Below are 57,671 nucleotides of genomic sequence, written 5' to 3'. Positions count from 1 at the left end.
CGGTCACAGCCTCAATCACACCGCCGGACTCGTCACGAGCAGCTTCAGCCTTCTCCCACGACGCGGGGTTACCGATACGGATAGCGGTCGCAATGGTCTCGGGTGCCTCAATCGGGTGGCCAGCAACGATCGGTGCAGCGCCAGCAGCCTGGAAGCCCCACATAATCGGACGCTTGGTCGCAACCGGCTCCAGAACCTTACCGTCACGGTTGGTGTAAGGCTCCGAGTACTCCTTGTAGCCCTTCCAGTACGCAGTGATGTTACCCGCGTTACCAACCGGCAGCAGGTGGTAATCGGGAGCGTCACCCAGGGTGTCAACAACCTCGAACGAACCGGTCTTCTGACCCTCAATACGGTAAGGGTTGACCGAGTTCACCAGGAACACAGGGTAGTTCTCGCTGAGCTTGCGAGCAATCTCCAGGCAGTTGTCGAAGTTGCCGTCAATCTGAATGATGTCAGCACCGTGAGCAATCGCCTGAGACAGCTTACCCATGGAAATCTTGCCGTCCGGAACCAGCACTGCACAGCGCATACCAGCCTGCAGAGCGTACGCAGCAGCCGAAGCGGAAGTGTTACCGGTCGAAGCACACACAACAGCCTTTGCACCGTCACGCTTAGCGGCGGTCATCGCGCTGGTCATACCGCGGTCCTTGAACGAACCGGTCGGGTTCATACCCTCAAACTTCAGGTAAACGGTGTTACCGGTCTCAGCAGACAGTGCCGGCGCGTGAATCAGCGGGGTACCACCCTCGCCCAGGGTCACAGCCTTCACATCGTCTGCGAAGGGCAGACGGTCACGGTACTCATTGATAACGCCCTGCCACACGTGTGCCATTGGCTTCTCCTTCAATCTTGGCGCCCCGCCCGCCGGACCTCCCATAGGTTCGGCGCGGTAGCGGGTACGCGGGTTAGTTAGTGAGCGATGCGCCCGCAAGCGAACATCGCAGGTTTAGTAAGCGGCGTGTGCCGCACGTAGATAACGCTTTCGAGCCCAGTTATTCTCGGCGCCTAGTGCTTCTCGGACTCCACGCGGATAACCGAGTTCACCTCACGCACAGTGTCCAGAGCGTCAATCACGGCAATTGCACGGCGCAGATCGGAATCCTTCGCCGAGTGGGTCACCATACGAATCTGAGCCGCGCCCTCCTTCGGAGTGGACTGACGCAGCGAATCCACCGAAATACCGTGCTCGGCCAGGATACGGGTAATGTTCGCCAGAACGCCCAGGCGGTCCTCCACCAGAACACCCACCGAGTAGCGGGAAATCACGTTGTCCAGGCTGGTTGCGTGCAACTGAGCGTGGGAAGTCTCCGGAACACCGGGGCCACCCAGCACCAGACGACGAGCCAAGGACACGAAGTCACCCAGAACAGCCGACGCGGTGGGAGCGCCACCCGCACCGGGACCGTAAAACATCAGCTCGCCAGCGTTCTCCGCCTCAACAAACACAGCGTTGAACGCACCGTGCACGCCCGCCAGCGGGTGCTGACGAGGAATCAGGGTCGGGTTCACGCGAATGTTCGCGCCGTCCTCACCCTCGCGCTCACAGATAGCCAGCAGCTTGATGACGTAACCATCAGCATCCGCAGCAGCAACATCATCAGCGGTGATGGCGGTAATGCCCTCGGTGTGCACATCATCAATAGTGAAGTCAGAGTGGAACGCCAGCGAAGCAACAATCGCAGCCTTCGACGCGGCGTCGTGGCCCTCAACGTCAGCGGTCGGGTCAGCCTCCGCGTAGCCCAGCTTCTGAGCCTCAGCCAGTGCATCTGCGAAAGAAGCACCGGTGGTGTCCATCTGATCAAGAATGTAGTTGGTGGTGCCGTTCATGATGCCCAGAACGCGGGTCACGCGGTCACCAGCCAGGGAATCACGCAGCGGGCGCAGAATCGGGATAGCACCCGCAACAGCAGCCTCGTAAGAGAGCTGAGCGCCGGACTTATCAGCGGCAGCCTGCAGCTCCACACCGTGCTTAGCCAGCAGCGCCTTGTTACCGGAGACCACGGACTTACCCGCCTTCAGAGCACGCAGAATGCGGGTGCGCGCCGGCTCAATACCGCCGGTCAGCTCGATGACCACATCCGCCGCATCAATCAGGGATTCAGCGTCAGTGGTGTACAGCGAGGGGTCCGCATTCCAGTGGCGGGATGCATTAGTATCGCGCACAGCAATACCGATCAACTCCACGGGGGCGCCAATGCGCTTCTCAAGGACAGCGTTATCCTCGACCAGGATGCGAGCAGCCTGGGAACCGACATTACCGGCACCAAGCAGTGCTACTTTGATCTTTTCAGCCACGATAGTCTCTTTCTACGGTCTGTTCCGGGTTCGCCCCGGTATATCTTCGGGCTAGGCGTGGATGCGGTGCAGAGCACGCACTCAACAACCACTTTATCAAGAGCCGAGGACGGCTCAGCAGCCTCAAGCTGCGACTTTTACTCTCTGAGATGAGGTATCCCTCACAGTAATGAGGTGAACCTTATTGTCTGCAGAGTTTTGAACACGCAAAACCGTGAAGCCCCGCCTCGCAACCGCCACCTCACGGTGCGCATGGCAGAGACGGGAAGCTTCACGGTTTCATAGCATCTGGGACGGAACTCTATATATCCGAACCCATATCCAGCGCCAGCATGTCCTCCTCGCGCTGGCGGCGAATCATCACACGGGAGGGACGACCCTCAGCAGTCGCGATCACCGGCGGGCGGGTCAGGAAGTTGTAGTTCGACCCCAGCACGTAGCAGTACGCGCCCGTCGCCGGAACCGCCAGAATATCGCCCGCCTGCAGGTCCGCCGGCAGGTAGCAGTAGCGCACCACCACATCGCCGGATTCGCAGTGCTTACCCACCACACGGCAGAGTACCTGCTCCCCCACCGGGGCACGATTCGCCAGGGTCACCGAATAGTCCGATTCGTACAGCACCGGGCGGGCGTTATCGCTCATACCGCCATCCACAGAGACGTAGCGGCGCACGCGAATATCGCCGTTCTCGTCCTCAATGCTCACGTTCTTGATAGTGCCGACCGTGTACAGGGTCGCGCCCGAGGGGCCCGAAATGGAGCGACCAGGCTCAAACGACATGTGCGGAATCGCCATACCCAGACGCTCGCAGGTTGCCGCGACGGAAGCCGCAATCGACTCGGTCACCTCGGTAATGGAACGGGGGTGATCCGCCTCGGTGTAGCCGATGCCGTAACCGCCGCCCAGGTCCAGCTCCGGCAGGGTCACGCCCAGGTCGCGGTTGAGGCGGTTCATGAACTCCAGGGCGGTGGTTGCCGCCTGTTCGAAGCCCTCCGCCTCAAAAATCTGCGAACCAATATGGCAGTGAATACCGCGGAAATCCAGGGAGTCGGTCCCGTTCAGAATCGCAGCAGCCAGCGCCGCGTAAGAGTCGGTAGCCTCAACGCCCCAGTGCTCCAGCTCTTCCTCTTCCAGACCGGCGAGCGCGGCAGTACCGGGCTGCAGGGACATGCCGAACTTCTGATCCTCGTGCGCGGTCGCAATGGACTCGTGGGTCGAGGCGTGCACGCCGGGGGTGATGCGAATCAGCACCGGAACCGGGGCGTAGGGCTCCTTGCCTTCCGCCACACGCTCGGTTGCAAGCTCTGCGTACACCTGCTCAATCAGCTTGAGCTCATCCACCGAATCAGCCACCACGCGGCCCAGGCCGTTGCGGATCGCGCGGGCAATTTCAGCCTCCGACTTGTTGTTGCCGTGCAGCGCGATATTCGCGCCCGGAACCTGCGCGCGCAGAGCCAACGCCAACTCACCACCGGAGGCGGTATCCAGGCACAGACCCTCCTCGGTTGCCCAGCGTGCCACCGCGGTGGACAGGAAAGATTTGCCGGCATAGTAGACACTCACCTTAGCACCGTGCGCGGCGAAAGCCTGTTCAAAAGCAGTGCGGTAGGAGCGGGCTCGGGTGCGGAAAGTGGTCTCAGAGAAGACGTACTGCGGGGTGCCATGCTCAGCCGCCAGGTCGCTGACGGTCACGCCGTCAATGCAGAGTTCGCCCTGCTCATTGCGGGTAAAGGAATCAGTCCAAATGGTGCGGGACAGTGCCTCGGGATGCTCGGGGTAGGTGAGCCATTCAGGGGCGTAGAGGGTGCGGGCTTCGCTCATCGTGTCTCTTTCAGTAACTATCGTTGAGTATCTTTGAGGGCAATGCGTTCAACCCCCGCCCCGGTAGCACCGGGTCGGGGGTTGAATCGAAAAGGTATTACATGCGCTCGGGTGCGCTCACACCCAGCAGGTTCAGGCCGTTAGCCAGCACCTGCTGTGCCGCGTTGTTCAGCAGCAGGCGGGTACGGTGCAGGTCGGTGACCTCTTCATCCGCCTTGGGTGCAACGCGGGAGACACCGTACCAGCTGTGGTACGCCGAAGCGAGCTGCTCCAGGTAGCGGTTGACACGGTGCGGCTCGTAGAACTTCGCGGCGTCGCGCACGGCAGCGGGGAACTGGCCGAGCACAGCCAGCAGCTCACCGTCAGCAGCCGAGTCGAGCAGGGAGGTGTCCACGCCGTCCTCAATCTTCACGCCAGCCTCCGCAGCGTTACGTGCCACAGCGGCGGTACGTGCGTGAGCGTACTGCACGTAGTAGACCGGGTTCTCGTTGCTCTTGGAAGTCAGCAGGCCCAGGTCAATGTCGATGGGGGTGTCCACCGAGTAGCGGGTCAGCTCGTAGCGTGCCGCGTCAACGCCCACAGCCTCGACCAGGTCCTCGAGGGTAACCACGGTGCCGGCGCGCTTGGACATACGGACGGGCTTGCCGTCCTTGACCAGGTTCACCAGCTGACCGATCATGACCTCAATCTGGTCGGCGCGGTAGCCAAGAATCTGGGCGATAGCCTTCAGACGGCCCACGTAGCCGTTGTGGTCAGCGCCGAGCATGTAAATCGCCACGTCGGCGGGGTTCTCTGCGCGAGTCATCTTATCCTGGTAGTAGGCGATATCGCCCGCCACGTAGGCGTGGTTGCCGTCAGACTTAATGACCACGCGGTCCTTGTCGTCGCCGTAGTCGGTGGTGCGCATCCACCATGCGCCGTCAGCCTCGAAGAGCTGACCGTTCTCACGCATGGTCTCGAGCAGGGCATCCACCTTGCCGCCTTCGAACACGGAGTTCTCGTGGAAGAACACGTCGAAGTGGGTACCGAATGCCGCCAGGGACTCCTTAATCTGATCGAACATCAGGTGAGTACCGATTTCGCGGAAAATCTCTTCGGGGTTCTCAGCCTCAAGCGCGTCGGGGCGCTGAGCCAGAATCTGGTCCTTAATGTCCACAATGTACGCGCCAGCGTAGCCGTCCTCGGGGGTGTCCTCACCGCGGGCAGCGGCAATCAGGGAGCGCACAAAACGGTCAATCTGGGTGCCGTGGTCGTTGAAGTAGTATTCGCGCACGACGTTAGCGCCCTCAGCCTCAAGGACGCGGGCGAGCGCATCACCGACGGCAGCCCAGCGGGTGCCGCCCAGGTGGATGGGGCCGGTCGGGTTCGCGGAGACGAACTCAAGGTTAATGGTCTTACCGGCGAACTTGTCGCTGCGGCCGTATGCTTCGCCAGCCTCAACGATGGTAGCGGCGAGCTCGCCAGCAGCTGCGGCGTCCAGAGTGATGTTCAGGAAGCCGGGGCCAGCAATATCTACGGATGCAACACCGGGGATGGCGCTAATCTTCTCTGCCAGAAGAGCTGCTGCCTCACGCGGGTTCTTGCCCACCTTCTTGGCGAGCTGCAGAGCGACGTTGGTTGCCCAGTCGCCGTGTTCACGGGACTTGGGGCGCTCCACTCGGACGGCGGGCAGTTCAGCGCCCTCCACGAGGGTCAGCTGGCCGGAGGAAATGGTTTCTTCAAGGGCAAGCGCAATGGCTTCGGAGAGTTCTTCAGGAGTCATAACAAACTATTCTAGCAAGCCTTGGCAGGTGCCTGACCCTTTATCTAGTGCATATCTGATACCATAGGTGGGTTGCCTCTGTAGCTCAGCGGATTAGAGCACCAGTTTCCGGTACTGGGGGTCGAAGGTTCGAATCCTTTCAGGGGCACGATGTTCTTATTCGAGAGGGAACACGGGAGCCGATATCCGAGGCGTATTGTTCGGGTATCGGCTCCTTTTTATTTAACGGCTAAGCCTGGTTGTTGAACATCTTATGCCGGGCAACACCCTCTTCAACCTCAGAGGGTGGACACTACCCGCCTGCCTGTTGTGGCAACGCTAACAGCCTTGAGAGAATGGGAAAACGCGCACACCCGTCACATCAGCACGGCTTCAAGCCACAACAGCGGAGGTAACCCGATGACCACCATGCGCCAGATTCAGCTCACCGAATGGGGCGACGAAAGCGTTCTGCACGAAGCAAACGTGCCTATCCCCTCGCCGGTGCGCGGTCACGTGCTCATCAAGACGGTTGCCGCCGGCGTGAACCCGATTGATCTGACCACCCGCAAGGGTCTGGGCCCTGCCGCACAGCTTGCCGACCCGTCGTACAAGCCCTTCGTGCCCGGCTGGGATGTTGCCGGCACCGTGGTTGCCACCGCCGGCGACTACACGGGTTTTAAGGTGGGCGACGGCGTATTTGGTCTTGTTTCTTTCCCCTCCCCCGCCGGTGCGTACGCCGAGTATGTTCTCGCCCCGGCACACCAGCTGGTGAAGGTGCCCGCCGATGTTCCCTGCGCTCAGTTGGGCGGCACTCCCCTGGCGGCTCTGACCGCATACCAGGCACTCTTTGAGGTGGCGCAGCTGAAGGAGGGCGAGCGCGTACTCATCCACGCCGGTGCCGGAGGCGTCGGCCACCTCGCCGTTCAGCTGGCGGCGCATGCTGGCGCTCAGGTCTTTGCGACCGCCTCCGCAGCAAACCACGAGTTTGTGCGCTCGCTGGGTGCCCAGCCCATTGATTACCGCACCGAAGATTTTCGCGCCGTGCTGGGTCAGACCATGGACGTGGTGCTCAATTCCACCGGTAAGCAGACCTTCCTCGATTCGCTGGAGGTGCTGGTCCCCGGCGGCCGTATTGTCACCCTGACCAGCCCCGACCCGCTGGACGTGGCGCGTGAGCGTGGCTTTGAGGCGCAGTGGCTGACGGTTCACCCGGACCGTGTGCAGATGCAGGAGATTGCCCGCCTCATGTCCCTGGGTTTGCTGAAAGTGCACGTGGATCAGGTGCTTGATTTTTCGCAGGCTGCGCAGGCTCACGCTCTGGTGGCGACCGGACGCACGCGCGGCAAGATCGTGCTGGTTCCCTAGCGCGGCGCTGATCTATGCAGACTTTTGAGAGCGCGCCGGCTACTGAGGGCGCGCTGACCCATGAGGGCACACCCACCGTTGAGAGTACCGAGTACCGCTCCGGTTTTTACCGCGAGGCGGGCTTTTACGATGCCCACTCGCTGCCCGGCTACGGCGCGCAGTCGCCGGTAACTCACGAGGCGTTCGCCTACGACTTCTTCCCCGCGACCGCGGATATCTCCTCCCCCGCGCCGCTACTGGTGTGGGTTCACGGCGGCGCCTGGCGCTTCGGCACCAACCAGGCACTACGAGACACCGTCCTGCGCACCCCCGCCGGGGAGCAGCCCAACACCCAGGCGCTCATGCGCGCCGCTTTCCAGCAGGCAGGCTGGGCGGTCGCCTCCATCAACTACCGGTATTCACATCAGGCGCTCTTCCCCGGTGCCCTGCACGATGTGAAGGAGGCGGTGCGCTTCTTCCGCGCCAAAGCAGCCGAGTTCGGCATTGATCCGCAGCGCATTGCGGTAGCGGGTGGAAGCGCCGGCGGGCACCTGAGCATGATGGTTGCGCATACGGGAGATTCCGCCGTTGAGAATTCCGCCGCCGGTAATCATGCGAGCACGCCCGAGCACGACGAATACTTCGAGGGCAGGGCGGCGAGCGCCTACCCGTCCCATAGTTCGCAGGTGGCGGCGGCGGCTTCGTTTTACGGGGTCAGCGATTTGAGGACCATCTTCACCGATCGTCCTCTGGCTGGTTACGCCCTCGACCATCCCGAGGATGACGGGGCGGAATGGCGACTACTGGGAAGCACCCACCCGGTCCCCGCAGACATGTCTAATATCGACGCCTCCGCGGGTGAGCGGGCGGTTTCGGGTGTTTCCATTGAGCGCGCCCAAAAGAACTGGGAGCGTGCGCATCCTATTGATGCGGTACGCCCCCAGAAACGAGTGAATAAGATCGAAAGTGCCCCTGCACAGGGAGCCAGCGGCGATGCCACTCCCCTGATGCTCGTGCACGGTATTAGTGATTCGTGTGTGCCGTACCAGCAATCGGTGCGGGTGTATCAGGCGCTGCGCACGCGGCAGGTGCCTACCGATTTGGTGCTGGTTCCGGATGCCGAACACGGGGATTCGCGTTGTTTTAGCCCCGATATTGTTCAGCAGATGCTGCGATTTCTCAACCGCGCTGTATAGCCCAACTGCGCTATCTAAAACCGTACTGTCCGGTCTGAGTGATTGATCAGAAAGTAATCGACCAGATGCGGGTTTAGCGAACGCGGCGGTTCACGTATTCGTGCTCGAGGCGGTAGCGTTCGAGGTCGTCAAAAGCAACGCGACGGTGCGTGTTAATGCGCTCGAACGGAATATCTCCGCGCTCCAGCAGACGAACAACGGTCGGGCGGGATACGCCCAGGTAGTCTGCCGCTTCCTGCGTGGTCATGAGGCGGTCCTGGCGAACCACGCAGACGTCCTTGCGGTCGGCGAATGCGCGCGCTACGGAGGTGAGGGGCCCGTACATTTCGGGGGAAATCTGTACGCGCTCGCCGTCGCCGGTGACCAGATAGAGGGTCTCTTCGGCGCTGAGGCGGTCGAAGTGGGTGCGCAGACTCGCGTGAACGAGAGCTTGGAAGAGTTCTTCGCAGCGGTGGTGAATTTCTTCGTGCTGTCCGTCTTCGCAGCAATCCAACACTGCAGCACGCGTTGCCGGGTACGTCTTTGGTGATGGCATAGTCACTCCTTCGTTACTGTGTTATTCACCACTGTAGCAGTTGAACGAAACTATCGAAAGAAAGCTAAGAAGCGCAGTTAATTCGCATCTGCGGTACCTAAAATATAAATGAATAATTATTAGCTTTTTAGATAGTATTTGATGCTATTTATTGTAACTTAATTGCTCACCCGGGGTCGGTATTCCGCCGCCGCCCGCTCTGGTTACCCGCGAACAAACCCAAATATGACAAACAAAGCACAGCCCAAGCCCACCGCGGGCAAGGCGAGTACACTGGATAGGATATGTCTGAGCAGAAATCCACGAAGAAACACGCAGATACTTCCAAGTCCCAGCGCCCCTCCTCGGCTAAGCCCCGCACCGCCCCCACCATGGCGAGCATGGCAGCCGCAATCCACGCGGCAAAGGTACGATCCTCCGAAAAAACCGGCGAAAAAGCCGCAGATAAAACTACTGAGAACAACGCGGTAAAAAACGGCGCCCCGAAGAAGGGTGCGCAGAAGAACAGCGCCCCGAAGAATAACGCAGACCGCAAGAACTCCTCCGGCGGCGCATCCGAACGCAACTCCAACGCCTCCCGCTCCAACCGACGCGGAGGCGCCAACAACCGCGCCCGCAAGCAGGGCAACCAGCAGGGCGGCAACAACGGTAACCGCCAGGGCGAGCAGGAGAACCGCCCGGCACCGCGCCGTTACGAGCCGCTCATTCCCGAGGTCATCACCTACCCCGAAGAGCTGCCCGTCAGCGAACGCCGCGAAGACATCATGAACGCGATCCGCGACAACCAGGTCGTCATCATCGCGGGTGAAACCGGCTCAGGTAAAACCACCCAGATCCCCAAAATGTGCCTCGACCTGGGCCTGGGCGCGAAGGGCCTGATTGGCCACACCCAGCCGCGCCGCCTCGCCGCACGCTCCGTCGCCGAACGCATCGCCGAAGAGCTCGGCCAGAAAATCGGTGAAACCGTCGGCTACCAGGTGCGATTCACCTCCGAGGTCGGAGAACACAGCGCCATCAAGCTCATGACCGACGGCATTCTGCTCGCCGAAATTCAGAACGACAAGCTGCTGCGCCGCTACTCCACCCTCATCATTGACGAGGCGCACGAACGCAGCCTGAACATTGACTTCATCCTCGGCTACCTCAAGCGCATCCTGCCACAGCGCCCGGATCTGAAGGTCATCATCACCTCCGCGACCATCGACCCGGAACGTTTCGCGCGCCACTTCTCCCCCAGCTACGTGCCGGGCAAGGGTATCGTCGACGAAAACCTCAGCGCCGAAGAACGCGAAATCGCCGAAGCAATCCTGCCCGACGACGCGCCGCCCATTATCGAGGTGTCCGGCCGAACCTACCCCGTGGAAATCCGCTACCGCCCGCTCGACGAGGAAGACTACCTCAGCGACGACGAAATCGAAGACGACCACGACCCCACCGACGGCATCCTCGACGCCATCAAGGAGCTCTCCAAGGAAGCGCCCGGCGATATCCTCATCTTCTTCTCCGGCGAGCGCGAAATCCGCGACGCCAAGGACGCTATCGAGGCGATGGTTCTCAAGTCGCCGCGCCTGAACTACGAGGTGCTGCCCCTGTACGCGCGTCTCTCGCTCGCCGAGCAGCACCGTGTGTTCTCCCCCGGTTCCCGCCCCCGCATCGTGCTCGCCACGAACGTCGCCGAAACCTCGCTGACCGTACCCGGCATCAAGTACGTCATCGACACCGGCACCGCGCGCATCTCGCGTTACTCGGCACGCACCAAGGTGCAGCGTCTGCCCATCGAACGCATCTCGCAGGCAAGCGCCAACCAGCGTTCCGGTCGATGCGGCCGCGTCAGCGACGGTATCGCAATCCGCCTCTACTCCGAGGAAGACTTCAACTCGCGCCCCGAGTTCACCGACCCCGAAATTCTGCGCACCAACCTCGCCGCCGTCATCCTGCAGATGATCGCCATCGGCGTGGTGCGCGAACCCGGCGACATCTCGCGCTTCCCGTTCGTGCAGCCGCCCGCATCCCGCGCCATTAACGACGGCGTGAACCTGCTGCGCGAACTCGGCGCGCTCACCGAACGCCCCCGCCAGCCCCGCAAGGGCCGCGGCAACAGCGCAACCCTCACCGCCATCGGCCGAGCCATGGCGGCATTCCCCGTGGACCCGCGCCTGGCCCGCATGATTATCGAGGGTGGCCGCCGCAACTGCGCCAAGGAAATGATGGTGCTCGCCGCCGCCCTGACCATCCAGGACCCGCGCGAACGCCCCGCCGACGTGCGTGCCGAAGCCGACACGATGCACGCCCGCTTCGTCGACGACACCTCCGATTTCTCCTCTTTCCTGCTGCTCTGGGACTACATCAACGAGCAGCAAGCGGCGCTGTCCTCCTCGCAGCTGCGCAAGATGTGCCACCGCGAGTTCATCAACTACCTGCGCATCCGCGAATGGCAGGATCTCTTCGCCCAGTTGCGCGAAATGGGACGCACCGCCAACATTCACGCCAGCGGCGGACGCGATATTAACGCCTCCGCCCACGAAGTCGACATCCACAAGAGCCTGCTCTCCGGCCTGCTCTCGCACGTGGGCGTCAAGGAAGAACGCGAAAAGGACTCCAAGGGACGCAACCGCGGCCCCCGCGAATACCTCGGCGCACGCGGCACCAAGTTCGCGATCTTCCCCGGCTCCGGCCTGTTCAAAAAGAGCCCCGACTGGGTACTCTCCGCCGAACTCGTCGAAACCTCCCGCCTGTGGGCGCGCACCAACGCCTCCATCGACCCGCAGTGGATCGAAGAAATCGGCAAGCACCTCATCAGCGTGCAATACTCCGAACCGCACTGGTCCCTCAGCTCCGGCGCGGCAGTCGCCTACGCCAAGGGCACCCTCTTCGGCCTGACCATCTACGCCGACCGCCCCGTGCAGTACGCCCGTGTGGACGCCGCCGCGGCCCGCGAAATCTTCATCCAGTCCGCCCTCGTCGAAGGTCAATGGCACACCCAGCACAAGTTCTACCTGCGCAACCAGCGCGCCCTCGCCGAGGTCGAAGAGCTTGAGGCACGCCTGCGCCGCCGCGACCTGCGCGTGGACGACTCCGTGCTCTTCGCCTTCTACGATGCCCGCATCCCCGCCCACGTGACGGATGTGCGCGCCTTCGACAAGTGGTGGAAGCAGGCACGTCTCGAAGACGACAACTACCTGGATTTCAACCCCGAGAAGCTCATCAACGAGGAGGCCGCCGACTACGACGACTCCCAGTTCCCGCGCCAGTGGGTGCAGCGCACCGACAGCGGCGAACTCACCCTGGACCTGCGTTACGAATACGCCCCCACCGCCGGTGTGGGAGGCGCCCGCACCGACGCCGCCAAGCGCGATGGCGTGGCGGTTCAGGTACCCATCCTGTTCCTGAACCAGCTGAGCCCCGAACCGTTCCGCTGGCAGATTCCCGGCCTGCGCCACGAGCTCGTCACCGCGCTCATTAAGTCCCTCCCCAAGGCGATTCGCCGCAACTTCGTGCCCGCACCCGACGTGGCGCGCGCCGCCTGCGCTGCCCTCGAGGAAGACTACTCCCCCGCAACCGACGAGCTACTCCCCTCCCTCGCGCTCGTACTGCGCCGCCTGCGCGGTGTGGTCGTCGAGCCCGAAGCCTTCAACTGGGACGCCGTGCCCGAGCACCTGAAAATGGGCTTCCAGGTGCGCAACGCCCGCAACAAGATCCTGGGCGAGGGCAAGGACCTGCGAGCCCTGCAGCAGCAGCTGCACAAGGAGATTCGCAGCGCCCTCGCCGACTCGCTCGGCGCATCCGACGAGGCCATGGCGAAGATGGTTGCGCTCGCGCAGGGCGATTCTGGCAACTCGGGCGGCTCGGGTAGCTCCGCGGCTTCTGCTAAGAAGGGCGCGAAGAACCCGGGTGCCTCTGCCAACGCGGATGCATCCGGCGGAGTACGCGAAATCAGCGGCCTCACCGAATTCCCCGCCGACATGTTCCCCAACGGAGAGATCCCCCGCAAGGTACAGCGTGTCATCGCGACCCAGGCGGTCAACGGCTACCCCGCCCTCGTCGACGAAGAAACCAGCGTAGGCCTGCGCATCTTCCCCACCGAGGCCGAGCAGCTGCACGCGCAGCGCCGCGGCATCATCCGCCTGCTCCAGCTGCAGGTACCCTCGCCCGTGCGCTACGTGAGCGAACACCTCTCCCACAAGGAGAAAATCGTCTTCACGCAGAACCCGCACGGCTCTATCGACGAACTCATCCGCGACTGCACCGTCGCGGCACTCGACCACCTCGTGCCGCACACGCCCATCTTCACGCACGCCGAATACAGCGAACTCTACGAGCACGTGCGCGCCGAACTCATCGAGACGGTCTTCGACGTCACCAAGCTCGTTGCCGAAATCCTCTCCGAAGCCACCGCGCTGAAGAAGGCCATCAAGAAGGCCACCTCGCTGACGACCATGCACGCCGTCTCCGACGTGAAGGCACAGATGGAAAACCTGGTCTACCCCGGATTCGTCGCACAAACCGGATACGACCAGCTGGTTCACCTGCCGCGCTATCTCAAGGCCGCCCAGGTGCGCCTGACCAAGCTCGGCCCGAACCTGCACCGCGACAACCAGCTCATGCTCACCGTACAGGATCTGGAGGATTCCTACGATAACGCGGTCAAGTCACTACCGGCAGGCACCATCGTGCCGGATGCGCTCCGCCGCGTGAACTGGATGATTGAGGAGTTGCGCGTCAGCTTCTTCGCACAGGAGCTCGGCACCGCCTACACGGTGTCTGAGAAGCGCATTGCGAAGGCTCAGCGTGAGGCGCTGGACGCCATCAAGCGTTAGATTGTGAGCTTGCGGATGGCGGTGTTCGTCCTCGCTCCTACTCAGGTGTAGGTGCGCCGCATGTTTCCTCCGCGCCTACGCAGGGGCACCCGTCACCCGGACGCTCCGTCCTCTCCTTGCTTCGCTGCGGAGAGCGTCCGGGTTGACACCCTGAGGGCGCTTCCGGAAAACACGGCTGCACCTGCAGCACAAGCAAAGAGCCCCCACACGAGGTAATCGTGTGGGGGCTCTTTGCCGTTCACAGCGCAAGCTAAGCCGGGAACCTAGCGCGGAAAGGCGGTGTTGTCCGTAGCGACATCAGGGTGCCCGAGCTCTGCGAGGGCGGGTGCCCCTGTAGGAGCGAGGACGAACACCGCCTCTCAGCGTGAAAAACGGTTAGGCTGCCGCCTCGCAGAAGGTCACCGTCACCGAACCGTTACCGCGCTCGCGCATCCACTGCGGCGCGTTCTCAGCCGAAACAATCATGCCCTCACTCACGGACGGTGCAATGTACGAGCCGCCCGCACCACCAGCGCCGCCCTGCATCGTGTAGCCGAGACCCTGGCGCACGCCCGTCGGGCTGTTCAGCCACTTCTGAGTCAGCACAATCGAGGAGACGGACTGCGCCGCGCCGGAACCGCCGCCGCCGTAGCCCGCGCCGCCGCCGCCGGACACCACAGACTGGTAGCCGTTGAAGTTCTGCGCGTACGCGCCCTCATCGTTGTAGACGTCCAGGTCCCAGCTGCGGTCCTCGTAAGTGCCCTTCTCGTGCACGCTGGCGGGGTTCTCGTCGAGCTGGTAGGAGTATGCGCCCGCGCCGTCGCCACCGTTGCCTGCGAAGCCACCGGTACCCGCGTTACCGGCAACGAACTGGCTGAACAGAACCTGGTTGTTGGTGGTTTCGAAGCCGATGATGGGGCCGCTTGCCGGCAGGGCGCCTGCCGCGCCGCCTGCACCGCCTACGCCCGCTGCGCCGCCGAAACCGGAGTTGTAGGTCAGCACCTTGGAGCGTTCAGCCTTGTAGATTTCGTAGCCGGGAGTGCCGTTGGAGCCTGCCGCTGCGGAGGCGCTGCCCGCCGCATCGAACTGCGGGGATGCGTCCGAGCCGAGGGCCGCCACGCCGGCGTCGATCTGGCCGTCGAGGTTGGAGTACCAGGGGTCCGCGTAGGACACGCCGGAGCTGGTCATGCCCGCGCCGCCACCGCCGCCTGCAACCGCTACCACGACGCCGTCGATGAGCAATGCGGAGGAGCCGCCACCGGATGCGGCGTAGACCTGGCTCTTGGAGTTTGCCGGGTCAGCGTACTTTGCGTCGACCTGCGCGGTAACGTTGGCGGGAATCGTGTAGGCGGGTACGGAGCCGCCGTTGCCGTAGCCTTCACCGCCGGCGGTGGGGGTCAGGGAGCCGTCACCGATACCACCTGCCGCGGCGATGATCTGCACGGTGGAGCCGGGGGTTACGGGGATGATGCCGGTGACCTTCGCGCCGGAGCCCGCCGGGGTCATGCGGTTGTTGGTGCCACCCGCGCCGCCGACCAGCTCAAAACGAAGCTTGTAGACGTTGTTGGGCACGGCGAAGCTCTGCACGGTCTTGGCGCCTTCGTCGGTGCCGGAGATGCTATACGCCGGGTTGGCCGCCAGGATGCAGTCGTTGGTGGCGGCGACGGATGCTGCGTAGGAGGGGATGGCTGCCGAGGCTGCGACGACCGGTGCCGCCCAGACTGCACCAGCGACGAGCTTGCGGCGGGTCATGGAAGTAGACATGGTATGCCCTTTATTCAGGTGGGGTGATGTGTTTGCAGCGCGGCGATAATTGTTTCCAGGCAGGCCTCGAATTGCTTGCTGTGGAAAGAAAATCGGCGCCGCTCAAAAGAATACCCTGAACCTCAGCTTTAACGTAAATCCCTGGTTGGAGCGCGGCATGGGAGCCTTTGGGCACCTTGCGCCGCGCCTTTCCTTCGCTCCTGCAGGGGAACCCGCCGCACCCGGACGCTCCGCTCTTCCTTGCTTCGCTGCGGAGAGCGCCCGGGCGGGCACCCTGATGTCGCTTCCGGAAGGTGCGGCGCTGAGCCGCAATCCCAACCCACATATTTGGCAAAGCCAGCAAAAGATTGAGAAGGCGATAGCCCCCTCCCCCTTAAGTTCGTTATGCCGGTATCGCGCACGCAAGCCCCGCCCTTACTAATCTGAGGCTGGGTGTTTTACGCAGGGAGCGGGAGGGATGGTGTCCTCCGCAGAGACATCAGGGTGCCCGAAGCGAAGCGAGGGCGGGTCCCCTGCAGGAACAAGGAGGGCACCACCCCTCCTAAACAAAACCAAAGGTTAAACACAAAACCCCTTAGCCGTAAAGCTAAGGGGTTTTCCTTTGTGCGCGATACTGGGATCGAACCAGTGACCTCTTCCGTGTCAGGGAAGCGCGCTACCGCTGCGCCAATCGCGCTCACAAAACAGTTGTTTTGTTGCGAGGTGAGGACGGGATTCGAACCCGCGTACACGGCTTTGCAGGCCGCTGCCTAACCACTCGACCACCTCACCGCATACGCTCCACGAGGGAACGCGTTCGAACTCTTGGAGTCCTTACGAGCGGTTGACGAGACTTGAACTCGCGACATCCACCTTGGCAAGGTGGTGCTCTACCAACTGAGCTACAACCGCATATCAGCGTATTCAATTTGAATCATTCCGATGGAGTTTTTCGCTCCGTCGTGCTGACAGGTAAATACTATACGGGGTTTTTGAGTGTTTGCCAAATCCCTTGTTAGACACCCAGTGTTCCGCGTGTTTCCGGGGCAGAACGGGGTATTTTGTCTCTTTTTTGGGACATGTTGGCAAAATTTATTTTCATGGTGCCGGTCACATTTTCGGGTTTTTAGGCGAATACTGTTCTGGTTGCCGCAAGAGTTGGGAGAGTAAAGTCCGCAGAAAAATTTCAGAGAACACAGAAAAACGCAGAAAGAGGGGCGGGGAGCCACAATTGGTTCCCCGCCCCTCCCCTATGAAATCCGCGCCTGTGATTTTTAGAGTTCTTCGAAGAAGAGTCGCTCGTAGACCTTGCGGGCGTTGCGGGTTTGGCGCAGGTAGTCCTCTTCGAGGGCGCGGGCGCTACCGGCGGGGTATCCGCACCAGCGGGCGATTGCTTCCAGGTCGGCACGTCCCGAGGGCAGGGTGTCGGATTGGCGCACGCCGCGGAGTACGTTGCCGCCGCGGATCTTGGTGGCGAGCAGCCAGGCACCGCTGAGGATTTCCGCATCGGCAGCATCAACCAGTCCCGCTTCGACCGCCGCATCCAGCGCCTTCAACGTGGAGGTGGTGCGCAGCCCCGGCACGGCGTGTGCGTGGCGCAGCTGTACGAGCTGGACGAGCCACTCAACGTCCGACAGGCCGCCGCGGCCCAGCTTGAGCTGGCGGGTGCGGTCGGCGCCGTGCGGCATGCGTTCATTCTCAACACGCGCCTTCATGCGGCGAATCTGCTGCACCTGTTCGGGCGTGAAGGTTACCGGGTAGCGGTACGGGTTGATGAGCTCCACGAAAGCCTTGCCGAGCTCTTCGTCGCCGGCGATGGGGCGGGCGCGGGTGAGCGCCTGGAATTCCCAGGTTTCCGCCCAGCGTTCGTAGTAGGAGCGGTAGGAGTCGAGCGAGCGCACGATAGCACCTTGCTTGCCTTCGGGGCGCAGGTCGGCGTCCACTTCGAGGGGGCGTTCGGCGCGAATCGGGGGCTTGACGGGCTGTTTGAGTAGCGCGAGGGTGCGGTTGACGATGCGCGCCGCCTGTTCCTGCGCGGCGTCTTCGTCTGCGCCGTCGAGGGGTTCGTGCACGAACATGACGTCCGCGTCGGAGCCGAAGCCGTTCTCGGCACCGCCGAGGCGACCCATGCCGATGACGGCGATGCGGGTGAGCAACTTCTCCCCAGTTGCCTCCTCAGCCTCCATACCCTCAGCGCCTTCCGGTGCCGCCTGGAGCTCGCGCAAGGCAATCTGCAGCGCCGCACCGATCGTGCACTCGTCAATGGCGGCAAGACCCGCGCAGGTGTCTTCAATATCGACAATGCCCAGGGTCCATCCCATAGCGGTGCGCAGGGTTTCGCGGCGGCGCAGGTAGCGCACGGCGCGCATCGCCTCCGCGGCGTCCTCATGGCGTGCCAGCAGCGAAGAAACCTCGGAGGCGAGCGCCTCCTCCCCCAGCGGCTTGAGATCGGCAACCTTGTCCAGCCAGGCGATAGATGCGGAGGCGTCCTCCAGCAGGTCGGTCATGGGGCGCGAGCTAGAGAGCAGCTGGCTCAGGCGCTCAGCGGCGGCCGGCGAGTCGCGGAGCATGCGCAGGTACCAGCTGGTGCTACCGAGCGATTCGGAGACGATGCGGAAGCCGAGCAGGCCGGCGTCCGCGTCCACGCCACGGGCGAACCAGCCCAGCAGTACGGGCATGAGGTGACGCTGAATGTCTGCGCTGCGGGAAAGTCCCGTGGTGAGTGCCTTGATGTGGCGCATGGCGCCGCGCGGGTCGCGGTAGCCCAGCGCCGCCAGACGGTCCTGTGCAGCCTGCTCGCTGAGCACCACTTCGTCGCGGCTGAGCGTGGAGACGGCGGCAAGTAGCGGGCGGAAGAAAATCCGCTCGTGCAGTGAACGGACGTTCCGTTTAATTTTCTGCCACGCCTTGAGCATCTGCTCGGCGGAGAGCGTGCCGTTGCGTTCCGGGGAGAGAATCGAGCGGGCGAGGGCGCGCTGTTCGGCGTCCTTCTCGGGCATCAGGTGGGTGCGGCGCAGCTGCTGCAGCTGGATGCGGTGCTCCAGTACGCGCAGCTTTTTGTAGTCGCGGCTGAACGCATCGGCGTCGGTGCGGCTAATGTAGCTTACCGAGGTCAGTGCCGCCAGGGAATCCACGGTGGATTTGGTGCGCACAGCGGGGTCGGTTCGACCGTGCACGAGCTGCAGCAGCTGCACGGTGAACTCGATATCGCGCAGGCCGCCAGGGCCCAGCTTAATCTGGCGGTCTACCTGGTGCGAGGGGATATTGTCGGTCACGCGGGCACGCATCGCCTGCACGGATTCCACGAAGGATTCTCGGGCGGCAGACTCCCACACGAAGGGGTCAATCGCGCGGGCGTAGCGGGCACCCAGCTGCGCCGAACCGGCGATGGGGCGAGCCTTGAGCAGTGCCTGGAACTCCCAGTTTTCTGCCCAGCGCTTGTAGTACTGAACGTAAGATTCGACGGTGCGCACGAGCGGGCCGTCCTTACCCTCGGGGCGCAGGTTCGCGTCGACCTCCCAGAGGGCAGGTTCGGGCGCGGGGCCCATGATGGCGCGGGTGAGGGCGTGCACGAGCTCCGTGCCGATGGTGGAACATTCGTTCTCGGTGAGCTTGAGCGGGGCGGTCTCACCCTCTACCCCGGTGCTGGGTGCAGGCTCTACCGGCGCGACCACGTACACCACGTCAACGTCAGAGATGTAGTTCAGCTCGCGGGCACCGCATTTACCCATGCCGATAATCGCCAAGTCCAGGGCGTCTACGGCTTCGCCTCGGCGAGGAGCCGCCAGGCCGGGGCCCAGCCCCTCCGCCACTTCCGTGCGGGCAATGGCGAGCGCACCCTCCAGCGCGGCGGCAGCCAAATCGGCGAGGTGACGACCGATGGTGGGCATCATTTCGACCGGGTCTTCGCAGCACACGTCGAGCAGGGCGATGCGCGCCAGGGCGGCGCGGTAGGCGACGCGCAGGGTCACGTAGCCGTCCTTGCCGGTCTGCTCGGCGGCAGCGTGCGGACGCTCAGCCTGCGGGTCGGCGCCGAGGGCGGTGAGGATATCGCGGCGATAGGGGGTGTCCAGCGGGGCGATGGGGGTCAGGAATTCCCCGTCGGTCTCCGGCAAAATCGACGCCGGGTGCTGGGAACGGATCAGCGCGCTCTCCGCCGGGTACACCTGCGTATCGAAGAGCGGGTCAATGAGCTCAGGGCGGCGGTAGAGGAAGTCACCAATCGCCTGGGATGCACCGAGCAGGCGGTACATGCCGAATTCTTCCTCGCCGCGGTTGGCGCGCTCAGCGACCGCCGGATGCTTCTCAATCAGGCGCACGAGTGCAGGCAGCGCAATATCCGGTGAGGGTGCGAGGCGCAGCCCGGCAAAGAGCGCATCCTGCGAAACGCGCTGCAGTTCGGGCGCGTTGAGCCAGCGTTCCGCCTTGGACGGGTCATGAAAACCGGTGGCAATCATGCGGGTGTGCAGGCGCAGCTGGGCTTTGCGTTCGGCTTCGGCGCGCTGTTCGTCGTCGAGCGCATCGGGGGCGATGTCGGTCAGCGGCTTGGGTTCTTTGGCGGGGTCAACAATGCGGATGAGCCCGGTGGCCGGGTAGTGAGAGCTGTCAGTCATAGCGTGAGAACTGTGGGTAGAACCGTGGGTAGAGAGTATAAATTTCGGCGGGATAAAAGCGATGCTGATACACCTGTGGGCGGTACCCGCCGGCGTGTTACCGGTAGCGGGTACCGCCCTGAGGCTGTCAGCGGTCACTCATCATGCGAGGAGGCAGAGAATCCAGCGGTTAGAGGATTCCGAGGTTGTGCTTGAGCTCGTAGGGGGTCACCTGGGCCTGATACTGGTCCCAGTCGGCGCGCTTATTGCGCAGGAACTGCTCGAAGACCTGCTCGCCCAGCACCTCCGCCATGAATTCGGATTCCTCGGTGATATTAATAGCTTCACGCAGGGAGGCAGGTAGCGGGTTGTAGCCCATGGCGCGGCGTTCGGCGTTGGTCATGGCGGCGAGGTCCTCGGTCACGGCGGGCATGAGCGGGTACTCGTTTTCGATGCCCTTCAGGCCGGCGGCAAGAATCACCGCGTAAGCCAGGTAGGGGTTCGATGCCGAGTCGAGGCCGCGGTACTCAATGCGGGCGGACTGCATCTTGTTCGGCTTGTACAGGGGCACACGCACGAGGGCGGAGCGGTTGTTGTGGCCCCAGGAGACGTAGGAGGGTGCCTCGCCGCCGCCCCAGAGGCGCTTGTAGGAGTTGATGAACTGGTTGGTGACCGCGGTGAATTCGGGGGCGTGCTTGAGCACACCGGCAATGAAGTGGCGTGCGGTCTTGGACAGCTGGTATTCGGCACCGGCTTCGAAGAATGCGTTGGTGTCGCCTTCGAAGAGGGAGAAGTGGGTGTGCATGCCGCTGCCGGCGTACTTGGTGAAGGGCTTGGGCATGAAGGTTGCGTACATGCCGAGCGAGTAGGCGACTTCCTTGATGACGGTGCGGAAGGTCATGACGTTGTCGGCGGTCTGCAGGGCGTCGGCATGGCGCAGGTCGATTTCGTTCTGGCCGGGGCCGGTTTCGTGGTGGCTGAATTCGACGGAGATGCCGACTTCTTCGAGCATGGTCACTGCCTTGCGGCGGAAGTCCTGCACGATGCCGCCGGGGGTGTGGTCGAAGTAGGATTCGTGATCCACGGGCACGGGGAATCCGTCGGCGCCAAGCTTGGAGGATTCGAGCAGGTAGAACTCGATTTCAGGTGAGGTGTAGCAGGTGAAGCCCATCTCCGCAGCCTTGTTGAGCACGCGCTTGAGCACGCCGCGGGTGTCGGAGGCGCTAATCTCACCGTCGGGGGTGAGCACATCACAGAACATGCGGGAGGTGTAGTCTTCCTCGCCGCGCCAGGGCAGGATCTGGAAGGTGGAGGGGTCCGGCTGCAGCAGCATGTCGGATTCGTAGACGCGGGAGAAGCCCTCGATGGAGGAGCCGTCAAATCCCAGGCCCTCGTCGAAGGCACTTTCTACTTCAGCCGGTGCGAGCGCCACGGATTTGAGGGTGCCGACCACATCGGTGAACCAGAGGCGGATAAAGCGGATGTCGCGCTCTTCGATGGTGCGCAGTACGAATTCCTGTTGGCGGTCCATGAGTTGCCCTCTCGGTGCGGGCGCGCATCCGCGTGGTACCCGTCTGTGGGTGGCGGAGGCGCGCTGAATTGTGTGCCGCGACGAGGATATATAGTGCGGGAGCGACCCGGTGGGTTCCGCTGAACTTTCAGCGGTTTTCACCGTCGTTCCGGCGGGCGGCGTGCCAGCGGTGCTGGCGCCTCCTTGCCCCGGCGTGTGTCCTGTTGTTATCTAGCCTATCGGGTTCTGCTGTGTGTCGTGCGGGTGGGAGGTTTCGTTTGTGTAAATTCTCGCTCGTGTCTCGCTCATGCGGCGCGGTAGCTCAGATTCTGGGAGGTGCCGGGGCGCCCCCTCCCCCGCTTTTCCGCTGTGTGGGTGTAGGATGCGCCCAGATACCTAGCAGATGACGGTTCGCGGGGCGTGTTCGGGGTCGCCTTGCGATAATGAGGGTATGCTACATTCCATTCTTCTTCCCTCGACCGTACAGCTTCCGCTGGCGCAGCTTCCGTTGGCGACCAGCATCGTGGCTGCCGACCCCACCGGTTTAGAGTGGCTGCTACTCATTGCGGCGCCGGTTGTTTTCTGTGTTGTTTACCTGGCGTGCATTATGGCGATTGCGGCGTTTGGTCCGCTGGTCATGAGGAACAACAAGTCTGGCGGCACGACTTACCTGCTGGACCGCCCCTCCCGAGTTGCGTTTAGGACTCGTACCGTGGCGCTCTTTGCGCTGGTGGGTGCGTTTGTGGAGCTTATTTGGCTCGGTTATACGGGTCGTGTGGGCTCTATTGCGGTCATTCCGATTCTTCTGTTTACGTGGTCGTGGAAGTTCGCGTTCTTCTTCCTGCCGCTTCAGCTGATTCGTGCCTGGTATGTGCACGCAACCCGCGGCAAGTATGATGCACTGTCGGCTGAGGGCGCTCAGCGCCGCGAGAAGCTGAACCGTAAGAGCGCGTACGAGGTGTCGAAGATGATGCAGCGTAACCCGCAGCAGTTTGCGATGAGCAAGGAGCTACACACGCAGGCGCGCGCTCAGAAAATCGCGGGTATGCGTCCGTTCCAACACCTTGATGAGGCGGGTAAGAAGCGCCGCGCGAACTACACGGTGGAGCTGGCGTTGGCGCAGATGCAGGTGCGTCAGATGAACCCCGGCAAGCTCCCTTCGGAGGCGTTCGGCGAGGGCATCCTAGGTATGGGTCTTGGCATTAGGTCTGATCGGGCGGTGGAACAGACCTGGCTGACGCTGTGCACGGAGCGCGTGAATGCGGTGGATGCGCCGAACTACCCGGATTCGCTGTACCCGGTGTCGGCTCGTTTTTCGCTGTTTACCACGATGTCGCTGTTGCAGCCGCTGATGGGTCGCCCCTACTCGCCGTTTACCGCTGAGGATGCGCGCCGTTTTGTTCCGCGTGATTTCTCGGCGGATACCGTGCTGCTGAAGACTGAAGAACTGGGTAAGAAGGCCCTGGCGCAGAGCGCGATTTTCCGTCAGATTCACGAGCGTCTTCTACCGCTGCATCAGCAGCAGCCTCAGCTCGTGGATCGCCGTGCCCTGGCGTATTGCGGCGCCCTACTGCTGAGCGTGGCGAAGGCTGAGGCGGAAAGCCAGCGTCTGACGAGCCAGGTTCTGGCGGCGGCAGCTTCGGAGCGCGGCATCCTGTCCTACGGCTTGTTCTCGCAGATTTCTGAGGATTATCAGCGTGTTCAGCGTCTGCTGAATCTGATGGTGAAGGCGACCGCCGACATTGAGCGTTTCATCAACGCTGTCGAGGCTCTGGTGCAGATGCATTCTGGTCCGGTTCAGCCTTCCGGTATTTCGTATGAGAAGGCGCAGATGGAGTACATTGCCGCTCTTCTGGACGTTATTGTCTTCTCCTCGCACGCCCCGCTTGCCGGTTCCATCCAGGCGTCCTACGCCCTGCTGAAGGCGGACTACGAGGCGTTCACGTTCAACACTTCGGATGAGCTGAGCCGCAGCTACTGGCTGCAGTACTCGAAGAACGCGGTGAGCGCCTGCGATACGGGTCTGTCTCAGGGTTATGAGGGTTTCTTCGGATCTGATGATGCAGCGAAGAAGGCGTGGGAGTCCTACGCGGAGGACGTCGTGAAGGAAGTCTGCACCTACTCGGTCACCCAGGTCTACTGGGATGCCCTGGTGCAGCAGGCACTCATTCAGCGTGATCTGCCGCGTGAGTTTGAGGATGCGTCCCTCGCCATTCCGGAGATGATGAATAAGAACGCTGCTGCGTCGTTCCCGACCTACTACATTAACCTCATCTGGAACTAGGGACAGTTCCCTCGTGGTGAGCGGTACGCCAGGTTGGAGCCGTGCAGGGTTAGAATAGTCAGCATGACTACTGAGCGTTCTTCCGAGATCTCTTCGCCCTACGCGGCACAGCCTGCCGCTACCTCCGCGGCTGCTCCCGCGACTACTTCTGCATCGAAGCCTTTTGACCTGGACACCGTCAAGAAGGTGCGTACCGTTCACCTGGCGCAGGCTAAGGCGACCGGTCAGAAGTTCTCCATGCTGACCTGTTATGACGCCCTGACCGCGCAGATTTTTGATCGCGCGGGCATCGACATGCTGCTGGTTGGCGATTCTGCGGCGAATGTGGTGCTCGGTTACGAGTCGACCCTGACCATCACCCTGGATGAGATGATTCCGATGGTCGCGGCGGTTTCTCGCGGTGCATCCCGCGCCATGGTGGTCGCAGATCTGCCGTTCGGCTCCTATGAGCAGTCACCGCAGCAAGCGGTGGCGAGCGCTGTTCGCCTGATGAAGGAGGGCGGCGCGCACGCGGTGAAGATTGAGGCGGATGCGTCGATGACCGAGTGGGTTCGTGCCCTGGTGCGTACCGGTATTCCGGTGGTGGCGCATGTTGGTTTCACCCCGCAGTCGGAGCATGCCCTGGGTGGTTTCCGCGTGCAGGGTCGTGGCGAGGCTGCCGAGCGTGTTCGTGAGGATGCGGTGGCTCTGGCTGAGGCTGGCGCGTTCTGCGTGCTCATGGAGATGGTGACCACCGAGACCGCACGCCGCGTGGATGAGGCGGTCGGAGCGGTGCCGACGATTGGTATTGGTGCTTCGAACGTGACGACCGGTCAGGTGCTGGTCTGGCAGGACATGATGGGTGTTCGTTCCGGCCGCGTTCCGCGTTTTGTGAAGCAGTTTGCGCAGGTCGGGCAGGTCATGGAGGACGCCGCGCGCGCCTACCGTGAGCAGGTTCGTTCGGGTGAGTTCCCGGCGGCTGAGCACACCTTTGAATAGGCTTTAGGTTTAGACGGTAGCTTGAGACAAAGCGAAGACCCCCGTATCCGGTGTTCCGGGTGCGGGGGTCTTGCTGTATCTGTTTTCTGCCTCTTTTAGATGCCTCTGTTAGAGGCATGCATGCAGAACGTTCGCTGGGCTTTAGAGCAGGCCGCCGTCCTTGTCCCACTCCTCGTTGCGCTCGCGGGCGCGGTCCATGGCGTGTGCCGCCTCCTCGTAGGTCTTGAAGGGGCCCCACAGGGAGGTGACGGCGCTCTGCTGGCCGCGCTCAACCTCACCGGTGGCGAGGTTGTACCAGTATTCATCAGCGTGGGGGCTGGTGGCGTCGGTCGCGGCGTGCAGGGTCTTCTCAACCGCCGCTTCGATGGCTTCGCTCAGGTGGTTTTTCTTCTCGCTCATGGGTTCTCCTTCGACGGTGAGGGGTTGGTGTTTCTAGCTTCTCACGCGCCCAAGTTCGTGGCAATGAGGCTGGCGCGGCTTCTCACCCGGTGTCTGACCCGCTGTTCTCTCTGCCACGCTCTCCCCCGCTCCTCCCCTGTGCTGTCTCGGTTCCGCCTCCGCAACCCCAGTGAGCATGAAATTTTATTCACAATCTGGGAAAAAGGTACGGCTTATGTATCCGCCGCTTTTTAGCGCCTGCGCAAGGGACACAAACCGCCCACGCCCGGTAAGATGAAACTATGTCTTCAACCAAAACGAATACTTCGCATAATCTTCCCGCAGAGCCCGGTCGCGCACCCGTCGGTTGTCTGACCCCCGGACGCGTCAGCCCCATGCGCCCGGTCCCCTCGCACATTGTTCGCCCCGAGTACGTGGGTAAGCCCACCGCCAACGAGGGTAACGACTCGAACATGTACACCCCCGAGGAAGTTGAGCGGGTTCGCGCAGCCGGCAAGATTGCGGCAGGCGCCATCGTTGAAGCATCCAAGATTTGCGTACCCGGCACCACCACCGACGAGATTGACGTGCTGGTCCACGAGTACATTTGCGACCACGGCGCGTACCCCTCCACCGTGGATTACCGCGGCTACCCGAAGTCCGTGTGCACCTCCCTGAACGAGGTCATCTGCCACGGCATCCCGGACTCCACCGTGCTGGAGGACGGCGACATCCTCAACCTGGACGTCACCGCATACCTGGACGGCATGCACGGCGACACCAACAAGACCCTGCTCATCGGCAACGTGGACGAAGAATCCCGCCTGCTGGTTGAGCGCACCGAAGAGTCCCTGAACCGTGCGATTAAGGCTGTGAAGCCGGGCCGCCAGATCAACGTGATTGGTCGCGTCATTGAGAAGTACGCGGCACGTTTCGGTTACGGCGTGGTTCGCGACTACACCGGTCACGGTGTGGGTCGTGAGTTCCACTCGGGCCTCATCATCCCCCACTACGATGCGGCACCCGCCTACGACACCGAGATCCGTGAGGGCATGATTTTCACGATCGAGCCCATGCTGACCCTCGGCACCATCGAATGGGACCTGTGGGATGACGACTGGACCGTGGTCACCCGCGACCGCAAGCGCACCGCACAGTTCGAGCACACCCTCGTGGTGACCGCTGACGGCGCGGACATCCTCACTCTGCCCTAAAGCGCAGACCTCTGGGTTTCCTGCTTGTACAGGTTCAAGCCCAGCACCTCACTTTTTATATCAATTCACCCACTGACAAGCCCGCCCGCTCCCCGGTTATACGGCAGTAGGCGGGGTGAAAGAGAGAGAAAACCATGAGCGATTACGCAGAACCCGGCGTCATCAACGAGCTGCCTGCCCCCACCCCCAAGGACCTGCAGATTGGTGTGGACATTGGAGGCACCGGCATTAAGGGCGGCATCGTCGACCTGCGCACCGGTAACCTCGTCTCGGATCGTTTCCGCATTGACACCCCCAAGCCTGCAACCCCCGCCGCTGTGGCTGAGGTTGTACGCCGCGTAGTTGATGAGCTGCAGGGTCGCGACCTGGCGCCGGACCCCGAGTCGGCTGTCGGCATTGACTTCCCCGCAGTGGTGAAGAACGGCATGGTCTTCTCCGCAGCGAACGTGGACGACTCCTGGATTAACACCGATCTGGAGCAGGTCATGAGCGAGGCTCTGGGCGGCCGCACCGTCTACGGCCTCAACGACGCTGACGCAGCCGGTCTGGCTGAGGCAACCTACGGTCAGGGCCGTAACCGTGACGGTCTGATCGCTGTCATCACCCTGGGCACCGGCATTGGCTCCGCCCTCATCAACGACGGCGTGCTGATCCCGAACACCGAGCTGGGTCACCTGGAGATTGACGGCCACAACGCCGAGTCTCAGGCGTCCGCTCGTGCCCGCGAGGTGCACGAGCTGTCCTGGAAGAAGTACGGCAAGCGCCTGTACCGCTACTTCGAGCACGTTCAGATGCTCTTCTCCCCCGACCTGTTCATCATTGGCGGCGGCATCTCCAAGAACCCCGAGAAGTTCATGCCGTACTTTGAGGATCAGATTCGTACCCCCATGGTTATGGCTGCCCTGCGTAACAACGCGGGTATCGTGGGTGCGGCGCTGTGGGCTGGCGGTATGCTGCCGGAGCGTCAGCGCCGCGGCGAGGCATAAGAAGCTACCCGCTATCAATCTCTGATAGAGCTTCATAGACACACGAAGGGACCGCCTTCCGAATCATTCGGAAGGCGGTCCCTTCTGTATACCGCCGCTCATACTTAGCGGCAGCCGGTTTAGCTAGTTACTGGGCGATGCGGTCCTCACGCAGACGCGCAATCGCCTCCTCAAAGTCTTCAAGGTTTTCAAACGCCTGGTACACGCTCGCAAAACGCAGGTAAGCGACCGCGTCCAGCTTCGACAGCGGCTCCAGGATGGTCAGGCCCACCTCGTGCGCGTTGATTTCCGCCAGACCGCGAGCACGAATCAGCTCCTCAACCTCCTGGGCGAGCTTCGCCAAATCGTCCTCACCCACGGGGCGGCCCTGGCATGCCTTACGCACACCGGCGGCAATCTTCGAACGGTCGAAGGGCTCGGTCACGCCGGAACGCTTAATCACCGAAATGGTGGTGGTTTCAACGGTCGTGAAGCGGCGAGCGCAGGAGGTGCACTGGCGGCGGCGGCGAATTGCGGCGCCGTCATCGGTGGTGCGGGAATCCACCACGCGCGAGTCGGTGTGCTTGCAATAGGGGCAGTACATTCGTTTCTCCTTGGCTGGGCGTTAGGGGCGCCCGCGTATACAGCGCTCAAGAATATTTATACCTATTCTACCGTGATATACAGCGGATGCACCGTATGGTGTGAGTGAATATACGCTCAGGGTGGACTCTGCTATGCAGAATCCACCCTGAGCATTGCCCCGTTCGGAGGGCTTGATGTTTAGCGGCGGATGCAGCTCGGACCGAAAATCGTCTTGATTTCGCCGAAGAGGCTCGGGTTCGGTTCCACACGCACGCTCGGGTCCAGAAGCACCAGCTGCTCCTTATCGCGGGTACGGATGAGCATGCGCACATCCGCGGTGCCCTTGTGGTCGCGCAGGGTCTCCTTCAGCTCCTTCAGGTTCGCCTCGGTCACCAGGTACTCGGGTACCACAATGGTGATGGGTGCGGCGCGGCCGTCATCGCTGATTTCCAGGATCTGCAGTTCCTGGGCGCTCATGTTCACGCTGCCGTCGTCGCGGCGCTGCACGCGGCCACGAATCGAGCAGATGAGGTCGTCCGCCAGGGCGGCGCCCATCGTCTCGTAGGCGCGGGAGAAGAACATGACCGTGATGGTTGCGCCCGAGGGGTCTTCCAGCTCCACGGAGGCGTACTGGTTACCGCTGGACTTGGCGATACGGCGCGAAACACCGGTGAGCATGCCCGCGATGGTGACGGTTTCGCCGTCGCGAACGTGCGAGTCTTCACCGATGATGTCGTGCACCGAGTGGGTTGCGGCATCAGAGAGCGCACGCTCCAGGCCGCGCAGCGGGTGATCCGAAACGTACAGGCCCAGCATGTCACGCTCAAAGTTCAGCTTCTCGCGGCGATCCCAATCGGGCACGTCCGGGATGGTCACGGTCAGTTCGTCGCCGAGGGCGTCGTCCATGCCGAGGGAGCCGAAGAGGTCGAACTGGCCCGCCGCCTCTTTACGCTTGACCGCCACCGCTGCGTCCACTGCCGCCTCGTGGATGAGGGACAGGGAACGGCGCGTATGACCCAGGTCGTCGAAGGCGCCCGCCTTGATGAGCGATTCAATGGTGCGCTTATTGCACACCTGCAGCGGCACCTTCTTCAGGAAGTCGTTGAAGGACTCGTAACGGCCCTTCTCCTCGCGGGCGACAATCATACCCTCGACCACGTTCGCGCCCACGTTACGAATCGCGCCCATACCGAAGCGGATATCGTCACCGACAGGGGCGAACGTCAGGGTGGACTCGTTCACATCCGGGGCGAGCACGGTAATGCCCATGGCACGGCACTCGTTCAGGTACAGCGCGAGCTTATCCTTGTTATCGCCCACACTGGTCAGCAGCGCAGCCATGTACTCCTGCGGGAAGTGCGCCTTCAGGTACGCAGTCCAGTACGACACCAGACCGTACGCAGCCGTGTGCGCCTTGTTGAACGCGTAGTCCGAGAACGGCAGCAGAATATCCCAGAGCGCCTTAACAGCGCCCTCAGAGTAGCCGTTAGAAATCATGCCGTCGTGGAAGGTAGCGTACTGCTTATCCAGCTCCGCCTTCTTCTTCTTACCCATCGCACGGCGCAGCAAGTCTGCCTCACCCAGAGTGTAGTTCGCGACCTTCTGCGCAATCGCCATAACCTGCTCCTGATACACAATCAGGCCGTAGGTGGTGTCCAGAATGTCCTTCAGCGGCTCTTCCAGCTCGGGGTGAATCGGCTCAATCTCCTGCTTACCGTTCTTGCGCAGAGCGTAGTTGGTATGCGAGTTCGCACCCATCGGGCCCGGACGGTACAGCGCCAACACTGCCGAAATGTGCTCGAACTCCTCGGGCTCCATGAGCTTCAGGAGCGAGCGCATCGGGCCACCATCGAGCTGGAACACGCCGAGGGTGTCGCCGCGCGCCAGTAGACGGTAGGATTCCGGGTCATCCAGCGGCAGAGATTCAAGGTCAAGGTCAATGCCACGGTTCGATTTAATGTTCTCCACCGCATCAGAAATGATGGTGAGGTTACGCAGACCCAAGAAGTCCATCTTAATCAGGCCCAAGCCCTCACAGGTGGGGTAATCGAACTGGGTAATAACCTGGCCGTCCGCCTCGCGGCGCATCACGGGGATGACGTCCACAAGGTCCTTGCTGGACATGATCACGCCCGCAGCGTGCACACCCCACTGACGCTTCAGACCCTCCAGGCCCTTGGCAGTCTCGAACACCTGGCCGTAAATCTTATCGACCGGGTCCTCAATGAGGGCGCGCAAATCTGCCGCTTCGGCGTAACGCTTATCCTCTTCGTTATACACGTTCGCCAGGGCGATGTTCTTACCCATGACGTCCGGCGGCATCGCCTTGGTGAGGCGCTCACCGACCGAGTACGGCTGGTCCATCACGCGGGAGGCGTCCTTGAGCGCCTGCTTCGCCTTAATGGTGCCGAAGGTGACAATCTGTGCGACCTTCTCTTCACCGTACTTTTCGGTCACGTAGTCGATGACTTCGCCGCGGCGACGATCGTCAAAGTCCACATCGAAGTCGGGCATGGAGACGCGGTCAGGGTTGAGGAATCGCTCGAAGATCAGGTCGTGGTCGAGCGGGTTCAGGTCGGTAATACGCATCGCGTACGCAACCATCGACCCCGCACCGGAACCACGGCCGGGACCCACGCGAATACCGTTGCGCTTAGCCCAGTTGATAAAGTCGGCGACCACGAGGAAGTAGCCGGGGAAGCCCATGGAGGTAATGACCCCCACCTCGTATTCAGCCTGCTTACGCACCTTGTCGGGCACGCCGTCCGGGAAGCGGTAGTGCAGGCCCTTCTCGACCTCCTTCACGAACCAGGATTCCTCGTTTTCGCCCTCGGGCACGGGGAAGTTCGGCATGTAGTTCGCCTTGGTGTTGAACTCCACGTTGCAGCGTTCAGCGATTTCGAGGGTGTTCTCGCACGCGCCGGGAATGTCGCCGAAGAGGGCGTACATTTCTTCTGCCGAGCGCAGGTAGAAGTTATCCGCGTCGAACTTGAAGCGCTTGGGGTCGGTGAGGGTCGAGCCGGACTGCACGCACAGCAACGCCGCATGGGCGGTGTGGTCTTCCTGACGGGTATAGTGCAGGTCGTTGGTGGCGACGAAGGGCAGGTTCAGCTTCTTGGCGAGGCGGTGCAGGTCCTCCTGGACGTTGCGTTCAATGTCCAGGCCGTGGTCCATGACCTCGCAGTAGAAGTTGTCCTTGCCGAAAATATCGCGGAATTCGCTCGCCGCCTGGACCGCCTCGTCAAACTGTCCCAGGCGCAGGCGCGTCTGCACCTCACCGGAGGGGCAACCGGTGGTCGCGATCAGGCCCTTCGAGTAGGTCTGCAGCACCTCACGGTCCATACGCGGCTTGTACAGCTGGCCTTCCAGCGACGCAATCGAGGAGGCACGGAACAGGTTGTGCATGCCCTCGGTAGTCTCAGCCCACATGGTCATGTGGGTGTACGCGCCACCACCGGAGACGTCGTCGCGGGAGCCGTCGCCCCAACGCACACGCGAACGGTCGGTACGGTGCGTGCCGGGGGTCAGGTACGCCTCCACACCGATAATGGGCTTGATGTCGTGCGCTTTAGCCTGACGCCAGAAGTCGAAGGCACCAAAGAGGAAGCCGTGGTCACTGGTCGCCATGGACTTCATGCCGAGTTCTTTAGCGTGGGTGAACAGGTCACCCAGGCGCGCGGCACCGTCGAGCATGGAGTACTCGGTGTGCACGTGCAGGTGCGTAAATTCTTTGGTTGCCACGGATATCTCCTGGAGGTGTGGGCTGGAGGATGGGCGGTGAATGTGAAGCTGTGTGCGGCGGGGCGCGGGAGGCTCAGCCTAGCCGAGTTTGACGTTGCCGTCACGCAGAGCGGTCAGCGCGTAGGACAGATCAAGCGGGTACTCGCTGGTAAAGGTTACACGCTCGCCGGTACCGGGGTGATCGAAGCCCAGGCGGTGCGCGTGCAGCCACTGGCGAGTCAGGCCCAGTTCAGCGCTAAAGCGCGGGTCGGCGCCGTAGGTCAGGTCGCCGCAGCAGGGGTGGCGCAGCGCGGAGAAGTGCACACGAATCTGGTGGGTGCGTCCGGTTTCCAGGTGCACCTCCACCAGGGATGCGGGGCCGAAGGCTTCGAGCACATTGTAGTGAGTGATGGAGTTGCGGCCATCCTCAACCACGGCGAACTTCCATTCGTTGCCGGGGTGGCGGCCAATGGGCGCGTCAATGGTGCCGCGCAGCGGGTCGGGCAGACCCTGCACGAGCGTGTGGTAGACCTTGTCCACGGTGCGTTCCTTGAAGGCTCGCTTGAGTTCGGTGTAGGCGCGTTCGCTGCGGGCTACGACCATCAGGCCGCTGGTGCCCACGTCCAGGCGGTGCACAATACCCTGGCGTTCTGCCGCGCCGGAGGTGGCAACCGAAATGCCCTCGCCCATGAGCGCGGAGATGACGGTGGGGCCGTGCCAGCCGGGTGAAGGATGCGCCGCCACGCCTGCGGGCTTATCCACCACGACGATGTCATCGTCCAGATGAACGATGCGGAAACCGTCCACCTTTTCGGGGCGAATGTCCGCCAAATCGCGCGGTGCGGGTGCGTCCACGACGACCTCATCGCCCGCGGAAAGCTTGTAGGACTTGCCGATCTTCACGGCCTTGCCGTTGTTGGTTACGGTCACGTGGCCGTCGCGAATCCACCCGGAGGTGCGGGTTCGGGGCGCGTCGAGGGCGCCGGCGAGCGCGGCGTCCAGGCGCATACCGGCGAGCGCGCCTTCAACGGTGAATTCGGCGCGGATGCGTGCCGGGTCTTCGGCGGCGTTGGTGGTTTCGCTCATGCGTCTCTCCTTCGGGTGGTGTTTGCTTGGGTTGTCTGTGTGATGGGTTGTCCGTGTGAGAATGCCTGTAGGCTCGTGGTCGGCAACGTAGCCGTCGGCGCGTATGCCGGGGCGGGGCGCTACTCGGAGCTCTTTTCGTCGGTGCTCTTATCGTCAGCCTGCACACGGGTTCCGTTGAGGTTCAGGCCCTTGAAGTTCAGTAGCACGATGAATGCCATGCACACGCAGATTGCGGAGTCTGCAATATTGAAAATCGCGAAGTTCGGCACGGAAATAAAGTCGACCACGTGACCGGAGCCGAAGCCGGGCTCGCGGAAGAGTCGGTCGAAAAGGTTGCCGCAGATACCGCCGAGCAGACCGCCCAGCGCGAGGGTCCAGGACAGTGCGCGGGTGCGGCGCAGCAGGTAGAGCACCACAGCTGCGGCGGCGACCATGACGAGCGTGAAGACCCAGGTGACGTTCTCGCCCATGCTGAATGCGGCACCGGAGTTACGAATCGAGTACCACCACAGCAGCCCGTCGATGACGGTGATGCGCTCCCCCAGCTGCATCTGGGTGACCACCAGGTATTTGGTGCCCTGGTCGATGGCGAACACGACGGCGGCAAGTACGAGCGCAAGAATACCCGCGGAGCGTCCCGAGAGGATGCGCACGCGGCGTCCTTCAGCCTTTGTAGCGGTGTGTGAGACTGAGGATTCAGCAGTCTTGGGGGTGTTGGTCATAGCTCTCCTCTAGTCTGTGCCGGTTGCTGCGCGCCCGAACGCAAACCGGGTGCGGTACCGTTCGATAGTGCCCCTCTAGCTTAGCAAATCGGGGTAGTGCATCGAGTATTCGGCGGTGATTTGGCGGGTACTCTCCCCCGCTTCTCACGCTGGGTTATTGCGCCGTGCCGGGCGGGTATGAGAATACCGCCCGGTTCTCTCAATCTTCCCCGGTGAATAGCGGTGGAAGAGAAAGAATCCGGGCGGCATACGCCTCAAAGCGTCGTTAGCTTAGAGCGTCGTTAGCTTATTTAGGCACGCTGATTTATGCGGAAGCCTCGATGGACTTGAGGTTCTTCAGCTCCTGAACCTGTGCGTCCAGGTGCTGCAGCAGCTTGGAGCGGTAACGGCTCTCGAAGCCGCGCAGAGCCTCAACAGCAATCTCCAGCTCTTCCTTCTCGTCGGTGAGGCGAGAGAGAACCTCTTCGCGCTGCTGCTGAGCTTCGCTCACCATAGCGTCTGCCTTCTTCTCTGCCTCTTCGAGCAGTTCAGCCTTAGCCTTCTCGCCCTGTGCCACGTAATCGTCGTGAACCCTCTGAGCCATAGCGAGCAGTGCTGCCGCATCCTGAGGTGCCGCTGCCGGTGCTGCCGAGGACTGTGCGGGTGCTGCAGCCGCTGCGGGGGAATCAGGCGCGTTTGCGGAGAGCTGCTCCACCTGGCGTTCCAGGGCGTCACGCTCGGAGTAGAGTGCGCGCAGTTCGACAACGAGCTCATCCAGGAAGTCGTCGACCTCATTGCGGTCGTAACCGGCCTCTTCGGTAACGATCTTGAAGCTCTTAGTGATCAGGTCTTCGGGGGTGATTGCCATGGGCTTCTCCTCTAGGTATCCCTACGGGGTTTGGTGATGAAGTTGAGTGCCGCGGATTCACCAGCCAGATAGGTCATGGCCCCAATAATTCAGGGCCCCAATGACTCAGGGCATGGCTATGCCGCGATGCAGTCGTTGGCACCAATTCTACTATTCTTTGGTTTCTGTGCCCGGTTATATGTCGGTTGAACCGTAAAATATTCGCTCTGCGCAAGGGTGGGATTCACCACGTCTAATATCCGCTCTAGTCCCCGTTTGTCCCCCTTGAGTTTTCTGCCCTGCGGTGCATTTCTAGAAGGTTTTTGCAGAGGCATTTTGACGCTCCCCGTACATAGAAACCCCAGACGCAGAAAACCCCGCCGGCGCTCCATCCCCTGAGGGACGCCAAACGCAGGCGGGGCTCAAAAATCTAGCTCTCTAGCTCCTCGACCGAACGGGTCGACCGGATGGGCGGCTTAGGAGAATGCCGCGGTTGCCCGCATCATGATGCTCAGCAGGAAAGACAGCAGAACGATCAGGATCAGGAAACCGGTATCCAACGCAACATTGCCCACGCGCACCGGCGGAATCAGGCGACGCAGCTGGTTCATCGGCCAGTCCGTCACCGCGTACACGCCGCTGGCGAACAGCAGAACAATGCCCTCGGGGCGCCATTCCGGTGCGAACATGCGCACCCAGTCAAAGAGCATGCGCAGAAGCATCGCAATGTAGAGAACGTAGACAGCGATCGTAATGAGGGCGAAAAAATAACCCATCTATCAGTCCTTAGCCCTGGTCGAAGGGGAATTCGCCGTCGGTCTCGAAGCCGGCGGGAACCTCAGAGTTAGCCACGCCCAGAACCTCCAGGTTGGAGGGGGTCAGCAGGAACACCTTAGCGGTGACGCGCTCAATGCGGCCTTCCAGAGCAAATGCCAGACCGGAGGCGAAGTCCACCAGGCGCTTAGCGTCTGCATCGGGCATCTCTTCCACGTTCATAATCACGGGGATGTTCTCGCGGAATGCCTCACCAATGATCTTTGCGTCATTGTAGGAGCGGGGGTGGATAGTGGTGATACGACGCAATTCGTCCTCTTCTTCCTCGTAACCGTAGGTGTATCCGTTGGTTTCTTCGGGCGCGTAGCCCTCTTCGTAGTAGCCGTCGTTGGAGTAGGTCTCGGCGTACTGCTCGGTGTATTCGGTATTCGGCACCGGGGTGTCCTCCCAATTGTCTGCGCTGGCGTCGTCCCAGGTCTGTTCGGTTTCTGCCAGGTCAGCTGTGGTTTCAGGTGTATGAGCGGTGGCGTGTGCCGCTGCATCTACGGTTGCTCGTCCGTCGGCAGGTTCTTCTGCGTCCAGATACTCGGTTTCTGTACCGTCATCGTAGCTATCAGCCTGCAGGTACTCTTCCTGTTCAGTATAGGCGGGTTCGTCCTGCGGGTGGTAGGTTTCGCTCTGCGGTTCGACTGCACTGTTGCTGTACTGTGCCGAGCCGGGCAGTGCTGAGAGCCGGTTAGAGCCCTCGGTCTTCTGTGCCGTAGCAGCCTGCCCTGCGGAGGCGTTTGCCTCCCTGCGGGCGTCAGCCTGCACAGCCTGCGGGGATTCTTCCGGCGTCGCCTCAGCGTCCTGGTATCGTTCCAGGCCGAGGAAACCCGCCAGACGGCTTTGCTTCGCCATGATTCTCTCGCTGTTCTTTGCTTGTGGTGTACAGGGTCTGCCGTGGTGCTTCGTCAGAAGGTGTGTGTGCGTGACGGCACGTCATGCACCGGCATGTATATATTACCAGCGCCCACCCCGCGCGGGCGGTCAGGGCACCGATGATTATGCCACCGAAAGCAGACCCGGAACTATAACCGTTGAAGGGCCGCGGTCGAATAGGGCTTAGAGCGCCGGGCGCTTACCCATAATGTCGCTACCCACACGCACGCAGGTCGAGCCCCAACGCACCGCCGCTTCCAGGTCCCCGCTCATGCCGGCGGAAATCTCGGTCGCGTGCGGCACCTGCTCACGCACCAGCGACGCCAAGCCGTACAGCTTCTCGAACGCCTCGTCCGGGTTCATGCCCAGCGGCGCCACAGCCATCACGCCACCGCAACGCAGGTGCTCGTGATTCTCGATGCGCTCCACCAGCTCCAGCAGCTCGGATGCGCTCGTACCGCCGCGCGCACCCTCGGCAGCGTGGCCAGCGGTCGCGACCTCCGCCAGGGACACCTGCACCAGGCAGGTCAGCGCACCCTGCTCCGCCGCGGCGGGTGCGGGCGCCTCCCCCGCCTCAAAGCGGGAGAGCTGGTTCGCGTACGCCTTCGCCAGCGCGTCCGCCAGGGAGGGGCGGTCCACCGAATGCACACTGGAAGCGTACTTGACCACGGACTTCGCCTTATTCGTCTGCAACTGGCCGATGAACGCCCAGTGCGGGGGCTGCACCTCACGCTGGGCACAGTATGCGGCGAGCTCACGAGCCTTCGCGCTCGCCTCCTGGTCACGGTTCTCGCCGAAGAGGGTCACTCCCCCATCCAGCAGCGCCGCAGCGTCGGAGGCGGGGAAGAACTTCGTGACCGTCACCAGCTGCACCGGGGCGCTCGCCTCGGTACGCACGGCACTGTGGTCCTGCTCTGCGGCGCGGATGCGCTCAAGCACGCGGCGGTAGTTCTGCAGCAGCTGCTCGGCACGTTCGGGAGTGTACTGCAGGTTCTCTTCTGTGTTCATTTCAGGCATCTTCTCTCCTTCAGCGGCTCTCTATCTTTAGCGGCTCTGTCTTTAGCAGCTCTACGGGGCAGGCTCCGTCAGCTTCTCAAGCCACACCAGACCCGCGATACGGCCCGGCTTCTCACCGCGGTTCGTGAACCCGCGATGCGAATACACCTCGGGCTCCTCAAACGTGCACTGGGCGCAATCCATGCTCACCTGCACGCCCACCTCTTCCAGCACCGCGCGGGCACCGGCGGGCAGGTCCAGGCCGGGGGTCTGCTGGCTGGTCACCGAATGCACCTGCGGAATCAGCTCAGTGGATTCGGCGCGCATCGCCTCGGGCACCTCGTAGCAGCTACCGCAGATGCTCGGACCCAGCCAGGCGGTAATTTTCTCCGCGCCAAGCTGACGCATCCGCTGCACGGTCTGCTGGAGCACGCCGTCGAGCAGGCCTCGGCGGCCAGCGTGAGCCACCGCCAAGATTGGTTGCCAGTTCGCGACCCGCTCACCCACCAGCACCACGGGGATGCAGTCCGCCACCATAATCGCCAGGGGCACGCCCTCGGTGCTAATCGCCGCATCGGCGACCGGGGAGTTCTCCAGCACCGCGCGGGCACGCTCGACGGTACGCTCCTGCGGGGCACCGGGGGCGTAGGACTCCACCGCGTAGTCTTCCGGGTAGGCAATCGCCACGCCGTGCACCTGGTTCAGGTAGAAGAACGGCTCAGTACCCAGTGCTTCCTCCAGCGCGGCACGGTGGTTGAGGGTGCGCACCAGGGAGGCGTCTATACCGCCGCCGAGCTCATCGTCCACGTGCAGACCCAGGTTGCCCGCCGCGCGGGAGGTGAAGCCCACCCGCACACGCCAAGAACCCAAGGTGCGGGTGTCGGCTGAGGCAAGTAGCGGAGTTTTGGGAGTAACGCTCATCTTCTATCCATTCATCAGGTGTCAGCGGGTATAACGGCGGGTATAGCAAAGGGGAGCCGAGAACCGCACAATGTGCGTGTTTCTCAGCTCCCCTATAGCGTCATAAGACTCTCAGCCGTGCAACGCCTAGGTGGCATTCACGGCCGGGCAGACTACTTCAGGAAGTCAGGGACATCCAGGGTGTCGCGGCGAGCCGGAGCTTCCTCCACAACCGGGGGAAGGTCAACGTCGAAGCCAGCAGCGCCGGTGGAAGCCGGAGCAGCAGCGGGTGCGTTGTAGCCGTAGCCGTTAGCAGCCGGAGCAGCGGTGGAACCGCCGAAGGATGCCTGGGTGCGCTGAGCCTGAGTAGCAGCAGCAGTGGAAGCGTTGGAGTTGGTCTCCGGGTTCACTGCGTCGAAGCCAGCAGCAATCACGGTCACGCGAGCCTCATCGCCCAGTGCGTCGTCAATAACCGCACCGAAGATGATGTTTGCGTCGGGGTGAGCCACTTCCTGAACCAGGCGTGCAGCCTCGTTGATCTCGAACAGACCCAGGTCGGAGCCACCCTGAATGGACAGCAGAACGCCGTGTGCACCGTCGATGGATGCTTCCAGCAGCGGCGATGCGATAGCCAGCTCAGCTGCCTTCACTGCGCGGTCCTCACCGGATGCCGAGCCGATACCCATCAGAGCCGAACCTGCACCCTGCATGACGGACTTAACGTCAGCGAAGTCAAGGTTGATCAGGCCGGGGGTGGTAATCAGGTCGGTAATGCCCTGCACACCGGAGAGCAGAACCTGGTCAGCGGACTTGAATGCGTCCAGCATGGAGACGTTGCGATCCGAAATCGACAGCAGTCGATCGTTCGGAATAACGATCAGGGTATCAACCTCATCGCGCAGAGCAGCGATACCGGTCTCAGCCTGGTTGGAGCGGCGACGACCCTCGAAGGTGAAGGGGCGGGTCACCACACCAATGGTCAGAGCGCCGAGGGAGCGGGCAATACGTGCCACGACGGGCGCGCCACCGGTACCGGTGCCACCGCCCTCACCTGCGGTCACAAAGACCATGTCTGCGCCCTTGAGGACTTCCTCAATTTCCTGCGCGTGATCCTCGGCTGCCTGACGGCCAACCTCGGGGTTTGCGCCCGCGCCAAGACCGCGGGTCAGCTCACGACCAACGTCCAGCTTAACGTCTGCATCGGACATCAGCAGAGCCTGAGCGTCAGTGTTGATAGCAATGAACTCAACGCCGCGCAGACCAACCTCAATCATGCGGTTGACTGCGTTGACGCCACCGCCGCCGATACCAACGACCTTGATGACTGCCAAGTAGTTCTGGGGAGTTCCAGCGTCCATGTATTCCTCGATTGTTCCGTGTTCCAGCTTCGGAAGACCCGCAGCTTAATCTAAGCCTGAAGGTTTCCTCTAAAGAATGACTTTATCTGCTAGGATACCAAACTGTTTTTGTTGGTTCCTAGTCACACAGCGCAATTACCCCCTCTTTTTGCGGATTTCACACAAAAAGGGAGGATAAAGCGCCTGAATGGTTCCCCTAACGGGTCACCGGTACGCGCGGGGCAGACACATCATAGACGGTCACCTTCTGCGTCTGTGCCTCAGAGGAGCTCTCCTCCTGAGCACGCTTGGCAATAGCCTGGCGCAGGGAGAGAAGAACCTTAGCCTTCAACTCGCTCTCTTCAGCGGTTCCCCACTGCACCGTAGTATTATCCCTCAAGGTTAGAGTGATACTTGAGGTTGAGGTAGCGCTGGCTTCCTTAACCTGAGCTAGAAGTTCAGAGGGCATCGCCGAAAGCGCCGTAGAAATGGTGTGGAATTCAGCCGAAGTCTGCGGGTCATCACCGCTGAAACGCACCAGCGGCACCGAGGTATCGGGCTGAGTTGCCGACTCCAGCAGGCTCACACCATCACTATCAACAGTATGGTACGTATCGCCCTGCTTCACAACCGCAACCGCGGTACGCTCCTTCAGAGTCACCACCAGCTCATGCGGCGGGCGGCTCTCCACCTGCACGCTACGAATCACGTTGTCCTGCCCGATCAGCTCACGCACCTTCTTCTCGTCGATGCGAGTGAGCGGAACACCGCGCAGGGGCTCCAGCTTCTGCTCCACCTGAGTGGTCTCCAGCAGGGATGCGCCGCGCACCGTAATCTTCTGAGTCGCCAACAGGGGCGAGAAGAAGACCAGCACCACGTACAGCACCGCAATAATAGCCAGCGCCGAAGCGGTGTATAGCAGCTTACGGGCACGGGTCAGAGGCGCACGCTCCTTACGGGGGCGTTCCTCAGCACGCAGACCGTCCAGGCCCGGATCCTGACGCAGACGCTCACGCTGAGCCTGGCGGCTCGCACGCTCACGCTCCTTCTCAATCTCCGCGGCACGCTGCTGCTCACGCTCGGCACGCCAACGACCGAAACGGCTCGTGGGGCGAGGCTCTTCAGCTGCCTTCTCCCCCGCCTTATCAGTGCTCTTGTCGGCGCTTTCCTCAGCTTTCTGGGCGGCAGGCTCTTCGCGAGACTCAGCAGAGGCCTTGGAGGAGCCGGGCTTCTTGCCAGAGCCCTTATCGCTGTCCTTGCCGGTGCCCTTCTCAGCCTGCGCGGACGCAGCCTGAGTAGATGCAGGCTGAGCAGAGGCACCCTTGGCGGATGAAGTCTTCGACGAAGAATCCTCAAACGCCTCAACATCAAACAGCTCGGGGGCATGCTCAACCTCAGAGACGGTACGACCGGTCATCAGAGCCGAACGCACCGAATCCTTCAGAGACTGCGCCGAAGAATGCACCGCCGCGGCGCTCTTCTGAGCCGAAGAATCAGCACCGTGCTGAGCGGAAGCCTTATGCGCCACGGGCTTACGCGGCGCATGGCGAACAGAGCTCGAAGACTGAGTAGCGGCTGCCTGGGCCGAGCCCTCGGAGGCGGTAGCCTTGGCGGGATTCACCGCATCCGCAGGCTTAGCAGTCTCCGCACCATTGGCGACCTTCGCCGTCTGAGGCTGAGCCACCTGAGACTGAGCAGACTCAGCCTGCACGGATTCAGCTTGCTTAGCCTCAACCGGCGCATTCTCAGCCGCCTGCTGGGCACGCAAACGAGCACGCGAACGCGGAGCCTTCGGCACGCGCGAGGAGGAATGCCCCTCCGAAGAGAGACCAGAACTCATCGGCACAGCCTAAGCCTCCGACTTCTTCGACTCGCCACCGTGACGAACCTGCAGGGACTCCAGCAGACGAGCACCCAAAGCGGTCACGTCACCGGCGCCAACGGTCATCACAATATCGCCGCTCTGAGCGCACGCCACGATATCCTCAATAGCGCCCTCAGCGGTAGCGTAACGAACCTCAGAGAAACCAGCACCGGTAATCAGCTCACTGGTCACGCCCTCAATCGGCAGCTCACGAGCCGGGTAAATATCCAGCACATGAGCGCGGTCAGCCATCGACAGAGCCTGCGCGAACTCCTTCGCGAACTCGCGAGTACGCGAGAACAGATGAGGCTGGAAAATCACGTACAGGTTATGGCCATCAGCCACGGTACGACCGGTCTCCAGAGCGCGGAACACCTCGGTCGGGTGATGCGCATAATCGTCAAAGACCTTCACGCCGGCAACCTCACCGCGCAGGGTGAAGCGGCGGTCAGCACCCACAAACTCAGCCAGAGCGGGAGCAATATCGGCAGCCTCGTAACCAGAAATCAACGCCGAAGCAAAAGCCGCAGAAGCATTCAGCTGGTTGTGAATACCGGGCACCTTCAGAGCAATATCCTGCTCACCCTCATAATGCACGCCACGGCATTCAAAAGACCAGGACAGGTGCGACGACGAGGAAGAACCAGCGCTGGTAATCTCGCTAATGCGCAGGTCAGCATCCACAGACTCACCGTAAGTCACCACAGGCACACCCGCCGCACGAGAACGAGCCGCAAGAGTAGCCGCACCCGCATCATCAGCGCAGGTCACCACAACACCGTTAGGAGCCAGCGAACCTACAAAACGGTTGAACGCCTCAAAGACGCGCTCATCGGTCTCATAGAAATCCAGGTGGTCCGGCTCAACATTCGTCACCACAGCAATAGCCGGGCGGTAACGCACAAACGAGCCGTCCGACTCATCAGCCTCAGCCACAAAAATCGACTCCGGACCCTGAGCACCCAGGTGAGCGTTCGTGCCGCGACCAGCAATCACAGTACCCACCGCAAACGACGGGTCAGCACCCAGCTGATCAAACATCACAGAAATCATGGAGCTAGTCGTGCTCTTACCGTGAGTACCGGCAACAGCAACCACCTGAGACTCACCCATCACAGCGGCAAGCGCCTCAGAACGATGCAACACACGCAGACCCTGCGCACGAGCGGCAACAAGCTCCGGGTTATCCTCACGAATCGCGGTAGAAATCACCACGGTATCAACGTCCACAATGTTCTCAGCCTGCTGAGGAACACCCACACGAGCACCCGCAGCACGCAAAGACTCAACAGTAGCCGACTCGGCACGATCCGAACCGCTCACCGTCACACCAGCCTGCAGCATCAGAGCGGCAATAGCGCTCATACCCGCGCCACCAATACCGATGAAGTGCACACGTCCCAACTCGCTCATCTTCGCACGCTCAGGGAACGGCGGGTTCAGCGGTGCCGGCAACACCATCTCAAGATTCATCAATTCAGTCATTACTTCTCAGCTGCCTTCAATACTGCTTCAGCCATAACGCGCGCCGCGTCACGGATACCAAGTTCATACGCCGCAGCGCCCATGCGCTCCAGCTCCTCCGGGTTCGCCATAAGAGCCGGAATCTCACGGGCAAACCACTCACCGGTGACTTCTGCATCCTTCACCAGCAGAGCCGCAGACGCCTCCACCAGAGAACGAGCATTCAGAGCCTGCTCACCATTACCAATGGGAAGCGGCACAAAAATCGCGGGAACACCCACCGCAGCAACCTCGCTCACGGTCGCCGCACCCGAACGCACCAGTAGAAGATCAGCGGCAGCATACACATCCTGCATGCCATTGCTGAACTCAATCTGACGGTAATTCGGGGCGCTCAACAGCTCACCGTTCTCATCCAGAACAGCCTTACCCTTACCGGTAATGTGCAGAATCTGGAAATCCCACTCCGCAAAGTGGTCACGGCACGCCGCCACCGCATTATTCAGGCTCAACGCACCCAGCGAACCGCCGGTCACAATCACGGTCGGCTTCTGCGGGTCCAAGCCCAGGTTACGGCGAGCTTTCGAACGGTGCGCGTCGCGGTTCAGGTAGGCAATCTCGTCCTTCATGGGCATGCCCACCAGGGTTGCGCGCGGGAACGGAGTATTAGGGAACGCCACACCGGTGAACTTCGCGAACGAACCACCCAGGCGGTTCGCCAAACCGGGCTTCGCATTCGCCTCATGAATCACCACGGGAATCTTAGCGCTCAACGCCGACAGATACGCCGGCGGGCACACGTAGCCGCCCACGCCAACAACCACATCTGCATCTGCTTCCTTGAGGATGCGGCGGGTCTTCGACAGGCCACCAAAGAACTTAGCGGGGAAAGCAAAAGCGGCACGGTTAATGCTACGAGGGAACGCCGCGCGAGGAATAAACTCAATATCGAAGCCGGCCGCCGGAACCAGGTCGGCTTCCATCTTGTCGGCGGTGCCCAGCATCAGAATCTTGGCGTTCGGTTCAAGGTCGCGAACGGCGCGGGCAATCGCAAGCATCGGATTAATGTGACCGGCGGTGCCACCACCGGCGAAGACTATCGAGGGTGCCTTCTTCGTCATAGGTCTCTCTCCCAATACATCGGTACAGCATCATTTTACGCTATCGCACCTGTTCAATAGAGCGCCCCCGCCATTGAGCTATGACTCAACGGCGAGGGCGTTACCTCTTATTCAGCGCATATTCATCACCGGCGGAAGCGCAACCCACAGCCCCGCTCCCCCGAACGCCAGCTCTCACGATGCCGGCTACACAGGGTGGGTTCCGCTGGGTTTAGCCCTGCTTACGGGTGCCCCGCTGAGCCGAGTTCCGAGCCGCGCCCTGAGCCGGACGCTGCTGAGCGCCGTTCTTCTGCGCGGCCTTTGCCTGAGCACCCTTTACCTGAGCACCCTGTCGCGGCGCTGCCAGACGCTGAGCACCCTGTCGCTGGGTACGGCGCAGACGATCCTCCGGATGCAACGGCTGCAAGCCCGCAGGCAACGAACCCGACGGACGGTGCTGCGCAGAACGAGGCTGCGCGGGCTGCTTCGGAGCCGCGGGCTTCTGGGCGGGTGCCTTCTGTACGGGCGCCTTCTGGGCGGGGCGAGCCTGAGCGGGCTTACCCTGACCGGTACGCGGCTGAGAAGCACGAGCCTGAGCGGATGCCTGCTTCGAAGCAGGCTTCTTCGCGGGAGCACCAGCCGAAGACGCGGGCTTCTGAGACTGCCTCTTCGGAGCGCTCTTCTGCTGAGCCGCCTTCACACGGGCAGCCTCTTCACGAGCCAGACGCGCCTCCTCGCGAGCACGACGCGCCTCTTCTCGAGCCTGCGCCGCCTCACGGCGAGCCTGTTCCTCTTCGCGACGAGCCTGCGCCCGAGCCTGGCGCTCCTGCTCCTTCTGCTGTTCACGAGCCATACGAGCCAGCTCGCGCTGCTGATCCGGTGCAAAACCCAACCAGCGGCGCAACGTGCTCTCCGGGCCAAAAACAACCTTCAAAGGATTATGTTCCTTCAGCAGGTGGCCACCAGCAGCCGCACGAGCCGCTTCCTCCTGATCCAGCACATCCTGCAACGGAATACGACGCTTCCAATCAGCATTCGCACGACGAACCTCACGCGCGCTCTGATTCTCAATATTCGACGGTGCCGTCGCGCCACGCAACGGAGTCTGCCGCGCAAACGCCAACAACAAACCCGCCGCAAACAACGACGACAACAGCGACGAACCACCGTACGAAACAAACGGCAGAGGCACACCAATCACCGGCAAAAGACGGGACACCATGCCCATATTGATAATCGCCTGAGAGGTCAGCCAAATCATGATGCCGCCCGTCGCCAAACGCACCAGCGGATCAGTAGTGCGCAACATAATCCGGACCGCGCAATACACCAGACCCACGTACAGCAGCAGAACCGCCAGCGTACCCAGCAGACCCAGCTCCTCACCAATAATGGCGAAAATGTAGTCGTTATGAGCCTCAGCCAGGTAGTTGTACTTCTGACGCGACTGGCCCAGACCAACACCCAGGAAACCACCGGTCGCCAACGCCACCTCACCAGAATTCGCCTGGTCACAGTTAGCGTTCGTACACGAACCCCAAATACCGAAAATACGAGCCACACGGTTCGCGCTACTGAGCACACCCACCAGCGCCAACACCGCAAACGCGCCGCCAATCCTCAGCAACGAGCTACGAGAAGCACCCGCCAGCCACATCATGCCCACAAAGATGAAGCCATACACCATGGCGGTACCCATGTCACCGCCGAGCATAATCAGCAGAACCAGGGCACCCACACCATAAATCGAAGGGAACAGCGTACGCCAAATACTGCGAGAAATATCGCCGTGGCGGCTGTACACCCACGCCAGCCACATAATAATCGCCAGCTTCGAAAACTCCGACGGCTGAATCTGTACTGGGCCGAGCTTCAACCAGTTACGGTTACCGTTCACCTCAACGCCGACAACCACCACAGCAAGCTGCATGACCAAAGCGGCAATGAGCATCGCGTTCACCACAAACTCCTTGTGGTACCACCCCACCGGGATACGCGTAATACCCGCCATCGCGAGAACGCCCATGACCAAGAACATGATCTGAGACGAAACCTGCGAGAACGGCGACTGGCCCTGCGAAATCATCGTGACGCTCGAAGCCGACAACACCATAATGCAGCCAAAAATAGCCAGACCCAGGGTCGTCACCAGCAACATCACCGGCACATCCCACAGGTCAGCCTTCAAACCACGACGGTACAACCTACCGGCACGAGCACGGAACGGCGCTGAGAAATCCTCCAAACCGGCTCGCAAAGACGCCCAACGACCACTCGCGGTCGAACGCGCCGAAGAAGCCGAACGCTCCGAAGATGCGCTGGTACTCACATGCCCTCCTATAGGCCTCAACTGCCACGGATCCGTCGTGGCGAATACACGAAAAAGGTTCAGGGGTGGGACACCGTTACCATCCCACCCCCGAGAAGAACCCGCAGAAAGCACCCCGGTTACCCGAGACGCCCCTGCAGGTAACGTCCTAAGAGTCAGCCAGCTGGGCGGCAACAGCGTTCGCAAACGCATCACCGCGCACCGCATAATTCTTGAACTGGTCCATCGACGCAGACGCGGGAGCCATCAGCACGGTATCCCCCGGATGCGCCAGCTCAGCAGCCTTCGCAACGGCCGCGTTCATCACGGCAACGCCGTCCGAAGAATCAGCCACAGCGGCGGTCATATTGTAGGTCGGAACCTGCGGAGCGTGGTTAGCCAATGCCGACTTCAACGCCGCAGTATCGGTACCGATAATCAGCACAGCCTTCAGACGCTGCGCGTGGGCAGCAATCAGCTCATCGTACTCAACGCCCTTCGACAGGCCGCCAGCAATCCACACCAGCGAGGGGTAGCCGCTCATCGACGCGTTCGCGGCGTGAGGATTCGTAGCCTTCGAATCGTTCACCCACATGATGTCGTTTGCGTAACCCACCAGCTGGTTGCGGTGCGCACCGGTCTTGAAAGAACGCAGGCCCGCGCCCACAGCCTTCGGGTCAATATCAGCCGCACGGCACAGCGCCGCAGCCGCCAGAGCGTTCTCCACGGTGTGCTTCGCGGGCATCTTACCGGGTGCTGGAGCCAAATCCTCCAGAACCGCCAGCTCATACGCCTCGTTGTAACGGTTCTTCAAGAAGGCGCGGTCCACCATGATGTCCTCAGCCAGGCCGAGCATCGACACGGCGGGCATCTCAGTGGAGCTGAAGCCAATCGCGCGAGCGCCCTCAATAACGTCCGCGTTCTCAACCATGCGCAGGGTGTCCACATGGTCGGTGTTGAAGATGCAGGCAACCTGAGTGTGCTCATACACGCGAGCCTTATCAGCCTTGTAACGCTCGAACGAACCGTGCCAGTCCACGTGGTCCTCAGCAATGTTCAGAACCACCGAAGCGTACGGGGACATCGAATGGGTCCAGTGCAGCTGGAAGCTGGACAGCTCCACCGCGAAGAACTCATAGGGCTCATCGTCGGCAATGGCGTACACGATGGGCATGCCCACGTTGCCTACCTGAATAGCCTTCTTGCCGGCAGCCTTCAGGATGGAATCGACCATACCCACGGTGGTGGTCTTACCATTCGTACCGGTCAGGCACAGCCATTTGGGGGTCGGCAGGCCACTACGCTCGTTTAAACGCCATGCCAGCTCAACATCGCCCCAAATCTGGATACGGCGCTCATAAGCGTCCAGCATCACCGGGTGGTCGGGACGCACACCCGGAGAGGTCACCACAAGCTCGGGTTCCTGACCGTCCACCAGGGGCAGGGCACGCATGTGCTCGGGACCGAACAGGCCCTCAACCGGGCCGTACGCGTTCTTGTAAATCTCGATGCGCTCACGCTTCTCCGGGGTATCCGCGCCGTCGATGACAACGATCTTCGCGCCCAGCTGGGCAAGCACGTCGGTCACAGCGTCGCCGCTGGTGCCCATACCCACCACGACCACGCGCAGGTTAGCCCAGGGCGCACCCCAGTGAGTCAGCTCCGCGAGGCGCTCGTTCTCATACACCGGGTTCACCGCAATAGCGGCGGCAACCGCCTCAATGCGAGCTGCATCCGGCTGTTCAATAGTTGACATTAGTGAATCACTCCAGAAGTCTGCGAGAACCAGTCACCGAAGAACAGCGCCAGGGCGACGAGCACGCAGAGGGCATTAACAACCCAGAGGCGGAACACGGAGTTCACTTCGCCGCTGCTGACGGTACCGGGGGCAATGCCTCGCTTATCAATTGAGTACATGCCGTTGACGCCGACCTTCTCCATGTGATGGTGGAAGGGGGTCATACGGAAGTAACGGTGCGCATGCAGGGGCTTCTCCCCCGCTGCGACCGAACGCTTACGGCTGGTCTTGAACACGAACTTCTGCACGATCACAGAGAACACTTCCAGCACGGGAATCAGAGCGATGACCAGCAGAAGCAGCTCGGTGCGGGTAAACAGCGCGAAGGCAACCATTGCGCCGCCGAGCGCCAGAGAACCGGAGTCGCCCATGAAGATCTGTGCCTTCGACACGTTCCACCAGAGGAAGCCAGCCAGCGAACCCACCAGGGAAGCAGCAATCAGCGCCAGCGAGCCGGGGTCGCGCACATCGTAGCAGGCGGTGCCAGCGCCAGCGGAGCAGGCGTGCACGTACTGCCAGATGCTGATGGTCAGGTAGCCGGAGAAGATGGTCATCATGATGCCGCCAGCCAGGCCGTCCAGACCATCGGTGAAGTTCACCGCGTTCGTACCGGACAGGGAGATGAGGGTAATCCACGCAACCAGCAGGATGGAGCCGAAGACCGCGCCCGCCGCGAACAGGTCAATGGGCAGGTCACGTACGAAAGAGATAGCGGTCGACGCCGGACGTGCACCCGACTCATTCGGGAACTGGAACGCCAGGTACGCAAAGGGCAGGGTAACGCCCAGAAGACCAATGGTCTTCTGCTTCTCGGTCAGACCCTCGTTGCCCTTATTGCGGAACTTCATGATGTCGTCCGCCGCGCCCACACCGAGCATGCCCAGGGTGAAGGCAATGGTCAGCCACGCGGTAGCAGTCGGTACCGGCGCGGTACCGAAGAGCAGGGCGCTCACCGCCAGGGTCAAGAAGTAGGCGAGAATCGCCGCGGGGATGAAAATCAGACCCGCCATGGTGGGGGTGCCCGCCTTATGCTGGTGGGCTGCAGGGCCTTCCTCACGGATGAGCTGGCCAAGCTTCAGAGACTTCATCTTCTTGATGAACACCGGCAGCGCGGTGAGGGAGATGAGGAATCCGAAGATTCCAGCAATCAGCACGGTAATCATAAAGCGCTACCCTTCGTTCGTGGTCTGTTCGGTCGAAGTACGGTCGCCCTTAGCGGTGCCGTCCAGGTGAGCGGCAAGGTGGTCGCTCAAATCGGTGGTTTCAACAAAGTCACCGGCAGAAAGCCAGGTCGGTGCCTGCTCTTCCTCAGCACCGAAGGTGTACTCGGCGAAAGCAACCTGGTCACCCAGAATGCCCAGCTTCGCACCGTTCGAGGACTTGAAGAGCACAATGTCACCGGGGCGAACCTCGGCGCGCAGAATCTGCTCCGCCTCTTCCGGGGTCTGCACCCAGGTTGCCTCGTTACCCCAGGAGCCTTCCAGGTGAGCCGCATTGTAGGTGGGCTTCGTCTCGTCGCCCACAGCAATCAGCTTGGAAATGTTCATGCGCACCACGAGGCGGCCGATGCGGTCGTGCTCCTCCACGGAGGCGTCGCCGAGCTCCAGCATGGCGCCCAGAACAGCCCAGGTGCGGTGGGGCTGGCCGGTCGCCGGGTCAACGGTGCGGCCCAGCTGCGCCAGGGTGCGCAGTGCCGCCGCCATCGACTCGGGGTTCGCGTTGTACGCGTCGTTAATGACGGTCACGCCGTCGGCACGGTCGGTGCGAGCCATACGCCACTTCGAAGCTGCCGCCGCTTTGTTGAGCGCGCGAGCAATCTTCTCACCCGAAATACCGCTGTTGTAGGCGATCGTCGCAGCAGCCAGCAGGTTGTGCACGTGGTGCTCACCGATCAGCTGCGAGGAAATCTCGTACTCGCTGCCGTCGGGCAGGCGCAGAGTGAACTCGGGGCAGCCAGCGTCGGTGGTGCGCAGGTTCAGCGCCGCCACGTAGCGTTCGTAGGGCTGACCGTTCGCGTCGGTCTTCTCGCCCACGCCAAAGTAGGTAATGGGTGCAACCGAACGCGAGGCCATGCGCAGCACGCGCTCATCGTCAGCGTTCAGAGCTAGGGAGCCGGTCGGCTGAACGCCCTCAGCCAGCTCGCCCTTGGTGCGCTCAATATTGTCCACGCCGCCGAACTCGCCAGCGTGCGCGGTACCAACCTTCAGGATTGCACCGTGATCGGGGTGCGCAATATTCGCCAGGTACTCGATGTTGCCTACACGGTCCGCACCCATCTCAATGACCAGGTAGCGGGTGGACTCATCCGCACGGAAAACGGTCAGGGGCACGCCCACCTCACTGTTGTAGGAGCCGACCGGGGCAACGGTCGGGCCCTCCGGGGTGAAAATGGCGGCAAGAAGGTCCTTGGTGGTGGTCTTACCTGCAGAACCGGTAATACCGATAACGGTCAGCTCACCCTGAGCGCGCATCTGCTCAATGGAATAGCGCGCCAAATCGCCCATCGCCAGCACCACATCGGGCACCTGGATGCTCGGGTAGGGCACGCCCTGCTCATCGAGTACTTCACGCTCGACCAGCGCCAGGGTCGCGCCCCGCTCAAACGCCATGGGGATGAACCTGTGGCCGTCAGTGACCGCACCGGGCTTCGCCACGAACAGGGTACCGGTCTGCACCTCGCGGGAGTCGGTGGTGGCGAAGTCTGCGTACACCTGCTCCTCACGGCCCTCCAGGCCGATAGCGGTGCCGCCGGTTGCCTCAATAATCTGGGCGGCGCTGAGCTTAATCATTCTTCACCATACCTTCAGCGGTCTTAGAGTCACTTTCATCGAGCATGCGCTGGTAGTCAGGCAGAATCTCGAAACCGTGCGCACGCAGGGCACGGGCGGTTTCAACGCGGTCGTCCAGGGCGATATCCACGCCGTCAACATCCTGTTCGGTTTCGTGGCCGCGGCCAGCAATCAGGATGGCATCATGCTCGCCCGCCAGGGCAATCGCCGCATCAATAGCAGCTGCACGCGGAGAAATGTTTAGAATCTGGGTGGCACGGCGGTTCTCAGCCTTCTGCGCGCCCTCCTCAACGGCGGCACGAATCGGGGCGGGCTCTTCACCGTGCGGATCGTCATCGGTCACGATGACGATATCGGCGTTCTGAGCGGCAATCGCACCCATAATCGGGCGCTTCAGCTGGTCACGCTCACCGGTCGCGCCGAACACAATCATGACCTTACCGTCACCGGGGCGGTCCATAGCTTCCAGCGCACGGGTCAGACCGTCGGGGTTATGTGCGAAGTCCACGATGGCGTGTGGTGCCAGCGAAATCAGCTGCATGCGTCCGGGCACCACGGGGGTGAGCGCCGGACCGGCGGCCAGGGCCGGCAACAACAGCTCGCGCTCGGCGGCATCGGTATCGAGGTACGCAATGAGGGCGGCCAGGGCCGCGTTCGAAACGTTGAAGTCTGCGGGCAGGCCCGTGTAGCACTCAATGCTTTCGCCGGTGCCGTTCTCCAGGTGGAAGCGGTGGCCCAGACCCTCGCGCTGCACGCGGACCACGGCCCAATCGCGCTCGCCAAACTCGGCGGGGACCTCGGCGAGGCCGGCACCGCGGGCGGTCACCAGGCGGTGCACGTGCTCGGCCCCCATCCGCTCGGCGGCGGAGGCGTGCATCTTCTCACCCCAGCTATCGTCCGCGGTAATTACGGCCAGCTCGGCGCGCTCGGGGGTGAACAGCTGAGCCTTCGACTCAAAGTAGTGCTCCATCGTGCCGTGCAGGTCCAGGTGATCCTGGGTCAGGTTCGTAAAACCGGCCACGGCATACTTCACGCCGTCGACACGGTGGTAATCAATCGCGTGCGAGGACACCTCCATCGCCGCGCAACGCACCTGATGCTGACCCATAATCGTCAGCAGAGAATGCACGTGAGGAGACTCCGGGGTGGTCATCTTCGAAGGAACCGACACACCATCAATCAGAATCTGAATAGTGCCAATCAGACCCGTCTTTACACCCAGGCCGGTGCGGAACACCGACTCCAACATGTAGGTGGAGGTGGTCTTACCGTTCGTACCGGTCACCGCGTAACGGTGAGTAGCGGGGAACGAAGCCGAACCATAAATCAGCGCAGCCAACGGACCAACGTACTCGCGCAGGTTCTCAGTCACCAGGACAGGCACCGGCGCCTCACCCAGCAGCTGCGCACCGGCAGCATCCGTCAAAATAGCGGAAGCACCCAGATTCAACGCGGCCTCAGCAAACTGCGCACCGTGCACCTTCGCACCGGGCAGAGCCACGTACAGGTCCTGCGGGCGAACACCTCGGGAGTCCATGCTAATACCGGTAACCTCAACGGAATCACCGGATTCAGAACCCTGAACGCCACTAGCCAGCTGGGAACTCACCTGAGCACCCAATCCCTGCAGATGTTCGCGAAGGTGCGCCAAACTCACCGGGCGCACAGAATTCGGGCGCAGAGTCTGAGCGTCGCCGCCCAGCAGGTTCTGGCCGGGTGCGTGAGATGCGGTATCCATCGTCCTTCTTTCCTCTCCGCTGTCCGAAGCGGTGAGCTCTGTATGGTCAATGCGCTCAAGGCACACAGGGTCATTCAATATTCTACGGGCTTTAGGCTTCGACAGGTGTTCAGTCCCGGGGCTTCTTCATCACGAATCAGCTACCGGGAACCTCTCCCCCGCTCGCCTTTAGCTCGTCTTATTGGGGCTATCCTCAGCAAAAAGCGGAATCAACTCCGGTTCACCAGTCGACCGCGGCACGTTATAGGTGTGCAGAGTCTTCTCCATAATCTTGGAGAACTCAGCCGTCGTACCGTTCGCACCCACGCTACCCTCAGGACGCTGCATGGTCACCGCCACCAAGAACTGCGGGTTCTCAATCGGCGCCACACCAATAAAGGACGTCGTGTTGCCGTCGTAGCCGCCCTTCTCACTCGGAGTTTCCGCAGTACCGGTCTTACCGCCCACGCGGTAGCCGGTCACCTTCGCCGGACGGGCGTGGCCTTGCTCCACCACATTCTCCATGAGAGTCAGGCAGGAAGCGGCAGTCTCCTCGCTGACCATGCGTTCGCCAGGCTCTACGGCACGCTTATGTTCGGTACCGTCGGCGTCAATGATCGCGTCCACAATGCGCGGCTTCAGACGAACGCCCTTATTGCCCAGCGCCTGGAAAATCATGGCGGTCTGCAGCGGAGTCTGCGCAACACCCTGACCGAACAGCACAGTGTACTGCTGACGGCCATCCCAATCACGCCAATCAGCGATTATACCCTGCTCCTCACCGGTCAGCTCAATGCCGGTAAACTCGCCGACGCCGTACTTCTTCAACCAGTTGTAGCGCTCTTCCTTGCTGAGCTTCTGACCGACCAGCACCGTACCGGTGTTCATCGAGTCATGAATAATGCCCGAGAAAGTACGCCGCTGCGCCCCGTGCTCAAACGCATCCTTGAAGGTCTGCCCGTCAATCGTGAGGGTCGCGGGCACGTCATACACGCTCGTGGGGGTCGTGAGGCCCTGCTCAATCAGCGCCGAAGCAGTTAGCATCTTCTCGGTCGAGCCAGGCTCCACGCTCTGCGAGATGGCTCGCGGGGTCATATCCGTGGCGTCCTCGATGGTCTTCGCGCCGGGGTCCATGGTCGAGGAATCCGCCAGCGCCAGCAGGGAGCCGTCACGCACATCCATAACGATGGCGGTACACCACTCCGCTTTGAGCTCCTCGGCGCGGGCGCGCACAACCTGCTGGGCGAAGTACTGGATGTCTCGGTTAATGGTTAGACGCACGTCCTTACCGTCAACCGCGAGGCGCTGCTCCTCCTTGGCCACGGGGATGCGCACGCCGTCCGCGCTGATCTCGTAGGTGCGCTCACCGGGGGTGCCGGCCAGCTCCTTTTCGAAGACGCGCTCAATACCCACGGAGTAGTTACGGGACACCGTACCGCCCGTACCGTTGCCGTCTGCCTCTTCAACAATGTTGTACTTACCGACCACGGAACCGCCCACACTACCGTTGGGGTACAGGCGCTGAGAGAACGCCTCGCCGTAGATGAAGGGCGCGCCGAGGTCGTCAATTTTATGGAAAATCTCGGGGGAAACATCGGTCTTAATGACCGAGTACTTGGAGGTACCGTCCAGCTTCGACTTGATGAATTCGTCGGTGATGCCCGGGTCCACGCTCTTGAGGATATCGGTCATCTCGTAGACCAGCTGGCTCGGGGTCACCTCAATCTTCTCGGTGCGGTCCTCGTTGTAACGCTTAAAGGTGGCGACGGCCGTCTGATCCGCGGTGAGGTTGTAGCGCTGCACCGAGCGGGCCATGACGTTGCCGTTAATATCGAGAATCTGTCCGCGCACGGCGGGAAGCACCTGCGAGCGCAGGCGCTTCTGGCGCGAGGCGTTGGCAACCCCGCCGGGGTCGAAGCCCTGGCGCACGAACAGGTTTACGCCGATGACGCCCAGGGCACCGGTGGCGGCCGCGCCGGCCAGGAAGCCTCTACGGGTCAGGTCCGGCTTCCCGGATGCCGGTTCGTTCGCGTGATGGCGCGCGTCGAAGCTCATTCGGGGATATCCTTTCGCGGTTCTCGTGCTGTGTGGGGTGTCGGTTGGGGGCGGCTAGCGGGTGGCCTGGCCGTTCTGTGCGGTGCCGTTAGCGGCACCGTTGTTCGTGTTGGCGGCGTTCGCGCTGTTCGCAGCGGCGGAGGCGCTCGGCTGGGCGGATTGCTGCGCCGCGCCGTTGTTTGTAGCGCTGTTCTGCGAGGTCCCGCTGTTCGCGGCGTTATTGGCCGCGGCGGGGCTAGCCGTTGCGCTCGCCGAGGCGCTCGCGGCCGCGCTTGCGTGACGTTGCTGGGTGGTCTTATCCGCATCCACCACGCTCTTGGCGTAGCTTTCCTCGGAGCCTGCGGCCGGGGGCGCAATCAGGTTTTGTTCCTTGGTCGCGGCCTTGCCGGTGGGGCTGGCCACGGGCGCGGGGGTTCCCTCAATCTTGGAGGTCTGCAGGTTCAGGGTGGCCTGCGAGGAGCTGGCGAACATGCCCAGGGCGCTCGCGCGCACCGCCAGGTCCTGGGGGGCTTCCTTGAAACCGATCTCCTGCTGCAGGGCCTGGTTCTCCTGTACGAGACGCTGTTCCTGCGCGCGCAGGTCCACCATGTCGTACTGTCGGGTCACGATTAGCACGTTGAGCAGCAGGATAAAAATCAGGGTCAGCGGGATAGCGGCAAAAACGGCCAGCATGGTCGGCGGGCTCAATCGGCGGGCGCGGCGGGTCACCGCGGACAGCGGTGTGCGTCGGGTGACGGCCTCTTCCTCGCGCGGTTCCTCGGTTCGGGCCGCGGCACGCACCGGGCCGGGAACGTGGCCCGCGGTGCGCTTACCCCCGTGGGAGGCTGCGGTGCTTGCCGGGCGAACCACGGGCTGAGAAGCGGTAACCGGATCCACCCGCGCGCTACGGGTACGGCCGGAATGTACACCCTTGGAGGTGCGGGTCACGCCCGCGCTGTGCGAGGCGTTCGAGGAGCCCAGGCTCGAGCTCAGAGCACCGGATGCACCCGCCGAGGGGCGCGAAGAACCGGTGCGTCGAGTCCGCGGGGTACCCTGGGCGCGGGTGGGGCGCTGGGATGCATGCTGGGTGCTCATTCGCTCTCTAATCTTCGTCTTAGGTGGTTACTAGCGTCTGTCGCCTGCGGGCGAGCAAATCGCTACTGGGCGGGGATTCGAATCTTCTCGGCTGCGCGCAGCTTGGCGCTGGCCGCACGAGAGTTTTGCGCAATCTCTTCCTCGGTGGGCGGCTCCGCGCCGCGGGTAATAATCTTGATCGTGGGCTTGTGCTCCTCGAGTTCCACGGGGAATCCCTTCGGCGCCTTGGAGGTCGCCTCGGCCGTGAGGGCGCGCTTCACGATTTTGTCTTCCAGGCTGTGGTAGCTCATTGCAACGAATCGGCCGCCCAGGTTCAGCGCGTCCAGGGCCGCGGGAACGGCCCGTTCGAGCGCCTCCAGCTCGTGGTTGACCTCGATGCGTAGCGCCTGGAAGGTGCGCTTGGCGGGGTGGCCGCCGGTGCGCTGGGCTGCGACGGGAACCGCCTTCTGAATAATGCGCACGAGCTCGCCGGTGGTCTCCAGCGGCGCGTTGGCGCGGGCAGTGCAGATGGCGCGGGCGATGCGCGAGGCGAACTTCTCCTCGCCCCAATTGCGGATAATGCGGCGCAGCTGGTCCTCGCTGTACTCGTTGACCACGATGCGCGCGGTGAGCTCGTCCTCGGAGTTCATGCGCATGTCCAGGGGCGCGTCGTAGGAGTACGCGAAGCCACGGGCGCGTTCGTCCAGCTGCATGGAGGAGACGCCCAGGTCCAGCAGGACGCCGTCAATTCCCTGCACCCCGGCGGTTTCCATGGCGCGGTCGATTTCGTCGTAGACCGCGTGTACAGGCACAAAACGCTCGCCGAAGCGTGCCAGACGCTCCCCCGCGATGGAGTGGGCCTGCAGGTCCCGGTCGATACCGATGAGCACCAGGTTCTCGAACCGCTCCAGCAGCGCCTCGGAGTGGCCGCCCATGCCCAGGGTTCCGTCAATCACGTAGGCGGTTCCGCGTTCCTCCACGGCACGCTCAATGCCGGGTGCCAGCAGGTTGATGCAGCGGTCCAGCATGACGGGCACGTGGCGTTCGCTGGCGTCACGCTCGGAAAGATTGTCGATGGAGGCGCCGGTGACCTTCACCGAGGAGCCGGAGGTGCCGGCTTCGGGGGCGTGTTCTACGCTCATGGGTGCTCCTGTGAGAGTTTATCCTGCGGGAAGGTTTACGGAAGAGTGGTGCGGGTGTTAGAGATGCCGGGCGGTAGCCGTCGCACCGGCGGGATGCCGGTTAGAGCAACGGGCTGAACGGGTCCTCATCGAGGGCAGCGAATTCAGCTTCGGTGCGGGCGAGGTATTCCTCCCAGGCGGCTGCATCCCAGATTTCTGCGCGGGTTCCGGACCCGATGACCACAAGCTGGTCGCCAAGCCCGGCGTACTGCCGAAGAATCGGAGGGATGGTGATGCGCCCCTGTTTATCGGGTAGCTCATCCGAGGCTCCCGAGAGGAATACTCGCAGGAAGTCGCGGGCGGCTCGCCCCGGCAGGGGTGCGCTGCGCATCCGCTCGTGGATGCGCTCGAATTCCGCGGAGGGGAAAACGTACAGGCATCGTTCTTGACCGCGGGTCAGAACGAGGCCTGCTGAGAGTTCTTCACGGAATTTGGCGGGAAGGATGATGCGTCCTTTGGCGTCCATTCGTGGCGAGTAGGTACCTAAGAACATTCACTTCACCTCCCCGATGTGTGCCGTTGTACTGAAGCCTGCGGGAGCGGGGTTGCTCCACAATCCTGCAGGTGCCGGTGGCGGGGTGTGCCGGGCCGGCGCCTCCGCCGTCTGTTTGAGGGCACGGCGATAGGACTGACTTTCAGCTTTCCCCTCCACTTTACCCCACTTTCCACCACCTACCCCACCCGGCAGAGTATCTTTTAGTGTTTTTATGCTCTCTTCTGCATTTTTAACGCTGGCGCACAGCTTCTACACAGCTTCGGGCGTTTCCGCTCAGCGGGCCGCCTTCATCATGCTTGCTATGCCCTGACTCAAGTACAGAGTCAATGACGGGGCCAGTTGCAGCAGTCAGTGTGCCCCATCCGTCCGCCTCTAAAACATCCTTCTCTCACTGGTTCGGGCATAGAAAAAGCGGAAGGTAAGAGAATTCTTACCTTCCGCCTGTGAAGTCTTGATGAAGTCTTAAGACCCTAGAGAGTACGGATGCTTAGCCACGAGAAATACTAGCCGTGAGAAAAACTATTGCACCAAAGCAGTACTAGAACTGGCCGTTATTGCGTTCGTCCCAGCGGTCCTCCAG

38 protein-coding genes and 4 tRNA genes (1 of these 42 running past the window's edge) are annotated in these 57,671 nt (G+C 62.0%); 8 read left to right on the top strand and 34 right to left on the bottom strand.

All coding sequences use genetic code 11. The annotated features are described in order from the left end of the window. From thrC to argS, 4 genes are all read right to left on the bottom strand, one after another. Positions 1-835 carry the 5' portion of a threonine synthase gene (thrC, locus tag RWZ58_RS06025; protein WP_005507788.1) on the bottom strand. 266 nt of this gene lie to the left of the window's left edge, so 835 of the gene's 1,101 nt are visible here — the first part of the coding sequence; it begins with the start codon at positions 833-835; its stop codon lies beyond the left edge, outside the window. 173 nt (positions 836-1,008) lie between these two features. Beyond that, complete coding sequence (locus RWZ58_RS06020) at positions 1,009-2,298, bottom strand: homoserine dehydrogenase (protein ID WP_314658011.1); 1,290 nt, start codon at positions 2,296-2,298, stop codon at positions 1,009-1,011. Positions 2,299-2,599: 301 nt separating this feature from the next. Next, on the bottom strand, positions 2,600-4,120 hold the full coding sequence (locus RWZ58_RS06015) for a diaminopimelate decarboxylase (RefSeq protein ID WP_314658010.1): 1,521 nt from the start codon (positions 4,118-4,120) through the stop codon (positions 2,600-2,602). 97 nt (positions 4,121-4,217) lie between these two features. After that, positions 4,218-5,882, bottom strand: a complete 1,665-nt coding sequence (argS, locus tag RWZ58_RS06010) for an arginine--tRNA ligase (RefSeq protein WP_314658009.1) — start codon at positions 5,880-5,882, stop codon at positions 4,218-4,220. A 74-nt stretch (positions 5,883-5,956) separates the two neighbouring features. On the opposite strand from argS, the gene RWZ58_RS06005 reads away from it, so the two are divergent. The 3 genes from RWZ58_RS06005 (at position 5,957) to RWZ58_RS05995 (ending at position 8,404) form a co-directional block, all read left to right on the top strand. Beyond that, positions 5,957-6,030: transfer RNA gene (locus tag RWZ58_RS06005), tRNA-Arg, on the top strand. 251 nt (positions 6,031-6,281) lie between these two features. Continuing rightward, positions 6,282-7,229: an NADP-dependent oxidoreductase gene (locus RWZ58_RS06000; protein WP_314658008.1), complete on the top strand. Its 948-nt coding sequence runs from the start codon at positions 6,282-6,284 to the stop codon at positions 7,227-7,229. Between the two features lie 14 nt (positions 7,230-7,243). Then, positions 7,244-8,404, top strand: coding sequence for an alpha/beta hydrolase (locus RWZ58_RS05995; RefSeq protein ID WP_314658007.1), 1,161 nt, complete (start codon positions 7,244-7,246; stop codon positions 8,402-8,404). 73 nt (positions 8,405-8,477) lie between these two features. On the opposite strand, the gene RWZ58_RS05990 is transcribed toward RWZ58_RS05995, so the two are convergent. After that, positions 8,478-8,939, bottom strand: a complete 462-nt coding sequence (locus RWZ58_RS05990; protein WP_049354863.1) for a helix-turn-helix domain-containing protein — start codon at positions 8,937-8,939, stop codon at positions 8,478-8,480. Positions 8,940-9,223: 284 nt separating this feature from the next. Between RWZ58_RS05990 and hrpA the strand changes: the two genes are divergently transcribed. Next, a complete protein-coding gene (hrpA, locus tag RWZ58_RS05985; protein WP_314658006.1) occupies positions 9,224-13,756 on the top strand; it encodes an ATP-dependent RNA helicase HrpA in 4,533 nt (1,510 codons plus the stop codon). Positions 13,757-14,131: 375 nt separating this feature from the next. On the opposite strand, the gene RWZ58_RS05980 is transcribed toward hrpA, so the two are convergent. The 6 genes from RWZ58_RS05980 to glnA form a co-directional block, all read right to left on the bottom strand. Next, positions 14,132-15,499: a hypothetical protein gene (locus RWZ58_RS05980; RefSeq protein ID WP_314658004.1), complete on the bottom strand. Its 1,368-nt coding sequence runs from the start codon at positions 15,497-15,499 to the stop codon at positions 14,132-14,134. A 604-nt stretch (positions 15,500-16,103) separates the two neighbouring features. Beyond that, positions 16,104-16,175 (bottom strand) — tRNA-Val (locus RWZ58_RS05975). Between the two features lie 24 nt (positions 16,176-16,199). Continuing rightward, a tRNA-Cys gene (locus RWZ58_RS05970) sits at positions 16,200-16,270 on the bottom strand. A gap of 47 nt (positions 16,271-16,317) precedes the next feature. Then, positions 16,318-16,390 (bottom strand) — tRNA-Gly (locus tag RWZ58_RS05965). Between the two features lie 362 nt (positions 16,391-16,752). Beyond that, a complete protein-coding gene (locus tag RWZ58_RS05960) occupies positions 16,753-20,091 on the bottom strand; it encodes a bifunctional [glutamine synthetase] adenylyltransferase/[glutamine synthetase]-adenylyl-L-tyrosine phosphorylase (protein ID WP_314658003.1) in 3,339 nt (1,112 codons plus the stop codon). Positions 20,092-20,260: 169 nt separating this feature from the next. Then, on the bottom strand, positions 20,261-21,601 hold the full coding sequence (gene glnA / locus RWZ58_RS05955; RefSeq protein WP_314658002.1) for a type I glutamate--ammonia ligase: 1,341 nt from the start codon (positions 21,599-21,601) through the stop codon (positions 20,261-20,263). Positions 21,602-22,031: 430 nt separating this feature from the next. Here glnA and RWZ58_RS05950 point away from each other — a divergent pair, with 430 nt between their 5' ends. Both RWZ58_RS05950 and panB read left to right on the top strand, forming a co-directional pair. Next, positions 22,032-23,864, top strand: coding sequence for a geranylgeranyl pyrophosphate synthase (locus RWZ58_RS05950; protein WP_314658001.1), 1,833 nt, complete (start codon positions 22,032-22,034; stop codon positions 23,862-23,864). Positions 23,865-23,927: 63 nt separating this feature from the next. Then, complete coding sequence (gene panB, locus RWZ58_RS05945; protein ID WP_314658000.1) at positions 23,928-24,842, top strand: 3-methyl-2-oxobutanoate hydroxymethyltransferase; 915 nt, start codon at positions 23,928-23,930, stop codon at positions 24,840-24,842. Between the two features lie 141 nt (positions 24,843-24,983). Here the strand turns inward: panB and RWZ58_RS05940 are convergent, their stop codons facing one another. Next, a complete protein-coding gene (locus tag RWZ58_RS05940) occupies positions 24,984-25,241 on the bottom strand; it encodes a hypothetical protein (RefSeq protein WP_314657999.1) in 258 nt (85 codons plus the stop codon). A 281-nt stretch (positions 25,242-25,522) separates the two neighbouring features. Here RWZ58_RS05940 and map point away from each other — a divergent pair, with 281 nt between their 5' ends. Both map and ppgK read left to right on the top strand, forming a co-directional pair. After that, complete coding sequence (map, locus tag RWZ58_RS05935; RefSeq protein WP_049340708.1) at positions 25,523-26,434, top strand: type I methionyl aminopeptidase; 912 nt, start codon at positions 25,523-25,525, stop codon at positions 26,432-26,434. A 134-nt stretch (positions 26,435-26,568) separates the two neighbouring features. Beyond that, positions 26,569-27,420 (top strand): polyphosphate--glucose phosphotransferase, encoded by an 852-nt coding sequence (gene ppgK / locus RWZ58_RS05930; protein WP_294627040.1) that lies wholly within the window; start codon positions 26,569-26,571, stop codon positions 27,418-27,420. A gap of 127 nt (positions 27,421-27,547) precedes the next feature. On the opposite strand, the gene nrdR is transcribed toward ppgK, so the two are convergent. The 22 genes from nrdR to mraZ form a co-directional block, all read right to left on the bottom strand. Then, on the bottom strand, positions 27,548-28,003 hold the full coding sequence (nrdR, locus tag RWZ58_RS05925; RefSeq protein ID WP_005506525.1) for a transcriptional regulator NrdR: 456 nt from the start codon (positions 28,001-28,003) through the stop codon (positions 27,548-27,550). A 179-nt stretch (positions 28,004-28,182) separates the two neighbouring features. Further along, positions 28,183-31,725 (bottom strand): DNA polymerase III subunit alpha, encoded by a 3,543-nt coding sequence (gene dnaE, locus RWZ58_RS05920; RefSeq protein WP_314657998.1) that lies wholly within the window; start codon positions 31,723-31,725, stop codon positions 28,183-28,185. A gap of 78 nt (positions 31,726-31,803) precedes the next feature. After that, positions 31,804-32,790: an RluA family pseudouridine synthase gene (locus tag RWZ58_RS05915; RefSeq protein WP_314657997.1), complete on the bottom strand. Its 987-nt coding sequence runs from the start codon at positions 32,788-32,790 to the stop codon at positions 31,804-31,806. Positions 32,791-32,909: 119 nt separating this feature from the next. Beyond that, positions 32,910-33,512: a signal peptidase II gene (gene lspA / locus RWZ58_RS05910; protein WP_314657996.1), complete on the bottom strand. Its 603-nt coding sequence runs from the start codon at positions 33,510-33,512 to the stop codon at positions 32,910-32,912. A 304-nt stretch (positions 33,513-33,816) separates the two neighbouring features. Further along, complete coding sequence (locus tag RWZ58_RS05905; protein WP_314657995.1) at positions 33,817-34,359, bottom strand: DivIVA domain-containing protein; 543 nt, start codon at positions 34,357-34,359, stop codon at positions 33,817-33,819. A 455-nt stretch (positions 34,360-34,814) separates the two neighbouring features. After that, entirely contained in the window at positions 34,815-35,114 is a 300-nt protein-coding gene (locus RWZ58_RS05900) for a YggT family protein (RefSeq protein ID WP_314657994.1), read from the bottom strand. Between the two features lie 10 nt (positions 35,115-35,124). Further along, positions 35,125-36,012, bottom strand: a complete 888-nt coding sequence (locus tag RWZ58_RS05895; RefSeq protein ID WP_314657993.1) for a cell division protein SepF — start codon at positions 36,010-36,012, stop codon at positions 35,125-35,127. Between the two features lie 204 nt (positions 36,013-36,216). Next, positions 36,217-37,050, bottom strand: a complete 834-nt coding sequence (locus RWZ58_RS05890) for a YggS family pyridoxal phosphate-dependent enzyme (protein WP_314657992.1) — start codon at positions 37,048-37,050, stop codon at positions 36,217-36,219. A gap of 51 nt (positions 37,051-37,101) precedes the next feature. After that, a complete protein-coding gene (locus RWZ58_RS05885) occupies positions 37,102-37,950 on the bottom strand; it encodes a polyphenol oxidase family protein (protein ID WP_314657991.1) in 849 nt (282 codons plus the stop codon). Between the two features lie 152 nt (positions 37,951-38,102). Further along, positions 38,103-39,287 carry a cell division protein FtsZ gene (ftsZ, locus tag RWZ58_RS05880; protein WP_049354877.1) on the bottom strand — a complete coding sequence of 395 codons (1,185 nt, stop codon included), beginning with the start codon at positions 39,285-39,287 and terminating at the stop codon, positions 38,103-38,105. Between the two features lie 196 nt (positions 39,288-39,483). Then, a complete protein-coding gene (locus tag RWZ58_RS05875; protein WP_314657990.1) occupies positions 39,484-41,106 on the bottom strand; it encodes a cell division protein FtsQ/DivIB in 1,623 nt (540 codons plus the stop codon). 9 nt (positions 41,107-41,115) lie between these two features. Continuing rightward, positions 41,116-42,615, bottom strand: coding sequence for a UDP-N-acetylmuramate--L-alanine ligase (murC, locus tag RWZ58_RS05870; protein WP_314657989.1), 1,500 nt, complete (start codon positions 42,613-42,615; stop codon positions 41,116-41,118). Continuing rightward, positions 42,615-43,715, bottom strand: coding sequence for an undecaprenyldiphospho-muramoylpentapeptide beta-N-acetylglucosaminyltransferase (gene murG, locus RWZ58_RS05865; protein WP_314657988.1), 1,101 nt, complete (start codon positions 43,713-43,715; stop codon positions 42,615-42,617). The genes murC and murG overlap by 1 nt, the downstream gene beginning before the upstream one ends. Before the next feature lie 211 nt (positions 43,716-43,926). After that, a complete protein-coding gene (locus RWZ58_RS05860) occupies positions 43,927-46,023 on the bottom strand; it encodes an FtsW/RodA/SpoVE family cell cycle protein (RefSeq protein ID WP_314657987.1) in 2,097 nt (698 codons plus the stop codon). Positions 46,024-46,171: 148 nt separating this feature from the next. Beyond that, the gene (gene murD / locus RWZ58_RS05855; RefSeq protein WP_314657986.1) at positions 46,172-47,758 is read right to left on the bottom strand and encodes a UDP-N-acetylmuramoyl-L-alanine--D-glutamate ligase; all 1,587 of its coding nucleotides are present in this window, start codon (positions 47,756-47,758) and stop codon (positions 46,172-46,174) included. Continuing rightward, positions 47,758-48,963 carry a phospho-N-acetylmuramoyl-pentapeptide-transferase gene (gene mraY, locus RWZ58_RS05850; RefSeq protein ID WP_314657985.1) on the bottom strand — a complete coding sequence of 402 codons (1,206 nt, stop codon included), beginning with the start codon at positions 48,961-48,963 and terminating at the stop codon, positions 47,758-47,760. Before mraY ends, murD begins: the two co-directional genes overlap by 1 nt. A gap of 6 nt (positions 48,964-48,969) precedes the next feature. Further along, a complete protein-coding gene (gene murF / locus RWZ58_RS05845; RefSeq protein ID WP_314657984.1) occupies positions 48,970-50,589 on the bottom strand; it encodes a UDP-N-acetylmuramoyl-tripeptide--D-alanyl-D-alanine ligase in 1,620 nt (539 codons plus the stop codon). Continuing rightward, positions 50,582-52,327 carry a UDP-N-acetylmuramoyl-L-alanyl-D-glutamate--2,6-diaminopimelate ligase gene (locus RWZ58_RS05840; RefSeq protein ID WP_314657982.1) on the bottom strand — a complete coding sequence of 582 codons (1,746 nt, stop codon included), beginning with the start codon at positions 52,325-52,327 and terminating at the stop codon, positions 50,582-50,584. Before RWZ58_RS05840 ends, murF begins: the two co-directional genes overlap by 8 nt. A gap of 168 nt (positions 52,328-52,495) precedes the next feature. After that, positions 52,496-54,361, bottom strand: coding sequence for a penicillin-binding protein 2 (locus RWZ58_RS05835; RefSeq protein ID WP_314657981.1), 1,866 nt, complete (start codon positions 54,359-54,361; stop codon positions 52,496-52,498). A gap of 54 nt (positions 54,362-54,415) precedes the next feature. Next, a complete protein-coding gene (locus tag RWZ58_RS05830) occupies positions 54,416-55,435 on the bottom strand; it encodes an amino acid ABC transporter ATPase (RefSeq protein ID WP_314657980.1) in 1,020 nt (339 codons plus the stop codon). 62 nt (positions 55,436-55,497) lie between these two features. Further along, entirely contained in the window at positions 55,498-56,556 is a 1,059-nt protein-coding gene (rsmH, locus tag RWZ58_RS05825) for a 16S rRNA (cytosine(1402)-N(4))-methyltransferase RsmH (protein WP_314657979.1), read from the bottom strand. 100 nt (positions 56,557-56,656) lie between these two features. Beyond that, complete coding sequence (gene mraZ / locus RWZ58_RS05820; RefSeq protein WP_314657978.1) at positions 56,657-57,088, bottom strand: division/cell wall cluster transcriptional repressor MraZ; 432 nt, start codon at positions 57,086-57,088, stop codon at positions 56,657-56,659. Between the last annotated feature and the right edge of the window lie 583 nt (positions 57,089-57,671).

This window comes from uncultured Rothia sp., from assembly GCF_963544205.1.
Classification (GTDB): Bacteria; Actinomycetota; Actinomycetes; order Actinomycetales; family Micrococcaceae; genus Rothia.
This window is presented reverse-complemented; position numbering and strand designations above follow the sequence as displayed.

What these genes read in the sequence shown, in the direction of transcription:
- RWZ58_RS06015 (WP_314658010.1), bottom strand. Translation starts at nt 4,120, where the DNA reads ATGAGCGAAGCCCGCACCCTCTACGCCCCTGAATGGCTCACCTACCCC.
- argS (WP_314658009.1), bottom strand. Translation starts at nt 5,882, where the DNA reads ATGACTCCTGAAGAACTCTCCGAAGCCATTGCGCTTGCCCTTGAAGAA.
- RWZ58_RS06000 (WP_314658008.1), top strand. Translation starts at nt 6,282, where the DNA reads ATGACCACCATGCGCCAGATTCAGCTCACCGAATGGGGCGACGAAAGC.
- RWZ58_RS05995 (WP_314658007.1), top strand. Translation starts at nt 7,244, where the DNA reads ATGCAGACTTTTGAGAGCGCGCCGGCTACTGAGGGCGCGCTGACCCAT.
- RWZ58_RS05990 (WP_049354863.1), bottom strand. Translation starts at nt 8,939, where the DNA reads ATGCCATCACCAAAGACGTACCCGGCAACGCGTGCTGCAGTGTTGGAT.
- hrpA (WP_314658006.1), top strand. Translation starts at nt 9,224, where the DNA reads ATGTCTGAGCAGAAATCCACGAAGAAACACGCAGATACTTCCAAGTCC.
- RWZ58_RS05980 (WP_314658004.1), bottom strand. Translation starts at nt 15,499, where the DNA reads ATGTCTACTTCCATGACCCGCCGCAAGCTCGTCGCTGGTGCAGTCTGG.
- RWZ58_RS05960 (WP_314658003.1), bottom strand. Translation starts at nt 20,091, where the DNA reads ATGACTGACAGCTCTCACTACCCGGCCACCGGGCTCATCCGCATTGTT.
- glnA (WP_314658002.1), bottom strand. Translation starts at nt 21,601, where the DNA reads ATGGACCGCCAACAGGAATTCGTACTGCGCACCATCGAAGAGCGCGAC.
- RWZ58_RS05950 (WP_314658001.1), top strand. Translation starts at nt 22,032, where the DNA reads ATGCTACATTCCATTCTTCTTCCCTCGACCGTACAGCTTCCGCTGGCG.
- panB (WP_314658000.1), top strand. Translation starts at nt 23,928, where the DNA reads ATGACTACTGAGCGTTCTTCCGAGATCTCTTCGCCCTACGCGGCACAG.
- RWZ58_RS05940 (WP_314657999.1), bottom strand. Translation starts at nt 25,241, where the DNA reads ATGAGCGAGAAGAAAAACCACCTGAGCGAAGCCATCGAAGCGGCGGTT.
- map (WP_049340708.1), top strand. Translation starts at nt 25,523, where the DNA reads ATGTCTTCAACCAAAACGAATACTTCGCATAATCTTCCCGCAGAGCCC.
- ppgK (WP_294627040.1), top strand. Translation starts at nt 26,569, where the DNA reads ATGAGCGATTACGCAGAACCCGGCGTCATCAACGAGCTGCCTGCCCCC.
- nrdR (WP_005506525.1), bottom strand. Translation starts at nt 28,003, where the DNA reads ATGTACTGCCCCTATTGCAAGCACACCGACTCGCGCGTGGTGGATTCC.
- RWZ58_RS05915 (WP_314657997.1), bottom strand. Translation starts at nt 32,790, where the DNA reads ATGAGCGAAACCACCAACGCCGCCGAAGACCCGGCACGCATCCGCGCC.
- lspA (WP_314657996.1), bottom strand. Translation starts at nt 33,512, where the DNA reads ATGACCAACACCCCCAAGACTGCTGAATCCTCAGTCTCACACACCGCT.
- RWZ58_RS05905 (WP_314657995.1), bottom strand. Translation starts at nt 34,359, where the DNA reads ATGGCAATCACCCCCGAAGACCTGATCACTAAGAGCTTCAAGATCGTT.
- RWZ58_RS05900 (WP_314657994.1), bottom strand. Translation starts at nt 35,114, where the DNA reads ATGGGTTATTTTTTCGCCCTCATTACGATCGCTGTCTACGTTCTCTAC.
- RWZ58_RS05895 (WP_314657993.1), bottom strand. Translation starts at nt 36,012, where the DNA reads ATGGCGAAGCAAAGCCGTCTGGCGGGTTTCCTCGGCCTGGAACGATAC.
- RWZ58_RS05890 (WP_314657992.1), bottom strand. Translation starts at nt 37,050, where the DNA reads ATGCCTGAAATGAACACAGAAGAGAACCTGCAGTACACTCCCGAACGT.
- RWZ58_RS05885 (WP_314657991.1), bottom strand. Translation starts at nt 37,950, where the DNA reads ATGAGCGTTACTCCCAAAACTCCGCTACTTGCCTCAGCCGACACCCGC.
- ftsZ (WP_049354877.1), bottom strand. Translation starts at nt 39,287, where the DNA reads ATGGACGCTGGAACTCCCCAGAACTACTTGGCAGTCATCAAGGTCGTT.
- RWZ58_RS05875 (WP_314657990.1), bottom strand. Translation starts at nt 41,106, where the DNA reads ATGAGTTCTGGTCTCTCTTCGGAGGGGCATTCCTCCTCGCGCGTGCCG.
- murC (WP_314657989.1), bottom strand. Translation starts at nt 42,615, where the DNA reads ATGACTGAATTGATGAATCTTGAGATGGTGTTGCCGGCACCGCTGAAC.
- murG (WP_314657988.1), bottom strand. Translation starts at nt 43,715, where the DNA reads ATGACGAAGAAGGCACCCTCGATAGTCTTCGCCGGTGGTGGCACCGCC.
- murD (WP_314657986.1), bottom strand. Translation starts at nt 47,758, where the DNA reads ATGTCAACTATTGAACAGCCGGATGCAGCTCGCATTGAGGCGGTTGCC.
- mraY (WP_314657985.1), bottom strand. Translation starts at nt 48,963, where the DNA reads ATGATTACCGTGCTGATTGCTGGAATCTTCGGATTCCTCATCTCCCTC.
- murF (WP_314657984.1), bottom strand. Translation starts at nt 50,589, where the DNA reads ATGATTAAGCTCAGCGCCGCCCAGATTATTGAGGCAACCGGCGGCACC.
- RWZ58_RS05840 (WP_314657982.1), bottom strand. Translation starts at nt 52,327, where the DNA reads ATGGATACCGCATCTCACGCACCCGGCCAGAACCTGCTGGGCGGCGAC.
- RWZ58_RS05835 (WP_314657981.1), bottom strand. Translation starts at nt 54,361, where the DNA reads ATGAGCTTCGACGCGCGCCATCACGCGAACGAACCGGCATCCGGGAAG.
- RWZ58_RS05830 (WP_314657980.1), bottom strand. Translation starts at nt 55,435, where the DNA reads ATGAGCACCCAGCATGCATCCCAGCGCCCCACCCGCGCCCAGGGTACC.
- rsmH (WP_314657979.1), bottom strand. Translation starts at nt 56,556, where the DNA reads ATGAGCGTAGAACACGCCCCCGAAGCCGGCACCTCCGGCTCCTCGGTG.
- mraZ (WP_314657978.1), bottom strand. Translation starts at nt 57,088, where the DNA reads ATGTTCTTAGGTACCTACTCGCCACGAATGGACGCCAAAGGACGCATC.